Here is a 47381-nt window from a genome sequence, read left to right on the forward strand (position 1 = left end):
ACCGCGACAGACGGGTATGCCGCGTGGCCGGGCCACGCGGCATACCCGCCTCCCAGGCCAGGGTCAGACGACCAGGCCGAGGATGAGGACGAAGACCAGGCCGGAGATCGAGAGCAGGGTCTCCATGAGCGACCAGGTCTTGATGGTCTGGCCGACGCTGAGGCCGAAGTACTCCTTGACGAGCCAGAAGCCGGCGTCGTTGACGTGGGAGAAGAAGACCGAGCCGGCGCCGATGGCCAGCACGAGCAGCGACACCTCGTTGGTCGACATCCCCGCTGCGAGCGGGGCGAGGATGCCCGAGGCGGTGACGGTCGCGACAGTGGCCGAGCCCGTGGCGAGTCGGATGAGGACCGCCACGACCCACGCCAGCAGCAGGACGCTGAAGCCGGAGTCCTGCACCCAGTCCGCGACGAGGCCGCCGATGCCCGTGTCGACCAAGGTCTGCTTGAAGCCACCACCGGCAGCCACGATGAGCAGGATGCCCGCGATGGGCGGCAGGGACTTCTCGAGCGACGTCGCCAGCTCCTTGGTGCCCATGCCGGCGCCGCGGCCCAGGGTGAACATGCCGACGATGACGGCGATGAGCAGGGCGATGAGCGGCGTGCCGAGGAAGTCGAGGGCCTTGCGCACCGGGTTGTCCTCGGCGGCGAAGATGTCCGCGAGCGCCTTGCCCATCATCAGGGTGACTGGGGTGAGCACGGCGAACAGCGTGACGGCGAAGGTCGGGCGCTGCTTCACGTCGCCCTCGGTCTCGTGGGTCGCGAACAGCTCGGGAGCGGGGACGTCGACCCAGCGGGCTGCGAACCGGGCGAAGAAGGGGCCGGCGATCGCGATGGTCGGGAGCGCGACGAGCACGCCGAAGCCGAGGGTGATGCCGAGGTTGGCCTTGAGGGCGTCGATGGCGACGAGCGGGCCGGGGTGCGGGGGCACGAGGCCGTGCATCGCGGACAGGCCCGCGAGGGCCGGGATGCCGACCTTGACCAGGGACAGTCCGGAGCGCCGTGCCACGAGGAAGATGACCGGCATCAGCAGGACGAGGCCGATCTCGAAGAACATCGGCAGGCCGATCAGCGCGCCCACACCGGCCATCGCCCACGGGAGGGTGCGCGTCGAGGACCGGCCGACGATGGTGTCGACGATCTCGTCGGCGCCGCCGGAGTCGGCGAGCAGCTTGCCGAACATCGCACCGAGCGCGATCAGCGTGCCGACCCCTGCCGCCGTGGAGCCGAAGCCCTTGGTGAAGCTGGCGATGGTGGCATCCATCGCGACTCCGGCCACGGCACCCACGGTCAGGGAGCCCAGGGCCAGCCCGAGGAACGGGTGGATCTTGAAGTTGGTGATGAGGAAGACGATCACCGCGATGCCGATCAGCGCTGCCGGGATCAGGCGTGCGGCGGGGATGTCGGGGATCTCGGGGTCGGCCCCGAGGAGTCCCGTGGGCAGTGCGGACAGCACGGAGAGTGCGCTGGTGGTCATGAGGTGGCTCCTGCGAGGTGGGTGAGGGCGGTGACGGACTGCTCCACGAGCGCGTCCACGGGGTGGTCGAGGTCGATGGCGACGCCGGGTTCGTCGGCGGCCAGCGGCTCGAGGGTGCTGAACTGGGAGTCGACGAGGGCGGCGGGCATGAAGTGCCCTGGCCGGCCCGCCACGCGGGCGGCGACGACGTCGCGCTCTCCGTGCAGGTGCACGAAGGCCGTCTGCGGCGCCTGCGAGCTGAGGATGGTCCGGTAGCTGCGCTTGAGCGCGGAGCAGCTGACGACCCCGCCCTGCCCGGCGTGGGCGGCCAGCCAGGCGGCGATCGTCTCGAGCCAGGGGCGGCGGTCGTCGTCGTCCAGGGGGATGCCGGCCGACATCTTGGTGATGTTCTCGGGCGGGTGGAAGTCGTCCGCGTCCGCGAACGGGACGGCCAGCCGCTGGGCGAGGGCAGCGCCGACCGTGGTCTTGCCAGAGCCGGACACCCCCATCACCACGACGAGGGGTGGGTGTGTGGGGAGGTGCATGCTCCGTGACTCCTGTGTCCGGCTCGGGCGTCTCACCGTCGAGGCGCGACACCAGAGTGAAGCACTAGCACCTATTTATCAAGGGATTGGCGCAGATAAATCTGTTTTAATGCCTTATCGGTCTCGAAACGCCCGGTCTGTGGCACGCTGTGGCCATGTCCCGCGAACCGGCCACGGCCAGCCACGACGGCCTGCACGGCAGCGTCCTAGACGCCCTCGGCCAGGAGATCGTCTCCGGCGCGGCAGCCGTCGACTCGGTGCTGCGGATCGACCAGCTCGACGAGCGGTTCGGGGTGTCCCGCTCGGTGGTCCGTGAGGCGGTGCGCGTGCTGTCCTCGATGGGGCTCGTCGAGACCCGACGCCGCCTGGGGGTCCGCGTGCGGCCGCGCTCGGAGTGGAACGTCTTCGACCCACGCATCATCCGCTGGCGGCTGGCCGGTCCGGACCGCGAGGACCAGCTCGTGTCGCTCGGCGAGCTCCGGCGGGGGTTCGAGCCGGTGGCGGCCGGGCTGGCGGCCGGGCGCGCCACGGCCGAGCAGTGCGGGACCTTGGCCACGGCCGTCATGCAGATGACGGTGCACGCCAAGGCCGGTGACCTCGAGGCCTACCTCGCGGCGGACTCGCTCTTCCACCGCACGATGCTCGAGGCCTCCGGCAACGAGATGCTCGCGGCCCTCTCGACGGTCGTCACAGAGGTGCTGGCCGGGCGCACGCACCACGACCTCATGCCCTCGACCCCCAACCCGGTCGCCATCCGGCTCCACTCGGACGTGGCGCAGGCCATCGGCGCAGGCGACGCGCCCGCCGCCTCCGCCGCGATGGCGGCCATCATCGACGAGGCCAGCGACGCCGTGCGCGGGGCCAAGGACGACACCGGCGCCTGACCGCCCAGAGGACGACCGGGCGCCGGCCAGTCCCCTCAGAGCGTGCAGGTGTTGAGCAGGTCTCCCCCGGCCGGCCGCGGGTAGGTGCCGTCGGCAGGCGGCGGCGTGCCGGACTCGACCCACGCCGTGAGCGCGTCGAAGGCGCTGCGGGCGCAGGGCAACAGCGGGCGCAACCGGGTGGGGAACGCCGGGTAGAGGCCATCGGTGTGGGTGCCGTCCTCGACCAGGTAGTAGCGGTGCCTCTCCCCCGCACCGGCGTCGTCGACCAGGGCGTCGTAGACGTCGGAGTCCGTGGCCGGCGGCAGGAGGGTGTCCAGCGTGCCGTGGACCGTGATCATCGGCTTGCCGATCCTGCCGGTCAGCGAGATCGAGGCCACGGCGTCCTTGACCGACTGCGGCCGGGACGCGTAGTCGTAGTCGGCGTCGCAGCTCGGGGTGCCGCTGGCGCAGAAGGGGTTGCCGGCGTCGAGGTCGCCGTCCCACTGGGGGTCGAGCTCCTCGCGGTAGATCCGCTGGGTGAGGTCCCAGTACACGGTGTGGTGGAACGGCCACAGGAACTCCGAGCCGGGTGCGAAGCCCGCCGCGATCATGGCGTCGTGGGCGGCCTGGTCGGTGCCACCGGACGCGGCGTACCTCGGGTACTCCGTGAGCGCCGTCGGCAGGTAGGTCAGGAGGTTGGGGCCCTCGGCGCGGAACAGCGTCCCCTCCCAGTCGAGGCCGCCGTCGAACAGCTTCGGGTTGTTCTCGAGCTGCCAGCGGGTCAGGTAGCCACCGTTCGAGATGCCCGCCATGTAGGTGCGCTTGGCCTTCTTGCCGTAGGCCTGCTTCACGACCGCCTTGGCCGCCACCGTCAGCTGGGTGACGCGCCGGTGCCACTCCGCGATGGACCCACCAGGCACCGAGCCGTCGGCGTAGAACTTGGCGCCCATGTTGCCCTTGTCCGTCGACGCGAACGCGAACCCCTTGCTCAGCACCCAGTCGCCGATGATGAAGTCGTTCGCGTACTGGCCGCGCACGCCCGGCGCGCCGGTGACGACCAGCCCGCCGTTCCAGTCGTCCGGGATGCGGAGCACGAACTGGCTGTCGTGGTTCCAGCCGTTGTTGGTGTTGGTGGTCGAGGTGTCGGGGAAGTACCCGTCCACCTGCAGGCCTGGGACGCCGGTGGGGTTGACCGTGCCGGGAGCGTGCAGACCGTTCCAGTCGGACTGGTTGGTGTGGCCGCTCACCAGCGTGCCCGCCGTGGTGAGGTCGCCAAGGCAGGCAACCTTCTGCCGCTCGGCGCCGGGGACGGCGATCTCCGACTCCCCCGCGCAGTGGCCTGCAGGCTCGCTGGCGCTGGCGGGGCCGGCCGTGAGGAGAGCCCCGCCGAGGGCGAGGGCGGCAGCAGTGGCGAGGGCGGCGATCCGCCGGCGTGACGTCGTTGTCGGGCGCATGGTGGTCATGGTTCATCCGCGTCCGGTCCGAGCCAATGTGGACGCCTCACACAATGCAGGTATGCCGCGTGTGCGGCTCCGCGCCGAGGGCGACAACCCTTTGCCGGCCCCAGTCGCTTGTTGCGAGCATGATCACCTCAGCGCCCCTGCGGAAGCCGGTGTCGTGCCGGTTCAACCTGCACCACTCCTGGGAGTGGGCCCAGACCACCGACGGCCAGCGGTACATCCGCTGCGGCAAGTGCCTCAAGGAGAAGGACTCCGGGGCTGGCGGCATGTGGACCGCCGGCGTGGCCATGGGGGGCTTCGGCGGTGGCGGCGGTGGCGGAGGTGGGGGCGGCTGACCCGACTCAGTCGCAGCGGCTGCGACAGCAGACGCGCGCTCACGACGCGCCGGCGGTCCCCGACGGTTCAGGGGAGATCAGGAGTGGGGGCCGCCGGCTGCCGGAGCACGTCTCGGGTGATCTCGAGCTGGCCGCGGTGCTGGGCCAGCTCCTCGTAGACGTGCAGCAGCACCTCGCCCTGCGTGGCGTACCCGTCGCGAGGGTCGGGGTTCGCAGGCGGTGCACCCACGTCGCTGGCCGCGACCCACGCGGACAGGCTCCGACGGAGGCGATCCGTGTCCGCTGAGAGGTCGGCCACGCTGCCCGTGGCGGTGAACTCGCCCGTACGGTCTCGCGGGACGACCTCACCGAGGTTGGTCGTGGACGCCCAGGCGGCGCACATGCCGAGGCAGTGCGTCAGGATCGCGAACGGGCTGTTCGCGCCGGGCAGGTCCGGCCGGCGGTTGGCCAGGTCGTCGCCGAGGTCGACGACGATGTCGCGCATCGCCACCAGCGCCTCGTCGCAGAAGCGCAGGTAGGTGTCCTTGTCGATCATGGCTTGCCGGTCTCGAGCAGCCGCCGGAAACCGTCCTCGTCGAGGATCGGGCGACCCAGCTCGCGGGCCTTGTCCTCCTTGGTGCCGGCGTTCTCGCCGACGACCACGTAGTCGGTCTTCTTCGAGACCGAGCCCGACGCCTTGCCGCCACGCGACAGGATCGCCTCCTTGGCCGAGTCGCGGGAGAAGCCCTCGAGTGACCCGGTGACGACGACGGTCAGCCCCGCGAGGGTCTGCTCCACCGACTCGTCGCGCTCGTCCTGCATGAGCACGCCGTCGGCGGCCCACTGGTCGATGATCCGCAGGTGCCAGTCGTTGCCCTCGGCGTCGAACCACTCGCGCACCGCGTCGGCGATCACGCCACCGACGCCCTCGGCACCCGCGAGCTGCTCCTTGGTGGCCTCGCGGATCGCGGTCATCGACCCGAACTGCTGCGCCAGGGCACGGGCAGCCGTGGGTCCGACGTGGCGGATCGAGAGGGCGACGAGGACGCGCCAGAGCGGCTGCTGCTTGGCCTGCTCGAGGTTCTCGGTGAGGCGGATCCCGTTGGCGGACAGCACCTTCCCGTCGACGACGGCGTCCTCCGGGTCGGTCTTCTTGGCGGCCCGGGTGAAGAGCGGGACCGTCACCAGACGAGAACGCCCCGCCTCGCCGGCGAGGCCGAAGAGGCCGCTCTCGTCCTCGATCACCCCGGAGTCGAGGAGCGCGCCCGCGCCCTCCCAGCCCAGGGCCTCGATGTCGAACGCGCCGCGGCCGGCGAGACCAGCCAGCCGCTCCCTCAGCTGCGAAGGGCAGGTGCGGGAGTTCGGGCAGCGGATGTCCTTGTCGCCCTCCTTCTCGGGCGCCAGGGGCGTGCCACACGAAGGACACTCCGTGGGCATCACGAACGCGCGCTCGCTGCCGTCACGCAGGTCGACCACCGGCCCGAGGATCTCGGGGATGACGTCGCCGGCCTTTCGCAGCACCACCGTGTCGCCGATCAGCACGCCCTTGCGGCGGACCTCGTCGGCGTTGTGCAGCGTCGCCCGCTCGACCGTGGACCCCGCCACGACCACTGGCTCCATCACCCCGAACGGCGTCACCCGGCCGGTGCGGCCGACGTTGACGAGGATGTCGAGGAGCTTGGTGTTGACCTCCTCGGGCGGGTACTTGAAGGCGATGGCCCACCGGGGTGCGCGCGACGTCGAGCCCAGCCGGCGCTGCAGGCTTATCTCGTCGACCTTGATGACGATGCCGTCCAGCTCGTGCTCGACGCTGTGCCGCTCCTCGCCGTACTGGTCGATGAACTGCTGCACGGCCTCGATCGAGTCGAGCACGCGGTAGTGCGTCGAGATCGGCAGGCCCCACTCGCGGAACAGGTCGTAGGCCTGGGACTGGCGGGTCAGCTCGAAGCCCTCGCGCAGCCCGATGCCGTGCACCAGCATCCGCAGCCCGCGGCTCGCCGTGACGCGGGGGTCCTTCTGCCGCAGGGAGCCTGCGGCGGTGTTGCGCGGGTTGGCATAGGGCGCCTTGCCGGCCTCGACCAGGCTCGCGTTGAGGTCGCCGAACGCCTCGACCGGGAAGTAGACCTCACCGCGGACCTCGACACGGGCGGGGTGGTCCGACCCGGCGAGCTGGTGCGGGATGCCCTCGATCGTCTTGACGTTGTTGGTGACGTCCTCGCCCGTGCGGCCATCGCCTCGGGTGAGCGCCCGGACCAGCCGCCCCTGCTCGTAGAGCAGGTTGACGGCCAGCCCGTCGATCTTGAGCTCACACAGGTAGTGGTAGTCGGCCGAGCCCGCGTCGCGGGCCACGCGTGCGGCCCATGCCGCGAGCTCCTCGGGAGAGAAGCAGTTGTCGAGGGAGAGCATGCGCTCGAGGTGGTCGACCGCCGTGAAGTCCGTGGAGAAGACCGCGCCACCGACCTGCTGGGTCGGGCTCTCAGGGGTGCGCAGCTCGGGGAACTCCTCCTCCAGCGCGTTGAGCCTGCGGATCAGGGCGTCGTAGTCGCCGTCGCTGATCGTCGGGGCATCCTTGACGTGGTAGGCGAACTGGGCCGCCGTGGCCTGCTCGGCCAGGTCCGCCCACTCGTGCCGAGCAGCCTCGGTGGCGGGGGCGGGAGCCTCGTCGGCGTCGGGTCCGGGTGCGGTCGTCGAGTCGTTCTCGGTCACGGGCCCATCCTGCCGCACGCCCCTGACGGCGCCCCCCGCAGCGCCGGCGGCGCGGTGCGCCATCACGCCCGCCGGCGGCTGCACCCGCCTCGGGTGGCGACCACCCAGCATACCGGAACCCGTAGCCAAACCGCCCACCCACCGGAGAGGATGGCGGGAAACCAGCCCCCCAGCGCCCGAGGAGCCTGCGTCATGACGAATCTCGCCACCAACCTGGTGACCACGGCCACCGAGAAGCCGGACCGGGCCGCCATCAAGTTCATGGGCAACGACCTCAGCTACGCCCAGATCCACGGCCTCGCGGCCAAGGTCGCCGGGCAGCTCCGTGCCGCCGGAGTCGAGCCCGGCGACCGGGTGGCGATCATCCTGCCCAACGTCCCCGCCTTCCCCGTCGTGTTCTTCGGGTCGCTGCTCGCGGGCGCGATCGTCGTGCCGATGAACCCGCTGCTGAAGTCCGGCGAGATCGACTTCTTCTTCACCAACTCCGGGGCCAAGGTGGCCTTCGTCTGGCCGGACTTCGTCGAGGAGGCCACCAAGGGGGCCGAGAACTCCGGGACCCGGATCGTGCCCTGCGGCCCGATGGGACCGGTCGACGGTGCGCTCGAGGACGGCGACCCGATCGCCGAGCCGACGCCCCGCGAGGACGACGACACGGCCATCGTGCTCTACACCTCGGGCACCACGGGCCGCCCCAAGGGCGCCGAGCTCACGCACCGCAACGTGCACCTCAACGCCTACCGGTCGGCCGTCGACATCCAGAACACCCGACCCGACGACGTCATCATGGGCTGCCTGCCGCTGTTCCACGTGTTCGGCCTCGTGGTCGGCCTCAACGCCGCCGTGATCGCCGGTGCCGCGCTCGCGCTGATCCCCCGGTTCGACCCCGCCGAGGCGATCAAGGTCATCGGCAACGAGAAGGTCTCCATCTTCATGGGTGTCCCGACGATGTACGCCGCGATCCTCAACCACCCCGACTCCGACGCCCTCGACGCCTCGTCCCTGCGCACCTGTTGCTCGGGTGGGTCGGCGATGCCGCTGGAGGTCATGCGGTCGTTCGAGGAGAAGTTCGGCTGCATGATCCTCGAGGGCTACGGCCTGTCCGAGACCTCACCCGTCGCGTCGTTCAACATGCCCGACCGCGAGCGCAAGCCCGGCACCATAGGCGTCGCGATCCCCGGCTGCGAGATGAAGCTCGTCGACCTCGACGGCAACGACGTCCCCGCCGGTGAGGGCGTCGGCGAGATCGCGATCCGTGGCGACAACGTCATGAAGGGGTACTGGCAGAACCCCGAGGCGACCGCCGAGGCCATCCCTGACGGCTGGTTCCGCACCGGCGACCTGGCGACCGTCGACGACGAGGGCTACTTCACCATCGTCGACCGCAAGAAGGACATGATCCTGCGCGGTGGCATGAACGTGTACCCGCGGGAGGTCGAGGAGGTGCTGTACACGCACCCCGACGTGCTCGAGGCGGCCGTCGTGGCGGTGCCCGACGACCTGCTGGGCGAGGACGTCGGCGCGGCCGTGGCCCTGCGCCCCGGCGCCACTGCGACGCTCGAGGACATCCAGGCGTTCGTCAAGGAGAAGATCGCGGCGTACAAGTACCCGCGTCACGTGTGGCAGGTCGACGAGCTGCCCAAGGGCCCGACGGGCAAGATCCTGCGCCGCGAGGTGCGCAAGCCGGCCGACGCCTGACGCACCACGAGGTCAAGCCGTCGCGGGTGACTTGGTGCGCCGCGCCGGCAGACCGATCACCACCGCCGACACCAGCACGATCCCGGCACCGAGCAGCTGCGGCCAGGCGAGGTGCTCGTCGAGGACCAGCACGCCCAGCAGCACGGACACGACGGGGATCAGGTAGGTCACCGTGGTGCTCACGGTCGCGCCGGCACCACGCACGACGTCGAACTGGAGCATGTAGGCCAGCCCGGTGCCGACGACGCCCAGGGCGAGGACGCAGAGCAGCGGCAGCAGGGCCCCGCCGCCGTCGAGATCGGTGTGCCCGCTCCACGGCGCGGCGTGGACGTCGCGGGTCAGCAGCCACCAGACGAGCATGACCGGAACCATGAGCACCGAGCCGACCAGGAGCAGCGCCGTCGGCATCGAGAGCCCGCCGAGGTCGGCGGCGCCGAGGAACCGCCGGTTGTAGGTCCAGCCCAGCCCGTAGCTCGCGCCCGCGACCAGGGTCATGCCGAACCCGAGCAGGTCGGGGCGACCCGCCGACTCCCAGGGCTGCATGATGACGACGACCCCGGCGAAGCCGATGAGCACGGCGGCCAGCTTGCGCGGCGAGAGCCGGTCGGACGGCAGGAGCACCAGGGCGAAGAGCACGGCCACAAGTGGGGTCGTGGCGTTGCCGATCCCCGCGAGGGCCGAGGAGACCCGCTCCTCACCGGCCGCGAACAGGCTGAACGGGAGGGCCGTCAGGAAGACGCCCGAGACGGTCAGGTGGGCCCAGGTGCGGCGCTCCCGCGGCAGGCGGCCACCGGTGAGCGCGAGCAGCGCGACCAGCGTCGCGGTGCCCGCGAAGATCCGCAGCCCGGAGATCTGCAGGGGCGCCATGGTGCGCAGCCCGACCTTCATGAGCAGGAAGCTCGAGCCCCAGATGAAGGCGAGCAGGACGTACTTGGCCTGCCAGGGCACCCGGGTCGCCGGCGCGCCGGGCAGTACGGCCTGGCCAGTGGCGGTGGGCGCGGCGGCAGTGACGGAGGAGCTGGCGGCGACTCTGTTGCTCATGCTGGACACGGGTGGGTCAACTCTCGGCTCGCTGCGACCATTCCGCGGCCACGTCGACCGCTGACTGTAGAACGCGCCGGGCCCCCTCGGGTGTGAGTCCGGGCAGGCCGCAGGCGGGCGTGGCGGTGATGTCGGCCAGGCCCTGGGGCGACATCCCGGCGTCGCTCCACCCCCGGACCACGAGGTCGGTGGCCCCGCGCACGGTGCCGCTGCCGTCGGTGGGCAGGCACCCGGCATACAGCTGCACACCGGCCTCGACGGTGGCCGCGATCGACTCCCAGCGGGCGGGGCCCAGGGCGGTGACGTCGAGCGCCACCGCACCGACGCCCGTGGCCCGCAGGAGCGGCAGCGGTATGGCGGGGTCACAGCAGTGCACGACCGTCACCGCTCCCTCGGGCGCGGCGGCGAGGACGTCCCGGAGGCCGTTCATGGCGGTCTGGGGGTCGACGGCACGCAGGTGGCCGTAGCCCGATGCGGTGGGCAGCCGCCCGGCGAGGACAGCGGGCAGGGACGGCTCGTCGACCTGCACGACGAGAGAGGCCCCCGGGACCAGGCGCTGCACCTCGGCCACGTGGCGGCGCACCCCCTCGGCCAGCGACCCGACGAGGTCGCGCAGGGCTCCCTGGTCGGCGACGGCCTTGTCGCCGCGGTTGAGCTCGATGCCGGCCGCGAGGGTCCACGGGCCCGTCACCTGCACCTTGAGGTCGCCGGTGTAACCGTCGAACGCCTCGGCGAGCTCGTCGAGGTCCTCGTGCCAGAAGGCCGAGGTGCGGGCGGAGTCGCGTCCGGGGCGGTCGACGAACCGCCACCCGCCGGGCTGGAGGTCGACGTGGAGGTCGACGAGCAGGGCGGCGGTGCGACCGACCATGTCGGCGCCGGGGCCGCGGGCGGGCAGCTCGGGCAGGAACGGCAGGTGGCCGTCACCGAGGAGGTCGCGGACGACCCGAAGGGACTCGCGGATGTCGGTGCCGGGCAGGGATCCGATGCCAGTTGCGCGAGCCACGTCCCGAGCGTAGCCAGTGGCACCGACAGGTCGTCAGCCGAGGTGCTCGGCCACGAGTCGCCGCGGGGCCACGCAGCGCCAGGCATCCTCGACGACCTGCTCGACCCGCGCCCAGTCCACGTCGGGGACGTCGACCCAGACGCCGACCCAGCCGCGGGTGCCGACGTACGGTGGCCGGAAGTAGCGCTCCGGCGCGTCGGCCACGAGCTGCGCCTGCGCCCCGTCGGGTGCTGCCGCCCAGAAGGCGACCCTGTCGTCGTGGTGGTGGTCGGCGCACATCACGAACGACCTGCGCCCACCGGCGAACCACGTCGCCTCGCCGTGCGAGAGGCGTTCCTCGGTGCCCGGGAAGGAGAGGCAGAGCGCCCGCACGCGGGCCAGGGGCGACCCGTCACGAATCTCCCTGTCCGGCAAGGGGATCAGCGCTCGAGCCAGCTCGACGCGATGGTGGCCGAGCCGACCACGCGTGTCCCGTCGTAGAGCACCACGGACTGGCCGGGGGCCACGCCACGCAGCCGCGAGGACAGTCGGACCTCGACGTCGTCGCCGCTCGCCCACGCGGTGGCAGGGACCTCCTCGCCGTGGGCCCTCACCTGAGCCCCCACCGCGACGACGCCTTCGGGCGGCTCGCCGCACCAGCGGGCGTGGTCGCCGCGAATCGCGTTGACCCCCAACAGGTCTGACGTGCCGATCGTGACCCGGTTGCGGGACGCGTCGACGTCCACGACGTACCGCGGGGAGCCGTCGAGCGAGGAGCGGTCCAGTCCGAGTCCCCGTCGCTGGCCGACCGTGTAGGCGTAGGCGCCCGTGTGGGCGCCCACGACCTCGCCGGACTCGGCGTCGACGATGTCACCGGGCTGCTCCCCCAGCCGTTCGGCGAGCCACCCCTTGGTGTCGCCGTCGGCGATGAAGCAGATGTCATAGGAGTCGGGCTTGCTCGCGACGTAGAACCCGCGCTCGCGCGCCTCGTCGCGGATCTGCGGCTTGGTCGTGTCGCCCAGCGGGAAGAAGGCCCGCGCGAGCTGGTCCGTGTCCAGGACCCCGAGGACGTAGGACTGGTCCTTGGCGCTGTCGACCGCGCGGTGCAGCTCGCGGGCGCCGTCGCCGCGCTCGACCACCTGCGCGTAGTGACCGGTCGCGACGGCGTCGAAGCCGAGCGCGAGCGCCTTGTCGAGCAGCGCCGAGAACTTGATCTTCTCGTTGCAGCGCAGGCACGGGTTGGGGGTGCGGCCCGCGCGGTACTCGGCGACGAAGTCATCCATCACGTCGGCCCGGAACCGAGCCGCCATGTCCCAGACATAGAACGGGATGCCGAGCATGTCCGCAACGCGTCGGGCGTCGCCGGCGTCCTCGATCGTGCAGCAACCTCGGGCCGACTCGCGCAATGTGGCCGCACTCTGCGACAGGGCCAGGTGCACCCCGACGACCTCGTGTCCCGCGTCGACCATGCGACCCGCCGCGACCGCGGAGTCGACCCCGCCGGACATCGCTGCGACGACGCGCATCAGCCCGTCCACCCGCTGGCCCGCCGCGCCCGCTCGATCGCCGCCGGCAGCGCCCCGAGGACCGCGTCGACGTCGGCGTCGGTCGAGGTGTGGCCCAGAGTGAGCCGCAGGGCACCGCGGGCCGAGGCCTCCGGGATGCCCATGGCGAGGAGCACGTGGGACGGCTGCGGCACCCCGGCCTGGCACGCGGAGCCGGTGGAGCACTCGACGCCTGCGGCGTCGAGGAGATAGAGCAGCGAGTCCCCCTCGCACCCGGGCACGAGCAGGTGGGCGTTGCCGGGCAGCCGCCGTATGCCGTCGCCGGCCTCCCACGCGCCAGTCACCGTGATGTCGTAGCCGAGGTCGAGCGCGGAGCGGATGAGCCTGTCGCGCAGGGCGGTCAGCCGCACCGTCTCGGACTCGAGCGTGCGGACGGACTCCTCGACCGCGACCGCGAAGGCGCGTACGGCCGGGACGTCGAGCGTCCCGCTGCGGACCTGGCGCTCCTGACCGCCACCGAAGCTGAGCGGCACCAGCACGGCGTCACGGCGGACGAACAGGGCTCCGACGCCGAGCGGTCCGCCCACCTTGTGGGCGGTGACCGTCATCAGGTCGGCGCCCGAGGCGGTGAAGTCGACGGGCAGGTGGCCCGCGGCCTGCACGGCGTCGGTGTGGAACGGGATGCCGAACTCGTGGGCCACGGCCGCGAGCTCGGCCACGGGCTGCACCGTCCCGACCTCGTTGTTGGCCCACATCACGCTCACGAGGGCGACCGAGTCGGGGTCCTCCTCGATCGCGGCCCGGACCGCCGCAACACCCACGACGCCGGCCGCGTCGGGTTCGACCCAGCTGACCTTGGCGCCCTCGTGGGTGACCAGGTGCTCCACGCAGTCGAGGACCGCGTGGTGCTCGATCGCGCTCACGACGATCCGCACGCGGGCCGGGTCCGACTCGCGGCGGGCGAAGAAGGTGCCGGCGACGGCGAGGTTGTCGGACTCGGTGCCGCCCGAGGTGAAGACCACCTCGGACGGGCGTGCGCCGAGGGCCTTGGCCAGCCGCTCGCGGGCCTCCTCGACGACGCGGCGAGCCATGCGGCCGGAGGTGTGCAGCGAGGACGCGTTGCCCGTGACCGCGAGTTGCTCGGTCATCGCCGCGATCGCCGATGGGAGCATCGGCGTGGTGGCGGCGTGGTCGAGGTAGGCGGTCACCCGGAAAGTTTACGCGTCCACTACTCAACCTTCAGTGTCAGTGTGGCGTTGGGTACGTCAGCGACCGCACGGCTGGCGCGGCGACGGAGTCCATGAGCAGGTGACGTCAGGGAGGGGGCACGGTGCGCACGAAGGACGAAGACGCGTTCGAGTGGTTCGCCAGTCGGGTGCTGCCGCGCCTGTTGCGGACGGCATGGCTGCTCACCGGTGACGCCGGGCAGGCCGAGGACGCAGCGCAGGAGGCGCTCGTGCGGCTCTACGGCGTGTGGCCGAGGGTTCGGTACGAGGAGCCGGAGCCGTACGTCCTGCGCATCCTGCGCAACGTCGTGGTCAGCACCTGGCGCAAGGACCGCCGGCTCGTGCTCGTCGAGGAGGTGCGTGAGGGAGGCTCGGCGACGCCCACCGCCGACCGTGGCGGTACGGCCGGCGCCGTGGCGGACCGCCTGGACCTCGTCCGCGCCCTGCAGTCGCTGCCCGCCCGTGAGCGCGAGGTCGTGGTCCTGCGGCACTACGCGGACCTGTCCGAACGCGCTGTCGCCGAGGCCCTGGGGGTGTCCGTGGGCACGGTGAAGAGCTCGTCGTCCCGGGGCCTCGAGCGGCTCCGCACCCTCATGTCCGACCAGGGAGAAGCCCATGTCCGGTGACCTCGACGTCCTCGAGCTGCTGCGCACCGAGGCTGCCCCCACGATGCACGTCGACCTCGACGCCGTCCTCGCCGAGGGCCGGCGCAGGCAGAACCGCCGCACCGCGCGGTGGCTGGCGGCGGGAGCTGCGGCTGCCGCTGCGGCCGCGGTGGTGGCTGTCGTGGTCGCGCAGTCCCCCACCGACGGGCGCACCGCGCCCCCGGCCGGCAGCTCCACGCGGGGCGGCAGCGGGGTCACTACCGGCCCCGTCCAGACCCACGACCCGCGGGTCACGTGGCAGCCGAACCAGCCGGACCTGTCCGGCTCCGCGACGCTCACCGCTCCCGGCGGGTCGTATGCCGTCACCGTCGCCGACGGCGTGCTGTCGGTGGTCGTCACCCGCGACGGTGCAGAGGCCGAGCCGGCGAAGGCCGCGTTGCACGTCGCAGGCGCGGCGTGGCGGGTCGTCGACGGGACCGCCGGATCCCGTGTCGTGGTCGGGGTGGCCCCGGCTGGCGCCACCCAGATCACGTACCTCCCCGTGGCTGGTGAGGCCGTCCGACCGCACCAGGTGAGCACCGCGCCCGCCGGTGACTTCACGGCATACCTGCTCACGTTCACCGATCCGCCGCCCACGGCCACGGTCGCCGCCGACGTGGGCTGGCGGTTCCCCGGCGACACCACCACCCGCTGGACCCTGGTCATCGAGGGGCAACAGCCGGACTCCGTCGGGCTCGGGGTGAGCATGGCGGGCGAGGCGGCCACGCCGCTGACACCCGACGGCTTCACCCGGACGGGGCCACCGACCGGGGCCACGGCGGCCGAGAGCGTCGTCGTGCAGATCCTGAGGGACAGCGCCCGTGTGGGCACCCCGGTCCTGGCACAGCTGCAGGCCGACGTGGTCGTCACGGACCCCGGGGGCCTGGTGGCGACGCTGTCCGGGGCCGACCCCGAGACGGCCATCGGCTACGGCACCTTCCAGGTCAAGGGCGGCCCCACCATCCTCTGGGGGGTGCTGCCCCTCGGCGCGACCAGCGTGACCCCGCACCTCGAGGGCGGCGCCAGGGCAGGCGTCCCCGTCATGCAGGTCATGAGCAGCGGCGGCACGGCGTTCGCCGTCATGGTGCAGGGGACCCCCGACCAGGTGACCGGGCTCGACGCCACCCTCGGGGGAGGCCGCGGCAGCATCGGCGTCCTCCAGTAGCCCGAGCCCGGGACAGAGCCGCCGGACCGCCCCACGGCGCCCCGCCACGCCTGAATCCTGACCATTCCCTTACCAACCCCCGCGTAACCGGTGCTGCCACCTGTCGTTGTGCAGGTCACACGGGTCGTCGCCGACGGCCCCCGTTTCGAGCCGGGGAACTGGAAGGGAAGACATGCGAACCGTGAAGAGAAACCGGGTCGCGATGATTGCCGGGGCCGCCACCGCCGCCCTTGCGACCGTCGCACTCGCCACCCCCGCGTCAGCAGGCCTGCTGCCGACCGGCAAGACCCTCGCGCCCGTGCAGCCATGGCTGAGCCAGCAGCTGAGCGTCCTCAAGGTGGCCACTCCCACGACCGTCCTCGTGCACGGCACCGACACCGCGGCTGCCAGCAAGGCAGTCTCCGCGGCAGGCCTGACGAAGGTCACGACGTTCGACAAGATCGGCGTCGTCGTCGCGACCGGTCTGCCCGCCCAGGTCCAGGCCGTGCGCGCCCAGCCCGGTGTCACGTACGTCGAGGGCAACGCCCCCATCACGATGCTCCTCTCCACCTCGAACAAGGCGACCCGTGGCGACGAGGCCCGCTCCACCCTCACCGGCGCCGACGGCACCTCGCTGGACGGCAAAGGCGTCAGCGTCGCGGTCATCGACTCCGGCGTCGACCCGACCCACCCCTTCCTGCAGAACGCGAACGGCACCAGCGCCGTCGTCAAGAACCTCAAGATGGTGTGCGAGCCGCTGACCGAGGCCACCTGCGCCCCGGTCGACGCCGGCTCAGCCGACACCGACCTCGTGTCCGGCGGCGGTCACGGCATGCACGTCAACGGCATCGTCGCCGGGCGCGACGTCACCCTCTCCGACGGCACGAAGATGCACGGTGCCGCGCCCGGGTCGAGCCTGGTGAGCATCAGCACCGGCGCCGTCCTGTTCATCATCGGTGCCGACGCAGCACTCAACTGGGTGCTCGAGCACCACGCCGCTCCCTGTGGCGCCGGCGTCCCGGCAAGCACCTGCCCGCCGATCAAGGTGACGAGCAACTCCTACGGACCCAGCGGTGGCGGGTCCCTCGACCCGAACTCCGCGACGGTCAAGCTGCAGCGCGCACTCGTCAAGGAGGGCGTGGTGACGGTCTGGGCCAACGGCAACGACGGTGGCGACGGCTCCGAGTCGCTGTCCAACCCCCCGGGCATGGACCCGACCCCCGGCATCATCTCGGTCGCGTCCTACTTCGACCAGGACACCGGCACCCGTGACGGGACGGTCTCGGACTTCTCGAGCCGTGGCAAGCGTGGCGTGCTCTCGACCTACCCGGACATCTCGGCGCCCGGCGAGAACATCACCAGCTCGTGCCGCGTCTACCTGCCGATCTGCTCGACGGGTCTCGACCCGCAGGAGGGTGGCGACTACAACACCATCAGCGGCACGTCGATGGCCACGCCGCACATCTCGGGCATCGTCGCGCAGCTGTTCCAGGCCAACCCGTCCGCGACCCCGGCCCAGATCGAGGCCGCGCTCGAGACGACGGCCTACAAGTACACCAACGGTGCCGCCTACGAGGGCGGCGACCCCAACGGCACCACCAGCTTCGACAAGGGCCACGGCCTGGTCGACGTCGTGGCTGCCGCCAACGCCATCCGCTGAGCAGCCCAGCGGACTGGACGCGACGTCCCGGACCCGTGAGGGGGTTCCGGGGCGTCGTCGTGTCAGGACTGCGGGTTTGCCGCCCGACGCACGAGCGCCCCGGACCAGAAATGGTCCGGGGCGCTCGTTGCGGGTACCGCTGGTGTCAGCCCTTGGCCGCCTTGACCGCCTCGGTGGCCTGCGGGAGGACGGTGAACAGGTCTCCCACGACCCCGAAGTCGACGAGCTCGAAGATCGGGGCCTCCTCGTCCTTGTTGATCGCGACGATCGTCTTGGACGTCTGCATGCCGGCGCGGTGCTGGATGGCACCGGAGATGCCACACGCGACGTACAGCTGCGGCGACACCTGCTTGCCGGTCTGGCCGACCTGCGAGGTGTGCGGGTACCAACCGGCGTCGACGGCGGCACGCGAGGCGCCCACCGCAGCACCGAGGGAGTCGGCGAAGTCCTCGACCTTGGAGAAGTCGCCGCCAGTGCCACGACCACCGGACACCACGATCGCGGCCTCGGTGAGCTCCGGACGGCCGGTGGCCTCCTTGGGCTTGGACTCGGTGACCTTGGCGCCCTTGGCACCCTCGGAGATGGTCGGCTCGAACACCTCGTCGGCAGCCGCACCAGCAGCCTCCTCGGGGGCCGCCGAGTTGGGCTTGACGGTCACGACAGGGGTGCCCTTGGTGACCGTCGACTTCACGCTGTACGACCCGGCGAAGACGGACTGGGTGGTGGACACGCCACCGCCCTCACCCGCCTGCACGTCGACGGCGTCGGTGATCAGGCCCGACCCGGTCTTGATCGCCAGCCGTGCCGCGATCTCCTTGCCGGCCGAGTTGCTCGGGATGAGCACGGCAGCGGCAGAGGTCTTCTCGACGAGCTGCGCGAGCAGCTCGGCCTGCGGGGCCACGAGGTAGTCGGTGACGTCGGCGTCCTCGACGCGGTAGACCTTCTCCGCGCCGTACCTGGCCAGCGTCTCCTTGGCTGCGTCGAACCCGCTGCCGACGAAGACGGCGCTGGGCTCGCCGAGGCGGCGGGCGATGGTGAGCAGTTCGGACGTGGTCTTGCGAACGGTGCCGTTCGCGTGGTCGACCAGAACAAGTACTTCAGCCATGAGTGTGGTTCCTCTTTCTGTTGGTCCTACGCAGCGGTTCTCGCCGGCTCAGATGAACTTCTGCGCGGACAGGAACTCCGCGAGCTTGGTGCCGCCGTCGCCCTCGTCGGTGACGATCTGGCCCTGCTCGCGCGGGGGACGCTTGGTGAACGACTCGACCTTGGTCCAGGCGGCGTCGAGGCCGACCTGGGAGGCGTCGACGCCGAGGTCGGCGAGCGCCCACTGCTCGACCGGCTTCTTCTTCGCGGCCATGATCCCCTTGAACGAGGGGTAGCGCGGCTCGTTGATCTGGTCGGTCACCGACACGAGCGCAGGCAGGCTGGCGACGATGGTCTCGGACGCGGCGTCGCCGTCGCGGCGGGCCGTGACGGTGCCTCCCTCGACGGTCAGCTCGGAGGCGAAGGTCACCTGGGGCAGGCCGAGGCGCTCGGCCAGCATCGCCGGGACGACGCTCATCGTGCCGTCGGTGGACGCCATGCCGGTGATCACGAGGTCGGGGGTGCCGACCTTCTTGATCGCCTCGGCGAGGACCAGCGAGGTCGCCACGGCGTCGGAGCCGTGGATCGCGTCGTCCTTGACGTGGACCGCCTTGTCGGCGCCCATCTGGAGGGCCTTCTTCAGTGCGTCGGCAGCCTGGTCGGGGCCGATGGTCACGACGGTGACCTCGCCCTCGCCCGCCTCGACGATCTTCAGGGCCTCCTCGACGGCGTACTCGTCGAGCTCGGACAGCAGGCCGTCAACGCCCACCCGGTCGGTGGTGTTGTCGGACTCGTTGAACGTGCGGTCGGACTGTGCGTCCGGCACGTACTTCACGCAGACGACGATATTCATGTGCTGATCGTCCCCTTCTTGGAATCATTGCCATGGGTCGGAATGGGGTCAGGTGCCATCCTTACAGCCCGCCCCTCGAATCGACATGCCGCCTGTGCGTGACGCTCACCACGGGGGCGCCGAGTTCTGCACGGCCGACCCGCAGGAGGTGACGGTGCCCACACCGCTGACCATCACGGGTGAGCGCACGGTCCCCGGGGTCGCAGCCGAGAACTACTGGTTCCGTCGCCACGAGGCCGGGTATGCCGCCGTGCCCGGCTGGGTCCCCACGTCGCCCCGGGTCGTCCTCGACGCCGGCTGTGGCGAGGGGTATGCCGCGGAGCTGCTCCGCGGCGCCTGGCCCGGCGTGCGCGTGGTCGGCGTCGACTACGACGCGGTCACCGCGGCGCACGCCGCGCGGGTCCACGGCGGTGCCCACGCGGCATACCTGCGGGGTGCCCTGACGGCGCTGCCGCTCGGCGACGGGACCGCGGACGTGACGGTGTCGCTCCAGGTCCTGGAGCACATCTGGACCCCGGGCGACTACGTGCGCGAGCTGGCGCGGGTCACCCGTCCCGGCGGCACCGTCGTGCTGTCGACACCGAACCGGCTGACCTTCTCGCCCGGCCTGGAGCGGCGGGAGCGGCCGTCGAACCTCTACCACTGCCGCGAGTACGACGCCGACGAGCTGACCACCGAGCTGGGCCACTGGCTGCCCGGTGCCGACGTCACCGTGGTCGGGCTGGGTCACGGGCCGCGGCTGCGCGAATGGGAGGCGGCTCACGGCTCGGTCGTGGCTGCCCAACAGGACCATGAAGCGGACTCGTGGGGTGAGGGCCTGCAGGCGCTGGTCGCTGACCTGACGGCCGACGACTTCGAGCTCGGGCCCGCCGACGACGCCTGCCTCGACCTGTTCGCCGTCGTGGCGCTCCGGACCTGAACGGCGGGTCAGCCGTCGTCGACCGCCCGCCGGCCGGACTTGAGCTGGCCGCGGCGCTTCTTCTCCTCGATGCGTCGGCGCTGGGACCCCTTGGTCGGCTTCGTGGGGCGGCGGCTGGGCGGGTCGGGGGCGACGGCCTCACGGAGCAGGGCGACGAGGCGCTGGCGGGCAGCCACGCGGTTCTGCCGCTGGGCCCGGTGCTCCGACGCGACCACGAGGACCCTGCCCCCGACCAGGCTCGGGGCGAGCCGGTCGAGCAGACGGGCCCGCGCTGCCTCGGGCAGCGCGGCGACCGCGCGCGACGTGGCCGGGTCGAAGTCCAGCTCGACGCGGCTGTCTGTCGTGTTGACGCCCTGGCCACCCGGACCCGACGCGCGCGAGAACCGCTCGACCAGCTCCCCGGCGTCGATGACCATCCCCCGCGGCAGGCCGGGACCCGGAGGGACGGCCAGCGCCGCGCCGGGCTGCGGCCGTCCGGCCTGGGGTGTGGGCACGGGTCCACTCCACCACAGGTGCTCGTTCCAGGTCCGCCGTCTGGGGCGGCTGTCGGTGCCTGGTCGTAGCGTCGGTCCGTGAGCAGTGGCCAGCCCCTGGCACCGGACCTCGCCCCCGAGCTCGTCGCCCGCGTCGGCGCGATCTGCCTCGCTCTGCCCGAGGCCCACGAGCAGGACGCCTGGATCGGCGTCCGGTGGCGCATCCGGCAGCGCACCTTCTGCCACCTGGCCCACATCGACCCTCGCGGTCGCTCTGTCGTGGGTCGTTGGCTGCAGGGGTCCGACCCCGTCGACGCCATGACCTTCCGGTCCCGCGGCGACGAGCTCGCGGCCCTCGTGGCGACGGGCTACCCGTTCTACAAGCCGGACTGGAACCCCAAGGTCGTCGGACTGGTCCTGACGCCACTGACCGACTGGGACGAGGTGACCGAGCTGCTCACCGAGAGCTATGCGTTGATGGCACCCCAGCGCCTGGCGCGCCTCGTGTCGCCGCCTGCCTGACGCCGCCCTGACCGCCCCCTGACCGCCCTCCCTGACCGCTCCCGGCCCCGCTCCCCCGACCGCTCCATGCCGGCTCCCTGCTCGTCATCCCCGGGTGCGGCAGACTGACGGCTTGTGACTTCTCGCGTCCCGGGCGCCTTCTGCCTGGTCCTGCACTCGCACCTGCCGTGGCTGCCCGGTCATGGGGTGTGGCCACTGGGCGAGGAGTGGCTGTTCCAGGCGTGGGTCGAGTCGTACGTCCCCCTCGTCGCGGAGCTCGACGCCCTGGCCGCCGAGGGCCACCGGGACGTGCTCACGCTCGGGGTGACCCCGGTGCTGGCGGCCCAGCTCGACCACTCCCGGATGCGCCGCGACACCGCCACGTGGGCGGGGCTCTGGGGGATGCGCGCCCGCGAGATGGGTTTCGACGCCGACCCGCACCGACGGGCCGTGGCGACGCAGGAGTATGCCGCAGCGGCACGTGCCGCACGCCTGCTCGACTCGCGGTGGCGCGGGGGTGGGTCGCCGGTGCTGCGGGGACTGCGCGACCAGGGCGTCGTCGAGCTCCTCGGGGGTCCGAGCGCCCACCCGTTCCTGCCGCTGCTCCTGCCCGAGGTGTCCGACCTTGCGCTGCGGACTGGGCTGGCCGACAGCGCGTGGCGGCTCGGCGCCGCCCCCCGGGGGATCTGGTCGCCGGAGTGCGGGTGGCACCCGTCGCTGGCCACATCGTTCGGGCAGGCCGGGGTGGGTCACTTCGTGGTCGACGAGCAGACCGTGCGCGACGCCGGCGGCCACCCGCACGCAGCGTGGCGCGTGGCCGGCAGCGAGGTCGTGGCCGTCCCCCGCAACCTCGAGGTCACCAACCTCATCTGGTCGTCGCGCAGCGGCTACCCGGCGTCCCCCGCCTATCGCGACTTCCACGCCCGCGAGGAGTTCACCGGCATCCGGCTGTGGGCGATCACCGAGCACGACGTGTCCGTCGACCGCAAACGCCCCTACGACCCGGCCGAGGCGTCGGCCCAGGTGGACCACGACGTGGCGCACTTCGTCGCGGCCGTCCGCGACCAGCTGCTGCACGCCCACGAGGTGCGCGGCGAGGCTGGCCTGGTCGTCGCGGCATACGACACCGAGCTGTTCGGGCACTGGTGGCACGAGGGGCCGCTCTTTCTGGGCCGGGCGATCCGGGCACTGCGACGGGCCGGCGTCACCGTGACCACGCTCGAGAAGGCGGTCGAGGACGGGCACGTCGGTGGCGACCTCGAGCTCGGGCCGGGCTCCTGGGGAGCGGGCAAGGACTACTCGGTCTGGGACGGCCCCGCCGTGCGCCAGATCGCGCACGAGAACGAGTGGCTGCAACGGCGCTGGCTCGACGTCGTGGCACGCGAACGTGGTGCGGGGCGCCTTGGGACCCGGCGCCCGGACCTCGACCAGCTGCTGCAGACGCTGTGGCACGCCCTGTCGAGCGACTGGGCCTTCCTCGTGACGCGAGGGCAGTCGGTCGACTACGCACGCCGCCGGGCCGAGGAGCACCGGCGCAACTTCCACGTGCTGGCGCAACTGGTCCAGGACGGGCGTCGAGACGCGGCGTTGGAGGAGGCACGTCGACAGGCGTTGCAGGACAACGCCTTTCCAGCACTGGACGCCCGCCTCGCCTGAGCGGTCACCCGCTGCTCACTCCCGGGTCTTGACGACCTTGCCCGGAACGCCCGCGACGACCGACCGGGGCGGGTACTCGCCGCGCGCGACGGCCAGGGCTGCGACGACACTCTGCGACCCGATGTCGGTGCCTCGCGTCACGACGACCTTGGTGCCGAGCCAGACGTCGTCCCCGATCCGCACCGGGGTCTTCACGATGCCCTGGTCCTTGATCGGCACGTCGAGCGAGGTCGTGACGTGGTCGAAGTCGCAGATGTAGACGTCGTCACCGAACAGGCACGCCGAGCCGACCGAGATGTCGAGCCAGCAGTTGATCGTGTTGCGGATGCCGATGACTGACTTCGCGCCGATGCGCAGCGTGCCCTCGTGGGCCCGCACCCGGGCATGCGCGCCGAAGTGCGTGTAGGCGCCGATCACGAGCCGCGCGTAGCCGTCGCGGACCTCGAAGCGGACGTCCGGACCGATGAAGCACGGCCCCTCGAACCGCAGCGCCGGGTAGCGGGCGCTGGCCCGGGCCATCCGCAGGTAGCTGAGCAGGTGGTGGCGGGTGAAGGCCCGGTTGCGCAGCGCCCAGCCGACCCACCGGGCCCAGGCGACGGGACGCGGCAGCCCCCACGGCCCGTGCTCGCCGTGGTCGGTGGGCGCCATGTCGGCGTTGGCGGCAGACGTCACCGCTGGCTCACTCCCCTGCTGCCCTCAGCCGGTCTTCACACCGGTGATGCCGACGTTGTAGAAGAACCGGGCCGGGACGACCCGCGCGAGGACGCGGTCGACGGCCGAGAGACGCTGCCAAGACCCGTACGCGAACATCGCCCAGCCCCAGCCCAGCGCGCCCGGCTTCACCGCGGCCTCGAAGGTCCGCACCGGCCACCCGAGGAAGGCAGCGGTCAGCTCCTCGGTCCGGGTGCGCACGTCCACGGCCCCGGCGCGCTCGGCCATCGCGGCGAGCTCGCGGGGGTCGAAGGTGTGCAGGTCGACGACGGCCTCGAGCGCAGCGGCGCGCGACGACTCGTCGAGCTCCTCCTGCGCCTTGGCCCACTCGTCGCGCAGCGGCGGCAGGTGGGTGAGGGTCGTGGCCGCCTTCCAGGTGACCCGGCCGAGGCGACGGGCGTACCAGTCGCCGATCCGGGTCGGCTCCCCGGCGATGACGAAGCGACCACCGGGTTTGAGCACCCTCAGCATCTCGGCGAAGGCCGCCTCGACGTCAGGGATGTGGTGGATGACAGCGTGGCCCACGACGACGTCGAAGGTGTTGTCGTCATAGGGAATTCGTTCTGCGTCCGCCACCCGGCCCTCGACGGTGTAGCCGAGGGACTCCGCGTTGGCCTTGGCCGCCTCCACCATGCCCGGCGACAGGTCGGTGACGTGCACCTCGTCGAGGATCCCGGCCTGCTTGAGGTTGAGCGAGAAGAAGCCGGTGCCCGCGCCGAGCTCGAGCGCCGTGCCGTAGGGCAGCGGATCCGGAGTGCCGGTGATCGCCTCGAACCGGTCCCGCGCGTAGTCGATGCAGCGGCTGTCGAAGGAGATCGACCACTTGCCGTCGTAGGTCTGCGCCTCCCAGTCGTGGTAGAGCACCTGGGCGAGCTTGTTGTCGGCGAAGGCCGCCGTGACCTGCTCGGCGGTCGCAGGGGTGGTGGCCATCGCTCAGGCGCCCTCGAACTTCGCCTTGCCGGGGCCGTTCTCGACGAACGACTTCATGCCGATCTCGCGGTCGCGCGTGGCGAAGAGGGCCGCGAACTGCGCACGCTCCATGTCCAGCGCGGTGTCGAGGTCGACCTCGAGCCCACGGTCGATGACCTCCTTGGCGGCGCGCAGAGCGTAGGCCGGCCCGCCGACGTACGCCTGCATGCGGCGCCGCGCGGCGGCATACACGTCCTCGGCCTCGACCACCTCGTCGACGAGCCCGATCGCGAGCGCCTCGTCTGCGGAGACGAACCGGCCGGAGAAGATGAGGTCCTTGGCCTTGGCCGGGCCGACCAGGCGCGCAAGGCGCTGGGTGCCACCGGCACCGGGGATGACTCCCAGGAGGATCTCGGGCTGACCGAGCTTGGCGTTCTTGGCGGCGATCCTGAAGTCGCACGCCAGCGCGACCTCGCACCCGCCGCCGAGCGCGTAGCCGGTGATGGCCGCGACCGTCGGCTTGGGGATGCGGGCGATCGCCCGGGTGAAGTCCTGGAGCGTGCCGGCGTGGTCGGCCATGTCCGTGTAGGACATCTTCTCCATCTCCTTGATGTCCGCCCCGGCGGCGAAGACCTTCTCGCCTCCGTAGAGGATCACGGCGGAGACGTCGCGGCGCGAGGTGACCTCGGCGGCGGCCTCGCCCAGCGCGGTCTGGATCTCGGCGTTGAGCGCGTTCATGGGTGGCCGGTTGAGCAGGATCGTCGCGATCCCACCGTCGACCTCGAGGCGCACCAGGTCGCTCACGCGGGGCCCCCGTCAGCAGGCGCGTCGGGCCCGGCGCCGCCCTCAGGGCCGCCGGCCCCGAGGATCCGCTCGTGCCACATCTGGACGCCGGCGAGCACGAGCTGCACGGAGACGGCCGTGAGCGCGTTGACGTCGGACTGCGGCGTGATGACGTGCTCGGCCGTGACGACCAGGGTGTCGTTGGCGAGGCCGGCCTTGACGATGTTGAGCTGCAGGGTGATCTCGTTGCAGGTCGCCAGGCGGGTCAGCGGGTCCGCGGGGACGGCGTCGCTGATGGCCCACTGGCCGAACAGGCGCATGATCTGGAAGTCGCCCTCGGTGCAGCGGACGAACAGCTGCTGGTCCTGGACCGTGAACGCCACGTCGCCGTCGCCGTCGATGTCGGGGCGCAGGCCCTGGTCGATGAGGGCGTCCAACACGCGTCCGCGCAGCGGGTGCTCGTCGGCGGGCGGCGGGAAGTTGGGCAACGAGGTGGGATCCGTCATGTGCCCAACCGTAACCACTGCCTAGGCTGAGGGCCATGTCGCCTGCCGCGCTCTCGCGTGACCTTCCTCCCAGCCTCGGGATGACCCTTGTCGAGGGTGGCGCCGACTTCGCCGTGTATGCCGGGCACGCCGACTCCGTCGAGGTCTGCCTCTACGACACCGGTGACACCACGGGCGAGACCGAGCGCAGGGTCCCGCTCACCCAGCGCAGCTTCGGGATCTGGTTCGGCTTCCTGCCCGGCGTGGGCCCTGGTCAGCGGTATGCCGTGCGGGCCGACGGCCCGTGGCGCCCGACCGAGGGACTGCGGTACAACTCCGCGAAGGTCCTGCTGGACCCGTATGCCCGCGCGATCGAAGGCGAGGTGGCCTGGACCCCCGAGGTGTTCGCGCACCGGGTCGACGAGCGGCTCAAGGGTGACGACCTCGTCCGCTCGACGCTGGACTCCGCGGGGTCGGTCCCGCGGTGCGTCGTCGTCGACGACGCGTTCGACTGGGGCGACGACCGCCGGCCGCACACGGCGCTGGCCGACTCCGTCGTCTACGAGACGCACGTCCGGTCCCTGACCATGCTGCACCCCGACGTCCCCGACCACCTGCGCGGCACGTATGCCGGGCTGTGCCACCCGTCGGTCGTCGCCCACCTGAAGTCGGTGGGCGCCACCGCGGTGGAGCTGCTGCCGGTGCAGGCGTTCACCTCCGAGCCCGAGGTGGTGGCCCGGGGGCTGACGAACTTCTGGGGGTACAACACCCTCGGGTTCTTCGCCCCGCACGCCGCCTTCGCGTCGACGCAGGACCCGCAGGGGGCGCTGGACGAGTTCAAGGGCATGGTCCGGCTGCTGCACGCCGAGGGCATCGAGGTGATCCTCGACGTGGTCTACAACCACACGGCCGAGCAGTCCCGCACCGGGGCGTCGCTGTCGTGGCGGGGGCTGGACAACCGGGCCTACTACCGGCTCGACGACCGGGGCCAGGACATCGACGTCACCGGCTGCGGCAACACGCTCGACCTGCGGCACGCGATGGTCTGCCGGATGGTGCTGGACTCGCTGCGGTACTGGGTCAACGAGTGCCACGTCGACGGCTTCCGGTTCGACCTCGCGGTGGCCCTGGGGCGGGGCCAGAACGACGACTACGACCCCAACCACCCGTTCCTCGTGGCTCTGCGCACCGACCCGGTCCTGTCCGGAGTCAAGCTCATCGCCGAGCCGTGGGACGTGGGCATCCACGGCTGGCGCACCGGCCAGTTCCCTCCACCGTTCTCGGAGTGGAACGACCGGTTCCGCGACTCGGTCCGGACCTTCTGGCTCGACGACCTCAAGGCCGCCTCCCAGGGCCACCCCGGCCACGGTGTGCGCGAGCTGGCCACGCGCCTGGCCGGGTCCCAGGACCTGTTCGGGACCCGCGACCGTGGGCCGATCGCCTCGGTCAACTTCGTCGCCGCGCACGACGGCTTCAGCACCACCGACCTCACCCGCTACAACTCCAAGCACAACGGGCCGAACGGCGAGGGCAACCGCGACGGCAGCGACAACAACCGGTCGTGGAACCACGGGGTCGAGGGACCCGTCGAGCCGGGCCCGGCTGGCGAGGCGATCGAGGCGGCTCGCCGTCGGTCGATACGCAACCTGCTGGCGTCCACGCTGCTGGCCACCGGTGTGCCGATGCTCAACGCCGGGGACGAGTTCGGCCGCACCCAGGGTGGCAACAACAACCCCTACTGTCAGGACAACGAAACCTCATGGTGTGACTGGGATTTCGAACCCTGGCAGTCGGAACTGCTCGCGACCACCCAGTTCCTCACGAGGTTGCGCGCCGAGTTCCCCGTCCTGCGCCAGCGCGTCTTCTTCACGGGGCGCGAGGTGCACGAGGACGGCTCCCAGGACCTCGCCTGGTTCGGCGTCGACGGCGAGCCCATGGCCAACGGGCAGTGGGAGGACCCCGCCACCCGGACGCTGCTGATGCTGCTCAACGGGGCGTGGATCGGCCACCGGTCCCTGCTCATCCTGCTGCACGGCGGCACCGAACCCGCCACGGCGACCCTGCCCACGGTCCCGGGCATCACGACCTACCAGCTGCTGTGGGACTCGACCGAGGAAGCACCCGGGGACCCCGGCGAGCCTGTCGAGCCCGGCGAGGTCAAGGTCGGTCCGTCGAGCATTCAGGTCTACTGCGCCGCCGACCCCACCTGACCCTGAGGGGCCAGTCCAGCTGCCTCATCACCGAAGCACTCGTGACCTGCACGCGCCCTGGCTCGTTGTCAGGGTGGCGCCGAGGAGGATCGGCGCTCCGTGCGTAGGGGGTTCGACATGTGGCAGCGACTGCTGGACCGGTTCGTACCAGTGATGCACGACGTCCCCTCCAGGCTGGATCGCCTTGACGGCGTCGGCCTGGCGCCGGCCAGGCGCACGATGGCACACCCACGCGACTCCGCGGGCCGCGCCGGCTCCGCGGCCGCACCCGAACCCGCGAACCGCTGGCGTCGGGTCACATCAGCTGCTCACAGCCAGCGGCGCACGCGCCGGGAGTAGTCGTCATACGGCGCACCGAAACGCTCGTGCAGGAACCGCTCCTCGGGGCGGATCGCACCCCACAGGACGAGCAGGACCGCGGCCGGGAACGCCACCAGCCCCCAGAAGGTGGGCGCGAGCAAGGCCACCGCGAGGTACAGCGCGAGCAGGCCGACATACAAGGGGTTGCGGGACAGGCGGTAGGGCCCCTCCTCGATCATCGCGCGCGTCGCCTGCCCCGGGAGCAGCCCCGTCTCGTGCCGGCCGAAGAGCCACAGCGACCAGCCGTTCCACGCCACGAAGAACAGCAGCAGGACCCCACCCACCGGCAGTCGCCACCCGCCGAAGTCGACCGGGTCACCCCAGCGCTGGGTGGCCAGCCATCCGACGACGAAAGGCACCCCGATGGCGACCGGTGGCCAGAGCCGGAAGGAGACGGTCTCGTCGGATCCGCTCACGAGCCCTGCCTAGCTCCGGAACACCCACGCCGGCGCCTGTCCACCGAAGTCACTGCTCGACAGCGAGCCGGCCCCCTCCGGCAGGCAGCCGAGCAGGGGCGCACCGGCCACCCGTGGCAGGTCCTCGAGGTTCGACTCCTCGGCAAGCCCGGGCCGGGCGGGGTAGGAACCGATGACGACTCCGAGCAGCGGGAGCTTGCGTGCGGCCAGGGCCTCGGCCGTGAGCGCGGTGTGGTTGAGGGTGCCGAGGCCGGGGCTGGAGACCAGCACGTAGCCGGTGCTGAGCCCCTTGTAGCGCAGCGCACTCCCCAGGTCGGCCAGCGTGCCCCCGCGACCGTCCAGACGGACCAGCAACCCTCCGGCGCCCTCGACGAGCACGATGTCGACCTCGTGCGCGATGGCGGCGATGGCCTGGGCGTGCTCGGCGACAGGCGGCAGGGTCAGCCCCTGGAGTCGCGCCGCCGCATCCGGCGCCAAGGGCGCGCGAAGACGGACGAACTCGTGGAAGGTCACGCCCGCGTCGTCCCCGAGGAGGTGCTGGACGACCTGGATGTCGCCGTCCTCGTCGGCGGTGACCCCGGTCTGCAGGGGCTTCACCACCGCCACGGCGGCACCACGTCGTCGCAGCATGACCGCGAGAGCAGCCGTCACCACGGTCTTCCCGACCTCGGTGCTGGTGCCCGTGACGACCACGACCTTGGGCAGGGAGATGGGATCGGGCGAACTCGGGTCGGGCGAACTCGGGTCAGACATGCGCGACCAGCCCTCGGAGGACCTCGACGGCGTGGTCGAGCACGTCAGGCCCGTGGTCCGCGTGCGCGGTCAGCCGGAGTCGCGAGCTCCCGTCCGGGGTCGATGGTGGCCGGAAGCAGCCGATGCGCAAGCCCTGGGCCTCGGCGTGCGCGACGGCCGCGAGCGCGTGGGCCGGTCCGGGCATGGTCACCGAGAGGACCGCACCAGCCGGTATGCCGACGCCGCAGGCTTGCGCCAGCAGCGCCGCGTTCGCACGTGCGGAGGCCGGCAGGTGCACGTCCGCGGCGAGGACGTCGAGGGCGCCGCGCGCGGCGCCCGCGGCCGACGGCGCCAGCCCCGTGTCGTAGATGAAGGGACGCGCCGCGTTGACCAGGTGGTCGCGCACTGCCTCGTGCGCGAGGACCGCTCCGCCTTGGGCTGCAAGTGATTTCGAGAGGGTCACTGTCACGACGACGTGCTCTCGGGTGATGACGCCGGCGTGCGCCGCTCCGCCCTCACCGCGCTCCCCAACCACGCCCAGCCCGTGGGCGTCGTCGATGACCAGGATGGCACCGAGCTCCTCCGTCAGGTCTGCCAGGGCTCCGACCGGTGCAGCGTCGCCGAGGACCGAGTAGACCGACTCGGCCACGACGATCGCCCGGGGATGCGTGCGTCCCTCGAGCAGTGCGCGGACGTGGTCGAGGTCGTTGTGGCGGCTGACGGCGACGGCGCCCCGGCTGAGGCGGGCGCCGTCGATGAGCGAGGCGTGGGCGTGCGCGTCAGAGACGAGGAGCGTCTCGGAGTCGGCCAACGACGTGAGGACCGAGAGGTTGGCGTGGTAGCCCGTCGACAGCACCAGCGCGGAGCGGGCGCCGGTGAGGCGGCACAGCGCGCGCTCCAGCTCTTCGTGGATCTCGAGCGTGCCGGTGACCAGCCGGGAGGCACCAGCCCCGCCGCCGTAGGTCTCGGCCGCCGCGACGGCGCCCGCGACCACTGCCGGGTGTCGGCGAAGTCCCAGGTAGTCGTTGCCCGCCAGGTCGACCAGCTCGCCGGTCTTGAAAGGCCTCACCTCGCGGCGCAGTCCACTGCGGTCACGCTCGTCGGCTCGGTCGGCCAGCCAGTCCAGGAACGTGCTCACGCGTCCATCCTCTCAGCCGTGAACCGTGGCCACGGCCTGCACCATGGCCTCGCAGACGGTGCTCAGGTCGTCAGGAGACATGACATAGGGAGGCATCGTGTAGACGAGGTCGCGGAACGGCCTGATCCACACGCCGCGCTCCAGCGCCGCGGCCGTGAGCTCAGCGACGCGAGCCGGCTCCCGCAGCTGGACCACGCCCACTCCCCCGAGAACCCGGACGTCGGCCACGACCTCGAGATCCGCGGCGGGCTTGAGGCCGGTCGTCAGGCCCGCCTGCAGGCCTTGCACTTGGGTGCGGAAGTCGTTGTCCTGCAACAGATTGAGGCTCGCCAAGGCCACAGAGCAGGCCAACGGGTTGGCCATGAAGGTCGGCCCGTGCATCAGGGCTCCCCCTGCTCGTTCGCTGCTCACACCGACAGCCACCTCGTCGGTGCACAGCACCGCAGCCAGGGAGACGTAGCCGCCCGTCAGTGCCTTGCCGACGCACACGATGTCGGGGACGACCGCGGCCCGCTCCATCGCGAAGAGGGTCCCGGTGCGTCCGAACCCCGTGGCGATCTCGTCGAAGATCACCAGGGCGCCGTGCTCGTGCGCCAGCTCGGTGAGGACCTGCACCACGTGGGGGCTGTGGAACCGCATCCCTCCCGCCCCCTGGAGGAGCGGCTCCACGATGACCGCCGCGACCTCGTCCGCATGAGCCGCATAGAGCTCGCGGGTCTCGCGCTCCCACGCCGCCATGGCCGGGTCGTCGGCCGCGACGTCGACGCCGGCCGGCGGGACGGGTGCGAACACGTGCTCGGGCAGGATGCCGCTGAAGAGCGAGTGCATCCCGCCGACCGGGTCGGTCACGGACATGGGCGAGAAGGTGTCGCCGTGGTAGCCACCGCGGATCGTGAAGAAGCGGGTGCGTCCGGTGCCGACGCCGACCTGGAACTGCAGGGCCATCTTCATCGCCACCTCCACGGACACCGAGCCCGAGTCCGCGAAGAAGACCCGTTGCAGAGCGTCCGGGGTGAGCGCCACCAGCCGTTCCGCCAAGGCGATTGCCGGCTCATGGGTCAGGCCGCCGAACATCACGTGGCTCATCCGGAACAGCTGCGCGCGGACCGCGTCGTCGAGCTCGGGCACGGCGTAGCCGTGGATGGCACACCACCACGACGACATGGCGTCGATGGCCTCCCGGGCCGAGCCGTCCGGCATACGCAGTGACAGGCGGACCCCCGCCGCGGACTCCACGAGGTATGGCGCGGCTGCCGTTCCGGCAGCCGAGTACGGGTGCCAGAGGTGGTCCCGGTCGAAGGCCAGCAACCGGTCGACGTCAGCCATCGCTGTGGGTCTCTCCGTGGACGGCGCACTGCGCGGTCCAGCCGCGCGGGAGCACCTGCACCTTCATCCGGCGACGGCACTGGGGGCAGAAGCGAGGCGGCTCGAGGAGCAGCGCGCGGCCGCAGGCGGCGTGGTCGGTCTCCTCCCGCGCCCGGCCGCAGCGTGCGCACCAGGGGCCATCGCTCGGCATACCCGTCCCGCCCTCAGAACGTCTCGCTCAGGGCCTTGATCGGCATCTCGAGCTCGGAGAGCAGGGTGAGATCCTCCTTGGGGTCGCGGCCCAGGGTCGTGAGGTAGTTGCCGACGATCACGGCGTTGATGCCGCCCAGGAGCCCGTCGCGGGTGCCGAGGTCGCCGAGGGTGAGCTCACGGCCCCCCGCGTAGCGAAGAATCGTCCGCGGGAGGGCGAGCCTGAAGGCCGCGATCGTGCGCAGCGCGTCACGCGAGTCCATCAGGGGCAGGTCGCCGAAGGGCGTGCCCGGGCGCGGGTTGAGGAAGTTGAGCGGGACCTCGTGCGGGGCCAGCTCGCCCAGCTGCGCGGCCAGCTCGGCACGCTGCTCGAGGGTCTCGCCCATCCCGACGAGGCCGCCGCAGCACAGCTCCATGCCGGACTCCTTGACCATGAGGCAGGTGTCCCAGCGCTCCTCGAACGAGTGCGTCGTCACGACCTGCGGGAAGAAGGAACGGCCGGCCTCGAGGTTGTGGTTGTAGCGGTGGACGCCCATGTCGACGAGGTCGTCGACCTGCTCCTGGCTGAGCATGCCCAGCGAGGCGGCCACCTGGATGTCGACCTCGGCCTTGATCGCTGCGACCCCCTCGCGCATCTGGGCCATCAGGCGTGCGTCCGGACCACGCACCGCCGCGACGATGCAGAACTCGCTGGCGCCGGTGTCGCGGGTCTGGCGTGCCGCCCGGACCAGCTCGGGGATGTCGAGCCAGACGGAGCGCACCGGTGAGGTGAACTGGCCGGACTGGCTGCAGAAGTGACAGTCCTCGGGACACCCACCGGTCTTGATGGAGACGATGCCCTCGACCTCGACCTCGGGGCCGTTGAACTGCAGCCGCACCTGGTGGGCCAGCGCCAGCAGCTCCTCGAGCTCGTCGTCGGAGGTCTGCAGCACGGCGAGGACCTGGTCCTGGTCCAGCGGCTCCCCTCGCTCGAGGACCTGCTCGCGAGCGATCTGGAGGATGTCGGCGCTGACGGTTGCCTCGGCACTCATGGGAGCGAGTCTGGCGCACCGAGGGCCCATCAGTCCCGGTGTCTCACCCGCCGAGTTGCGCTGCGCGTGCACATTCGTGGCAGAAGTGGCACGAATGCGCCCGCCTGCACCGCCCGCGCGCACATTCGCGGCAGAAGTGCCAGAAATGCGTGGGCTGGCGGCCGACCACCTCGCCCGGCTAGCCCGCCTTGTTGGCCTTGAGGTCGTACGTGAAGTGCACCCCCGGCTCCACCGAGCCGTCTGCCTTCTGCGGCTTGTACTCGAGGTCGACCTTGGCGAAGGCGAGGCCGACGCTCTCCATCGTGGCGTCGCCCTCGGCACTCACGCTCGTGGAGACACTCGACACGAGGACGTCGGTCATCGTGATGACGAGGTACTCCTGCTGACCCTTGCCGGCCTTGCGCACGGTGATCGTCGCGTCCTTGATGTGGGTGCCCGTGGCGCACGCCTTCATCAGCAGCGGCGAGGCCTTGTCGACGTGGTGGGTGAAGGTGAAGTCGTGGAAGCTCGCCTTGGCCGCGCCGCCTCCTCCACCGTGTCCGGCGGTGCCGGTCTGGGACAGGCCCCAGGCCCACGACAGGACCTCGATCTCGTCCTTGTGCTTGGCATCGCGTGACTCACCCTTGATGGTGCCGATCCTGGCGAAGATCGAGGTTGCCATGACGTCCCCTCCCTACTGCGAGCCCGGCCCCATGAGGTTGGGCGGCTTCTCGCGCTTGGCTGTGTGCTCGTCGTACCAGGAGTCGTGGTCCTCGTCCTTGACGAGCCCCCGCAGCCTGCGCAGCTTGAGTCCCGTCCACCGAAGCGCCTGGGTGATGGTCCGCATGAGCCTCGCCTCCCGTTCTTGGAAGTGTCCGCCTTCGACACCTGGCGGACAAGGTCCCGGACGGTTGTCCTAGCCATTAGGGGGGAGGCACGCGGCGAGCGACGCAACTAGCGTCGTCGCACCACGCGTCCCGCGTGGGCGAATCGTGAATCCCCAAGGAGCACTATGCGTCTCATGCGAATGATCCTCGCTCCGGCCGCGGCCGGAGCTCTCATCGTGGCCAGCATGTCTGCGGCGAGCGCCGGCGAGATCACCGGCAACGGCAAGCCCCCAGGCGGCGAGGGCCTCGGCTCCGCCCACGCCAACTCCATCTGCGCCTTCTCGGGCCTGGAGGACGGCGACGGGGCCGGCTTCCCCGGTCCCGGCGGAGCGCCGCCGCAGAACTGGGGTCACGTCCAGCAGGCCGAACGTGCCCTCGGAGCCAGTGTGAAGGACCTCAAGGCGTCCGGGTTCCAGCCGGGTGACTCCTGCAACGGTCACCGCGGCTTCCTCGCGGGTGGCGGCGRAGAGCCGTAAACCGTCATACGCCTGCTTGACAGGCCCACGACGAGGCCCACTCTCCCGACCCGGGGGGGGTGGGCCTCGTCGTGGGCCTGGTCAGCACGTGGGCCTGGTCACCACGTGGGCCAGCCGGTGGAGCTGACGTACCAGACGGCCGAGGTCATCACCACGCCGATGAGCAGCGCGAAGAGCAGTCCGCCGGCCACGGGAAGGAACCACCCGGGTGCGCGCCTGGACCGCACCGCGACCACCTTGACCACCAGCGCACCGACGACGGCGCAGCCGAGGATGCCGTGCACCACCGTTCGCGTTGCCACGGGTTGTCCGCTCGCGTAGCTGCCGGTCTGCAGGCCCAGCACCCAGAGACAGTGGTAGGCGACGACCAGGATGAGCACGACGGTGATCGCACCCGAGATCCGGTGCACCGTTCCGAGCCGTGAGGGCGGCCTGATCCCCAGCTTGCCGTAGATCCAGAGCGCCCCGACGAGCTGGAGCACGGCGAGCACCCCGATCACGAGGGACAGGGCGACCTTCATCTCGATGAGGGTCGGGAACCCGAAGGTGGACGTGCCGGACGTGCTCGGGTCGTGCAGCTTGGCGAACAACCCGACGAGCAGCGCCACGACCGCACCTGCGGCAAACCCCGTCAGCGGGACGGCCATGCTCCTGGGCGGAGCGCTCTTCGCCATGGGCTCAGGATGCTCCTGACCCGCCGAGTCCGCCAGCATCGGACCGGACGCCGCTGGGCACGCTGCGCCGCGACGCCGCTGGGCTACGCGGGGCCGAGTCCGACGGCGTTGCTCCCGGGCCCATCCGGAGGTCCCGCACCTGGGGCCTTCAGCTCCACGAAGACCACGCGGGTGGGGGTGTCCCCGATGTTCTCGCCGTGGTGCTGTTGCGCGGGCAACCAGCCCACGTGCCCGGCCTCCATCGCCACCTCGCGCTCCCGACCGTCGCCCGAGACCAAGCGGCGACGGAAGGAGCTCAAGGTGTACATGACCGAGTCGGGGTGCGCGTGGGGCGTCGTCCTGTCGCCCGGCTCGTCCGTGTAGTCGAGCACACGGACCTGGTCGTTCTCGAAGATGACCCTGTAGTGCTCGGGGTTCGTGACCGCGGGATCGAGGCTCATGGGACGAGCATGCCCCTGCGCGGCGCACGGCGCAGGGGAAGCCCTGGTGGCCAGACCCGGTCCCGAGGCGTCACGCTGTGGTCATGTCCGCGGATCCGGGGTCGCGTGCACGGGCGACCGGCGGTCGGCCGGCGAGGCTTCCGCCGCGCTGGCTCATCGTGGCGTTCTGGTACGGCCATCGCGCGCTGTTGCGGGCGAGTGGTGGCAGGTTCGGCCTGTGGAAGCCGAAGCCGAGCGGCTGGGGAACCTTGCGGCTCACCACGACCGGGCGTCGCAGTGGGATGCCACGACAGGTCGTCGTCGGCTACTTCGAGGACGGCGACAACCTCGTCACGATGGCCATGAACGGGTGGGGTCCGGCCGAGCCCGCCTGGTGGCTGAACCTGCAGGACGAGCCGGACGCCATCGCCCGGACCCGCGACGGGGAACGCCTCGTGCGGGCCCACCGGGCACAGGGTGCCGAGCGCGAACGGCTCTGGTCGCGCTGGGCCGAGATCGACAGGAACCTCGACCAGTACGCCGCCCGGCGGGCCGCCGAGACTGCCGTCGTCGTCCTCGAACCGCGCGGCGCCCCGGAACCCTGACGAGCGCACCCCGCTCCACGGGACGGGCCGTGCGGCGTTCGGTTCCCCAGCGGTATGGCGGGTGCCATCGTTGGTCCATGGACGCTTACGTCGCAGCCGTGGTCGGGTTCGTCACCGCAGCAGTGCTCGCTCTCATCAACAGCTGGTTGAGCGGTCGGGAGAAGGTCGCCGAAGGCGTTCGCGCCCAACGCATTGCGGCCTATCCCACGGCCTGGCGACGCACCGGTGTCGTGTCCCGCTGGCCACGGACGGACGCCGACCGGGAGCACATCATCAGGCTCCACGAGGACCTGCGGCGGTGGTACTACGCCGAGGGCGGCATGTACCTCTCCACGCGGGCGCGCAAGCGCTACGAGCACCTCCAGCTCGTCTTCGAGGCGTTCCTGTCGCGCCCCGACGCGGTGGTCGCGGACCACTACGTGTCGCTGATGGAGGCCGCGTCCTACTTCCGCACGGGCCTGACGCAGGACCTCGAGACACGGGACCGGTCGGGCTCCATCGCGGCGATCCTGGCGTGGCGCGAGGAGCGCGAGGCCAGCAGTCGGGCCGATGCCCGGCTCCGCGCCCTCACGGCACCCGCGCCGGCGGGCCAGAGCGCGGGCGCGGGCCCGGACGGCGCTGCCGGCACCCACGTCATACACCGGCTGGGGCCGGAGGACGAGCGGATGGGCGGCGACGAGGTTCGGGGCACGACCGAGCACTGATGCCAGTGCCTCAGGCACTGGACCTCGGGTCAGCGCTGCTCAGCCACTGCCGTACGGACGGGTGATGATCTCGAGCCAGTGACCGTCAGGTCCCCCCCAGTAGAGGCCGCGGCCACCATCGGCATGGTTGATCTCCTGGGGATGCTTCTTGAAGGGATCGGCCCACCACTGGCGGCCCCCGTCCCGCAGGCGGCCCAGGATGCGGTCGAAGTCCTCCTCCCCCACGAGGAACGCATAGTGCTGGCCGTGGATGGCGCGGTCGCTGTCCATGAAGTCCAGGCTCGCGCCGTTGTCCAGCTTGAGCTCGGCAAACGGACCGTATGCCGTCGCCTCCGGCAGACCGAGCACGTCGCCGACGTCGCGAGCGGCGGCCCAGCGGTCCCTCACGTACACGATGGTGTGGTTCAGCTCGATGGTCATCAGGTTCTCCCGGGGATCGGTCCTCAGCCGGCCGTTGCCTGGTCGGTGGCGTCGGGGGCTCCGTCAGTCGCGTCGCCCTCGAACCCGACCAGCCAGTGGACCCCGTGGCGGTCGACGACCTGCCCGTCGGTCGCACCCCATGGTCGCTCCTGCAGGTCGTCGGCGGTCATGCGGTCGGATGCTACCCATCCCCGGTCGGCCAGTCCGGTCAGGCCGGGATCGGCAGCCCCTGGAGCCAAGCCTGCCAGGCCGGCTCCTMGCGGCGCACGTAGTCGGCGGCGTCGGCTGAGAAGAGAAATGCCCTGACAACCGCGGTCGACTTCCCCTCGCCATCGGCATGGGCAAAGGCCATGAGCATCCCGGGCACCGGTGCGGTGAGCCGGACCAGGGCCTGGCGCTCGCTGACGCGCTCGACCGCGCCGGTGGCGCCGCGCACGTCGACAGCCGACCCCTCGGCGCCCACACCGAGCGCGGCGCGCAGGGTCGCCCAGACCGACGCCTCGTCATCGGCGTAGGTGGCGCTGGCCTCGAGCTGGGTGGCCTCCTGGCCGGGGAAGTGCGACAGGTAGAGGCGCAGGTTGTCGAAGAACGGCATCCAGTTGGTGCCCATGTCGTCCCAGAACTCCGACTCCCAGTCGGCGCCGGTGCCGAAGCCACTGCTGGTGACCCGCACGACGCAGCTCCCCCCGGACTGCGCCTCGACGACGAACTCCGACGTGAGTGGGCTCAGCGCATCGGGCTCCTGGCCCATGAGGGCGGCCCAGTCCTCCTCGTAGACGAGGCGGCGCGGCGGGTCCCAGCCGGTGACCCGGCCGTCCGAGCCCATGTCGGGGCCCATGGTGAAGTGCAGGGCGCCGCCCTCGCGCTCCTCCATCTCGGTCGGCCCGAACCAGGCACTCATGCCCTTGGCCGTGGCGATGGCCTGCCAGACCTGCTCCGGGGTGCCCGGCACCTCGACGCTGAACTCCAAGCGGTACGGGACGTTCGGGGTCGTGCTCATCAGCTCTCCTCGGGCAGTGGGTGGGCGGCGACGACGAGCCGGTGCGGGCGCCCGTCGTCATGGTGGTAGCGAGCGGCCAGGTCGAGCACCATGGCCGTCAGGTCGTCGGCGAAGGCGGCGCGGTCGGCAGCCGAACGGAAGCCGATCTGCGTGTCGATGGTCAGCGTCGGGAGACGCTTGCCGGCGGCGCCGGCACGGCGCGACAGCGCGCCGACCTCACGCACCAGCCGGCCTGCCAACGCGACGAGGTATGCCGCCGAGAGGTGGTCGTCGTTGGCGTCCGGGTCGGCCGCTGAGGCGGTCACGGCCGCCGGCGACACGACATACGACGCCGCGGAGGCTTGGAGCACACGCTCGGTGATCCCTCCGTGCCGACGCTCCTCGGACAGCTCCACGAGGCCGTGGACCTCGAGCGCCCTGAGGTGGTAGTTGACCTTCTGGCGGGCGATGCCGACCCGGGCGGCGAGCCCGGCGGCGGAGGCCGGGACGGCCAGCTCACCGAGCAGCCGAGCCCGGACCGGGTCGAGCGCGGTGGCGGCGGCCTCCGCGTTCTCGATGACCTCGACGTCCTGCATGCCGCCATGGTGCCCTTTGACAAATATTCTTGTCAAGGGGCACAGCGCCGCTGTCAGGACCCCCTGACACAGTGGGCGGATGCTGAAGCAGGTGGCCGACGGCGTCTGGGTCCGTCAGAGCGAGTGGGTCTGGAGCAATGCCGTCGTGGTGCGCGCCGACGCAGGGCTGGTCGTCGTCGATCCGGGCATCGACGGTTCCGACCTCGGCGAGCTCGCCGACGACGTCGCCCGGCTCGGCGGCCCGGTGGTCGCCGGGTTCTCGACCCACCCGCACTGGGACCACCTGCTCTGGCACCCGCGGCTCGGGGACGTGCCGCGCTACGCCAGTGTCGCCTGCGTCGAGCTCGCCACTGCAGCCCGCGAACGAGCTCAGGCGATGGCGGCGGAGAGCGCGTCGGGCATTCCTCTCGAGCTGGTCGCCCTCCTCACCGCGCTGCCGGCGGACGGCGGTCCAGTGCCCGGCGAGATCATCGAGCACCGGGCGCACGCGGTCGGGCACGCCGCGATCCTCCTCGCGGACCGTGGCGTCCTCATCGCCGGGGACATGCTCTCGGACGAGCTCATCCCGATGTTCGACCCTCGCCAGTCGGGTCAGCTGGAGACCTACGCGAACGCGCTGGACCGGCTCGGCGAGGCCGCCGGCGAGGTCCAGGTCGTCGTGCCCGGCCACGGGGCCGTCGCCGAGGGTCCGCAGGTGGCCGCCCGCCTCGCCGCCGACCGCGCGTACGTCGACGCGCTGCGCCGCGGCGCGGAGCCTGTCGACGCACGGCTTGATCGGAACCCATGGCTCTCCGGCCCCCACCAGTCCAACGTGCAGGGGGCGCAGCAGTCCTCCGGTTGAGCCCCGGCGTCGGCGCGCGCTGGTCTCGGCGTCACCGCGCCCTGGTCTCGCCGGGGCACGCCCTGGTCTCGGCCGACTCGGAGCCGTCAGCCCCAGAACTCCCTGAGCTGCACGGCATACGCCCTGCCTTGGTCGTAGCCCGCCTGCGCGGCGGGCTGGCGCGTGGAGGGGTCCATCACGTTGTCGCCGAAGGCGTCAAGGGAGTGGCGATCCGGGACGATGGTCTCGACGCGGCTGCCACCGGCGCGCAGCTCGTCGACCTGCGCGGCCAGCTGCATGCCCCACTCCATCGGATGTCGCGACCGACCACCGAAGGGTGACAGCACGAGGACTCGCCCGGAGCCCGAGGCCAGGTCGGCGTTCTCGTTGCGGCGGTAGCCCCCGTCGATGTACCTGTCGTCGCCGATGGCGTAGGCCATCCCACTGGCGCAGCTGGCGGCAACGGCGTCAGCCAGGTCGACTCCGCTGTCGCGGTCGAACACGACCGGTTCACCGGAGCGGGCGTCGACCGCCGTGATGAGCAGCGCCCGCTCGGGCCATTGCTGGCTCGGCAGCCGTGCGGCGACCGTGGCGCGCCACTGGGTCGACCAGGACCCGTCCGCTGCGCCCTCCAGCTCCAGGGCAGCAGCACCCATCCGGCGGCGCATGTCGGCCGGGTCCGCCGCGGAGGCGATGATGCGGTTGGTCCGCTCCAGGTGGTCGGCCACCGCCGCGCGGCCAGCGCCTGTCCTCTCCGGACGTGTCGGACCAGGACGATGCACGGGCGGGGCGTCGAGGATCTGGGCAAGGAGGTCGGTCGGCCTCGCGGTGATGATCTGGGCCGCGGCCGTCGACCCCGCCGAGGTGCCGACGACCAGGTCAGCCTTGGTGACGTCCAGCCCGGCATCGAACAGCCCAGCGACGACGCCGAGCACCCACGCGTTGCCCGCCGACCCCGCACCCCCGAGGACCAGGGCGCGCCCGCTGTCGCGGCTCGTTCGGACACTGACCACCTAGGGATCAAAGCAGAGTGCGCGTGCCGGTGTCGCGACCGCGCATGGCGGTGTCGCGACCGCGCCTGGCTGTCTCTCGACCATGCGAAGTGGTGGCAGAAACGCCACGAATGCACCCGACTGCGCGGCGCGCGCGCACATTCGTGCCAGAAGTGGCACGAATGCACGCGCGGCCGTCGGCAGGTGCCTGACCCTCACCGCCGTCGGCGTCGGCCGCGCAGCAGGACCACGGAGAGCACCAGGAGCCAGACGGACCAGGCGACGTACCCGGCGAAGTTCGTCAGCTCGGCGAGGTCGAGCCCCACCGGGATGAGCACTCCGGTGGCGACCAGCGCGGCAGCGGCCGCACCGAACCACCGCACCCAGCGGGGAACACCTGCCAGCCCGCGGATGACGAGCACGGTGAAGGTGGCCGTCAGGGCGTAGCCGACGGTCTCGCCGAGCGCCTCTCCCAGCCACGTGTGCAGCGTCTCGAACGTCCGGGTCGCCTCGGCCGCCCTCGCCGGGTCCTGCGCGTCGCGGCTCAAGCCCGGGACGAAGAGGACCCACCGCGACAGGCCGACGACCTGCACCACGGCCGCGGCGATGCCGACGCCCGCCACCCAGCGACCCAACCGGCCGCCGACGAGGCGACCCAGCGCCATACCGGCGGGTGCGAGGAGGGCTGCACTGACGGCGAGGACGAGGAACCACGCACTGACCGCGGTGGCGTGCTCGCGATACGTCGCGAGGATGGTCGCGGTCGGCTCCTTGAGGATGTTCGGGTAGTCGAAGACAGATCCGAGGACGGTGAACCCTGCGGTGGCGAGCAGCGCGGCGCTCGTCATGGACGCAGCGGCCACGGCGCGGGCACCGTTGGCGTGCGTGACGGTCTGTGCGGTGTGACGTCGTGCGGTGGTGCTCATCGGGTCGGCTCCTTGGTCGTGTGCTGGGCGGTGGTGTACCACGCGAGGGTGGCGGCGAGGGCGTCGTCGAGGGGGGTGGAGTGGTTGCCGAACGTGGTCCGGTACCTGGTGTCGTCGACGACCCACGGGTCGGTGAACTGGTAGAGCGTGTGGAGGTACTCGCGCATCACCGGACGGAAGAGCCCGACCAGGCGCAGGGTGGTCGCGCCGGCGGCGAGCATGCGGGGGCGGTTCCCGGCGAGGCGGTACACGTCCTCGATGATCTGCCTGGTGGTTGGCGATCCCGCGACCGGCAGGTGCCAGACCCGGCCCAGCGCGCGAGGGTCACCGCCGAGGGTGACCAGGGCGCGTGCGACATCGGGGGTGTACGAGTACGAGTGCGGCTGGTCCGGGTCGCCCATGACCTGGGCGCGCCGTCCGCTCAGGGCGGTCCCGAACACGGTCTCGCCGAGGGCGGAGCGGGTGGCACCGGGCCCGAAGTAGTCCGAGGCCCGCCCGATGGCGACCTGGAGGCGGCCAGCGGCATGCGCGTCGAGCAGCTCGTCGGTCATCGCGGCCCGGGTCGCGGCCTTGCTCGAGGTGGGGTTCGCAGGGAGGGTCTCGACGAGCACGCGGCCGTGGGTGGGGCCGTAGGCGTAGAGGTTCTCGAGCACGACCAAGCGTGCTCCGGCGGCGTGCGCCCCAGCGACCACGGCGCGTTGCAGTGGCGGGAACTCCTGTGCCCACCGGTCGTAGCTGCCCGCGTTGAGGCAGAAGTACACGACGTCCGCTCCGGCGCACACCTGGGTGGTGAACGCGGGGTCAGTGGCGTCCCCGCCGACGAGCCTGGCCCCCTCGATCGCGCCTCGGCCGTCACGGTTGACGCCGATGACCTCCGCGCCCTCCGCGACGAGCTGCTCGACGAGGAGGCGCCCGACCTGGCCGGTGCCGAACACGACGTGGCGGCTCATGACCGGGCCTGCCTGCCGTGACGGTGAAGCGCGAGCGGCAGGACGAGGGTGAGGGCCGAGACGACGATCGCGCCACTGGAGCCGAACACGGTGAACCGCTGGCCAACCTCGACACCGACGGCGGTCGTGATGGCCCAGCCCAGCGCCCACGCACCGGTGAGCAGCAGTGGCCACAGCAGCGCGAGCGCGCGGTGCCCTGCCGCCACGAGCACGGCCGTCTGAGCCATCCCGACACCTGCGCCGGTGAAGGCGCCCTGGACGACGAGGGAACGGCCGTCCGTTGCGTACCCGACGACGCTGGCGCCGAGGGCGAGCCCTGTGGCGAAGCCGGCTGCGGTTGCCATGACCCACCCGAGAGCGGGTGGACGGCGGGTGCCCAGCGCCCACGCCTGGGCTGCGCCGAGGACGAGACCGTTGAGCGCACCGCCGGCCACCGCGCTGGCGGGGCTGTCGACGGAGCCGACGACGAGGCGGGCGGCGACACTGCCGAGGGGGAAGGCCGCGAACGTGGCCACCCAGCGGCCGGCAGCACCCCACGGGATGCGCGCCGTCACCGCAGGTGACGTGGTGGTGGTGTGGGACATGGTCACTCCTGAGGGGTGCGGGTTGTTGAGGTGGTGGCGATCGAGGCGACGTATGCCGCGAGCAGGCTGTCCGGGTGGTCGACGAGGTGGTCACGGGTCAGGACCGCGACGCGGTCGTGGTCGCCCGCCTCGTGTGCGGCGGTGATGGCGACCAGCTGGCGGTCCCGTGTGGTTCGCGCCACCCGGGCGGCGTGTGCCAGGTGGTCCGCGGGTGAGGTGCTGCCGAGCGCCGCGACGAGCAGGCCCACGGGGGTGGTCGGTGGTGCCTCGGCGAGCGCGTGGTGGAGGCCGGGCAGGTCACCGGCCACCAGGAGGCGGACCAGGGTGTCGTCGTCGGTGCTCATGGGGCCAACGGTCCTGCGTGGCGCTGACGATGCGCTGACGGCAGCCACCGGCGTCCTGACGGCAGCCACCGGCGTCCCGACGAACCACCGTGAGGCCGAGGACACCGCAGTGCGTGGGTACTACTGTCGCGACATGTTCGAGGTGTCGGTCCTCGGCCCGGTCGAGGTGCGTCGTGACGGCGTCGACGTCCCCGTGCCGTCGGGTCGGACCACCGACGTCCTGGTGCGCTTGGCCCTCGACGCTGGCCGGCCGGTGCCCGTGGACAGGCTCCTCGACGACGTCTGGCAGGGCGAGGTCGGCACCTCGCGCAACACCTTGCAGTCGAAGGTCTCGCAGCTGCGCCGCGCCCTGGGCGGCGCGGAGGCTGTCACCGCCGGTCCTGCCGGATACACCCTGAACGTCGACGTTGAAGGGGTCGATGCGCTGGTCGTCGCAGAGCTGGCTGCGCAGGCGAGTGAGGCCCGGCTCTCCGGGGACCACGAGACGTCGAAGGAGGCGGCGACCAGCGCCCTGGCGCGATTTCGTGGGGACGTGCTGTCCGGCGCGGGCGACGCCCCATGGATCCACCCGCACCGGACCAGGCTCGAGCAGCTCCGGCTGGGGCTCGTAGAGGACCAGCTGGCCGCCCGGGTGGCACTCGGAGGTGGCTCCGACGTCATCGCTGACCTGACCAGCCTCGTGGATGCGCACCCGCTCAGGGAGGGGTTGTGGTCGTCACTGATCACGGCGCTGTACCGATCGGGTCGGCAGGCCGAGGCCCTCGCCGCGTACACCCGGGTGCGGACCCTGCTGTCCGACGAGCTCGGCGTCGAGCCGGGGCCGGGTTTGCGCCGCCTCGAGGAGCAGATCCTGCGCCAGAGCCCAGCCCTGGGCGACAGGGAGGTCGTGCTCCTGCCCCCTCCGGGCAACCTGCCCTCACTGGTGGCCGATCTGGTCGGCCGGACCGACGACCTCGCCACCCTCGACCGGCTCGTCGCCGACCACCGCCTCGTCACCATCACCGGCACGGCCGGGGTCGGCAAGACCCGCACGGCGATCGAAGTAGGACGCCACCTGACCGCCTCGGGTGGGGTGTGGCTCGTGCGGTTGGATGCCGTCGCCGACGGGCGGGACGTGGCGCGTGCCGTCGAGGAGACGCTCCACGTGAGCGGTGGACAAGCCGCCCTGGTCGACCGTCTTTCATCAGCCGACGCCGTCCTGCTCCTCGACAACTGCGAACACGTCGTCGACGCCGTCGCCGGTCTGGTCACGGGCCTGCTCGACGCTGCGCCGACGCTGCGGGTCCTCGCCACCAGCCAGGTGGCCCTGCGTCTCGACGGGGAGGTCACCCATCCGTTGGAACCGCTGACCCAAGCGGATGCTGCGGTCCTCTTCGTCGATCGCGCCACCCGCGCCCGTGCCACCGCGGTCGCCAGCGACGACGACGAGGCCATCCAGGCGCTGTGCGCGGCGCTCGACGGGCTGCCGCTGGCCATCGAGCTCGCGGCCGCCCGCGTTCGGTCGTTGTCCGTGCAGGAGGTCGCGCGGCGCCTGGACGAGCACAGGTTCACCCTCCTGCGCGACCCCACCAGCCGCGCCCCCCAGCGCCGTCGCACGTTGGGCGCCGCCATCGGGTGGAGTTATGACCTGCTGTTTCCCGACGACCAGCGCGGGCTCTGGGCCCTGGCCGTCTTCGCCGGCGGTGCTCCGCTGCCGGCGGTCGAGCACGTCCTCGGCGTGCTGGGAGTGCCCAGCGGGGCAGCGCTCGACGTACTCGACCGGCTCGTCGAGCGCTCCCTCCTCACGGTCGAGATCGGAGCCGGTGGTTCGGTGCGGTTCCGGCTGCTGGACAGCATCCGGGCCTTCGCCCTCGACAGGCTGACGGCTGCGGGGGTCGAGGACGTCGCGCGCTTCGCGCACGCGCAGTGGTGGGACCGCGAAGCGTCCATGTGTCGCGGGCTGGTCCGCGGGCCCGGGCAGCCGGACGTCCTCGACGTCGTCCGCTCCGACCGCGCCAACATCGACGCCGCCCTGGCCTGGACATCGACGCATGACCCCGGCATGGGGCTGCGCACCGCGGTCGGCTTCGCCTGGGCCTGGGTCGTCCTGGGTGACGGCGTTGCCGGCTCAGCTCGCCTGCGAGAGGCGTTGGGAGCTGCCGGACCGGACCCCGATCGTGCCCTCGCGCTCGACGCACTGCTCGTAGCCGGGTGGCTGGAGGCGTCCGCGGGCAACGTCTCCCGGGCCCAGACCGACCTCGACCAGGCAGGCATCCTCGTCACCGCCGAGGACGACTCCGGCCGCGCGGACCTGCACCTCCACCTGGCGTTCCTCCGCATCCAGCAGGGACGCCCGGCAGACGTCCTCGGCGAAGCCGGCGCGGCACTCGCCCTCGACCGAGACCTCGGGCGCACATGGCACGTCGCCGCCAGCCTGTTGTTGTGCGCCTACGGCTCGATCATGGTCGGCGACACCGGGGCCGCATCGGCATCGGCGCAGGAAGCCCTCGACCTGCTCACCACCCTCCGCGACCCGTGGGGGCTCGTCCACGCGGGCGGGATCCTCGGCGCGGTCGCCCAGGCCGAGCACCGCTTCGACGACGCGGCGGCCGCCCTGAGCGCGGCGGCGCAGGAGTCGGAACGCAGCGGCTTCCTCGGCCAGGCGGCACTGCACCTCGCCCGATGGGGGCGCGTCGAGCAACAGCGCGGCAACCTCGACGCGGCCATCACCACCCTCGAGCGCGCCCTCGCCGCCGCCCATCGCGACGGCGACCAGCGCATCGCCGCCACGGCCCGAACCACCTTGGCCCGCATCCTGCGGGCGCGCGGCGAGGTCGTTCCTGCCCTGGCGCTCCTGCAGCTCAACGAGGCCTGGTACGACACCGCAGGCGGCGACGGCGCCCTGCTCACCAGGGCCCTCCTCGCGGCGCTGACCCAGGACGTTGGCGTACCGGGACCGAACCCATCCAGCGTCCTGGACGCGACCACCCTGGCTGGAGACGCCGAGGCGCGCCTGGTCGTCCTGGATGCCCTCGCCCGCGGCGCCCTCGAGCGAGGCGACGTCACTGACGCGTCGCGGCTTCTCGCCCTCGCCGACGAGCAGCACGAAACCATGCGTCACGTCGTGGACGACGCCGACCGCATCGACGCCGTGGCCGTGCGCGCAGCGGTCACGGGGTCGTGAGGTCCGCGGCCCCCTTCGGCGCTGGCGCACATTCTTGGCAGAAACGCCACCAATGCACCCGCTTGCGCGGCCCCCGCGCACATTCGTGGCGAAAGTGGCAGGAATGCACCTCACTGCCGGCGGGGGCTCGCCCAGAGGCGCCGAAGGTCAGTGGACGGAGGCCAGCAGAGCCCCGACACCGACGAACAGGCCGCCGAACAGGCGGTTGAGCCGACGCTGGCCGCGCTCGTCGTGGGTCAACCGGCGCAGGCCGCGCGCGGCCACCGCGAAGACGAACCACATGACCAGCACGTCGACGACGACCACCGTGGTCGCGAGCACGGCGTACTGCGTCACCAGCGGACGGTCGGGGCGGATGAACTGCGGGGTGAACGCGAGGAAGAAGACGACGGCCTTGGGGTTGGTCAGGTTGACCAGCACCCCACGCCGGAACATCGTCCAGCGGGATGCCTTGGCCTGGCGGTCGGCGTCGTCACCGTCGGCCCGAGCCTTCGACAGGAACTGGCGAACCCCGAGGAACACCAGGTAGGCGGCGCCCGAGTACCTCACGATGTTGAACAGCACCGGCGACTCGGCGACGATCAGCCCCACCCCGGCGGCCACGACGGCGATGTGCACCAGCAGGGCGAGCTGCTGCCCGGCGATGCCCCAGATCGAACGCGCCCAGCCGACACCGATCGAGTTGGCCATGGTGTTGATGGCACCAGCGCCCGGGGTCAGGGAGATGAGCACGGCGGCGCCGACCAGGGCGAGCCACAGCGACAGGGACATGGCTAAATTCTAGGGTCGCCGCGACGCCGCCTCGGACCACGGCCACCATGCGGTCACCACCACCAACGGGTATGCCG

52 protein-coding genes are annotated in these 47381 nt (G+C 71.7%); 15 read left to right on the forward strand and 37 right to left on the reverse strand.

Translation table 11 applies throughout. The features are described from left to right. Nucleotides 1–63: 63 nt before the first annotated feature. Nucleotides 64–1476, reverse strand: a complete 1413-nt coding sequence (locus AC1DV7_RS03770) for a GntP family permease (RefSeq protein ID WP_477594727.1) — start codon at nucleotides 1474–1476, stop codon at nucleotides 64–66. Then, nucleotides 1473–2000: a gluconokinase gene (locus tag AC1DV7_RS03775; RefSeq protein WP_477594729.1), complete on the reverse strand. Its 528-nt coding sequence runs from the start codon at nucleotides 1998–2000 to the stop codon at nucleotides 1473–1475. The genes AC1DV7_RS03770 and AC1DV7_RS03775 overlap by 4 nt, the downstream gene beginning before the upstream one ends. A gap of 155 nt (nucleotides 2001–2155) precedes the next feature. Between AC1DV7_RS03775 and AC1DV7_RS03780 the strand changes: the two genes are divergently transcribed. Further along, nucleotides 2156–2884: a FadR/GntR family transcriptional regulator gene (locus AC1DV7_RS03780; RefSeq protein WP_477594731.1), complete on the forward strand. Its 729-nt coding sequence runs from the start codon at nucleotides 2156–2158 to the stop codon at nucleotides 2882–2884. Between the two features lie 35 nt (nucleotides 2885–2919). On the opposite strand, the gene AC1DV7_RS03785 is transcribed toward AC1DV7_RS03780, so the two are convergent. Continuing rightward, nucleotides 2920–4326, reverse strand: coding sequence for a tannase/feruloyl esterase family alpha/beta hydrolase (locus tag AC1DV7_RS03785; protein WP_477594733.1), 1407 nt, complete (start codon nucleotides 4324–4326; stop codon nucleotides 2920–2922). Between the two features lie 119 nt (nucleotides 4327–4445). On the opposite strand from AC1DV7_RS03785, the gene AC1DV7_RS03790 reads away from it, so the two are divergent. Continuing rightward, a complete protein-coding gene (locus AC1DV7_RS03790; RefSeq protein WP_477594735.1) occupies nucleotides 4446–4658 on the forward strand; it encodes a hypothetical protein in 213 nt (70 codons plus the stop codon). A 67-nt stretch (nucleotides 4659–4725) separates the two neighbouring features. Here the strand turns inward: AC1DV7_RS03790 and AC1DV7_RS03795 are convergent, their stop codons facing one another. Continuing rightward, nucleotides 4726–5193 carry a mycothiol transferase gene (locus AC1DV7_RS03795; protein WP_477594737.1) on the reverse strand — a complete coding sequence of 156 codons (468 nt, stop codon included), beginning with the start codon at nucleotides 5191–5193 and terminating at the stop codon, nucleotides 4726–4728. Further along, nucleotides 5190–7406 (reverse strand): NAD-dependent DNA ligase LigA, encoded by a 2217-nt coding sequence (ligA, locus tag AC1DV7_RS03800; protein ID WP_477594739.1) that lies wholly within the window; start codon nucleotides 7404–7406, stop codon nucleotides 5190–5192. Before ligA ends, AC1DV7_RS03795 begins: the two co-directional genes overlap by 4 nt. Before the next feature lie 129 nt (nucleotides 7407–7535). Between ligA and AC1DV7_RS03805 the strand changes: the two genes are divergently transcribed. Beyond that, a complete protein-coding gene (locus AC1DV7_RS03805) occupies nucleotides 7536–9038 on the forward strand; it encodes a long-chain-fatty-acid--CoA ligase (protein WP_477594741.1) in 1503 nt (500 codons plus the stop codon). Nucleotides 9039–9050: 12 nt separating this feature from the next. Here AC1DV7_RS03805 and AC1DV7_RS03810 read toward each other — a convergent pair whose 3' ends face one another. From AC1DV7_RS03810 to AC1DV7_RS03830, 5 genes are read right to left on the reverse strand one after another with little or no spacing between them, the layout of a single operon-like run. Further along, nucleotides 9051–10079, reverse strand: coding sequence for a DMT family transporter (locus AC1DV7_RS03810; protein ID WP_477594743.1), 1029 nt, complete (start codon nucleotides 10077–10079; stop codon nucleotides 9051–9053). A gap of 16 nt (nucleotides 10080–10095) precedes the next feature. Continuing rightward, complete coding sequence (locus AC1DV7_RS03815) at nucleotides 10096–11082, reverse strand: uroporphyrinogen decarboxylase/cobalamine-independent methonine synthase family protein (protein WP_477594745.1); 987 nt, start codon at nucleotides 11080–11082, stop codon at nucleotides 10096–10098. 33 nt (nucleotides 11083–11115) lie between these two features. Beyond that, on the reverse strand, nucleotides 11116–11496 hold the full coding sequence (locus AC1DV7_RS03820; RefSeq protein WP_477594747.1) for an MmcQ/YjbR family DNA-binding protein: 381 nt from the start codon (nucleotides 11494–11496) through the stop codon (nucleotides 11116–11118). Nucleotides 11497–11501: 5 nt separating this feature from the next. After that, nucleotides 11502–12587: a tRNA 2-thiouridine(34) synthase MnmA gene (gene mnmA / locus AC1DV7_RS03825; protein ID WP_477594749.1), complete on the reverse strand. Its 1086-nt coding sequence runs from the start codon at nucleotides 12585–12587 to the stop codon at nucleotides 11502–11504. Continuing rightward, nucleotides 12587–13774 carry a cysteine desulfurase family protein gene (locus AC1DV7_RS03830; RefSeq protein ID WP_477594751.1) on the reverse strand — a complete coding sequence of 396 codons (1188 nt, stop codon included), beginning with the start codon at nucleotides 13772–13774 and terminating at the stop codon, nucleotides 12587–12589. Before AC1DV7_RS03830 ends, mnmA begins: the two co-directional genes overlap by 1 nt. 122 nt (nucleotides 13775–13896) lie before the next feature. Between AC1DV7_RS03830 and AC1DV7_RS03835 the strand changes: the two genes are divergently transcribed. From AC1DV7_RS03835 to AC1DV7_RS03845, 3 genes are all read left to right on the forward strand, one after another. Further along, entirely contained in the window at nucleotides 13897–14418 is a 522-nt protein-coding gene (locus AC1DV7_RS03835) for a SigE family RNA polymerase sigma factor (RefSeq protein WP_477594753.1), read from the forward strand. Further along, nucleotides 14408–15601, forward strand: a complete 1194-nt coding sequence (locus AC1DV7_RS03840; RefSeq protein ID WP_477594755.1) for a hypothetical protein — start codon at nucleotides 14408–14410, stop codon at nucleotides 15599–15601. Before AC1DV7_RS03835 ends, AC1DV7_RS03840 begins: the two co-directional genes overlap by 11 nt. 172 nt (nucleotides 15602–15773) lie before the next feature. Then, nucleotides 15774–17240, forward strand: coding sequence for a S8 family peptidase (locus AC1DV7_RS03845; protein ID WP_477594757.1), 1467 nt, complete (start codon nucleotides 15774–15776; stop codon nucleotides 17238–17240). A gap of 145 nt (nucleotides 17241–17385) precedes the next feature. Here AC1DV7_RS03845 and AC1DV7_RS03850 read toward each other — a convergent pair whose 3' ends face one another. Together AC1DV7_RS03850 and AC1DV7_RS03855 are read right to left on the reverse strand one after the other, a co-directional pair. Then, entirely contained in the window at nucleotides 17386–18345 is a 960-nt protein-coding gene (locus AC1DV7_RS03850) for an electron transfer flavoprotein subunit alpha/FixB family protein (protein ID WP_477594758.1), read from the reverse strand. A 48-nt stretch (nucleotides 18346–18393) separates the two neighbouring features. After that, complete coding sequence (locus tag AC1DV7_RS03855; protein WP_477594762.1) at nucleotides 18394–19176, reverse strand: electron transfer flavoprotein subunit beta/FixA family protein; 783 nt, start codon at nucleotides 19174–19176, stop codon at nucleotides 18394–18396. Nucleotides 19177–19330: 154 nt separating this feature from the next. On the opposite strand from AC1DV7_RS03855, the gene AC1DV7_RS03860 reads away from it, so the two are divergent. Then, nucleotides 19331–20095: a class I SAM-dependent methyltransferase gene (locus tag AC1DV7_RS03860; protein WP_477594763.1), complete on the forward strand. Its 765-nt coding sequence runs from the start codon at nucleotides 19331–19333 to the stop codon at nucleotides 20093–20095. 8 nt (nucleotides 20096–20103) lie between these two features. On the opposite strand, the gene arfB is transcribed toward AC1DV7_RS03860, so the two are convergent. Beyond that, on the reverse strand, nucleotides 20104–20511 hold the full coding sequence (arfB, locus tag AC1DV7_RS03865; protein ID WP_477594834.1) for an alternative ribosome rescue aminoacyl-tRNA hydrolase ArfB: 408 nt from the start codon (nucleotides 20509–20511) through the stop codon (nucleotides 20104–20106). A gap of 156 nt (nucleotides 20512–20667) precedes the next feature. On the opposite strand from arfB, the gene AC1DV7_RS03870 reads away from it, so the two are divergent. After that, entirely contained in the window at nucleotides 20668–21090 is a 423-nt protein-coding gene (locus tag AC1DV7_RS03870) for an MmcQ/YjbR family DNA-binding protein (RefSeq protein WP_477594765.1), read from the forward strand. A 114-nt stretch (nucleotides 21091–21204) separates the two neighbouring features. Then, nucleotides 21205–22725 carry a 1,4-alpha-glucan branching protein domain-containing protein gene (locus tag AC1DV7_RS03875; RefSeq protein WP_477594767.1) on the forward strand — a complete coding sequence of 507 codons (1521 nt, stop codon included), beginning with the start codon at nucleotides 21205–21207 and terminating at the stop codon, nucleotides 22723–22725. 15 nt (nucleotides 22726–22740) lie between these two features. On the opposite strand, the gene AC1DV7_RS03880 is transcribed toward AC1DV7_RS03875, so the two are convergent. Genes AC1DV7_RS03880 through AC1DV7_RS03895 form a run of 4 tightly spaced genes read right to left on the reverse strand, consistent with a single transcriptional unit; the run spans nucleotide 22741 to nucleotide 25634 of the window. Next, complete coding sequence (locus tag AC1DV7_RS03880) at nucleotides 22741–23397, reverse strand: acyltransferase (RefSeq protein WP_477594769.1); 657 nt, start codon at nucleotides 23395–23397, stop codon at nucleotides 22741–22743. A gap of 24 nt (nucleotides 23398–23421) precedes the next feature. Further along, nucleotides 23422–24366 (reverse strand): methyltransferase domain-containing protein, encoded by a 945-nt coding sequence (locus tag AC1DV7_RS03885; protein WP_477594771.1) that lies wholly within the window; start codon nucleotides 24364–24366, stop codon nucleotides 23422–23424. Between the two features lie 3 nt (nucleotides 24367–24369). Next, nucleotides 24370–25149 (reverse strand): enoyl-CoA hydratase/isomerase family protein, encoded by a 780-nt coding sequence (locus AC1DV7_RS03890; protein WP_477594773.1) that lies wholly within the window; start codon nucleotides 25147–25149, stop codon nucleotides 24370–24372. Then, nucleotides 25146–25634, reverse strand: coding sequence for a hypothetical protein (locus AC1DV7_RS03895; protein ID WP_477594775.1), 489 nt, complete (start codon nucleotides 25632–25634; stop codon nucleotides 25146–25148). Before AC1DV7_RS03895 ends, AC1DV7_RS03890 begins: the two co-directional genes overlap by 4 nt. A 35-nt stretch (nucleotides 25635–25669) precedes the next feature. On the opposite strand from AC1DV7_RS03895, the gene glgX reads away from it, so the two are divergent. After that, nucleotides 25670–27823 carry a glycogen debranching protein GlgX gene (gene glgX / locus AC1DV7_RS03900; RefSeq protein ID WP_477594777.1) on the forward strand — a complete coding sequence of 718 codons (2154 nt, stop codon included), beginning with the start codon at nucleotides 25670–25672 and terminating at the stop codon, nucleotides 27821–27823. Nucleotides 27824–28131: 308 nt separating this feature from the next. On the opposite strand, the gene AC1DV7_RS03905 is transcribed toward glgX, so the two are convergent. The 8 genes from AC1DV7_RS03905 to AC1DV7_RS03940 form a co-directional block, all read right to left on the reverse strand. Further along, complete coding sequence (locus AC1DV7_RS03905) at nucleotides 28132–28599, reverse strand: methyltransferase family protein (protein ID WP_477594778.1); 468 nt, start codon at nucleotides 28597–28599, stop codon at nucleotides 28132–28134. 9 nt (nucleotides 28600–28608) lie between these two features. After that, a complete protein-coding gene (bioD, locus tag AC1DV7_RS03910) occupies nucleotides 28609–29352 on the reverse strand; it encodes a dethiobiotin synthase (RefSeq protein WP_477594780.1) in 744 nt (247 codons plus the stop codon). Beyond that, nucleotides 29345–30469 carry an 8-amino-7-oxononanoate synthase gene (locus AC1DV7_RS03915; RefSeq protein WP_477594781.1) on the reverse strand — a complete coding sequence of 375 codons (1125 nt, stop codon included), beginning with the start codon at nucleotides 30467–30469 and terminating at the stop codon, nucleotides 29345–29347. The genes bioD and AC1DV7_RS03915 overlap by 8 nt, the downstream gene beginning before the upstream one ends. Before the next feature lie 12 nt (nucleotides 30470–30481). Beyond that, entirely contained in the window at nucleotides 30482–31795 is a 1314-nt protein-coding gene (locus AC1DV7_RS03920) for an adenosylmethionine--8-amino-7-oxononanoate transaminase (protein WP_477594783.1), read from the reverse strand. Continuing rightward, a complete protein-coding gene (gene bsaP, locus AC1DV7_RS03925; RefSeq protein WP_477594785.1) occupies nucleotides 31788–31985 on the reverse strand; it encodes a biotin synthase auxiliary protein BsaP in 198 nt (65 codons plus the stop codon). The genes AC1DV7_RS03920 and bsaP overlap by 8 nt, the downstream gene beginning before the upstream one ends. A 13-nt stretch (nucleotides 31986–31998) precedes the next feature. Beyond that, entirely contained in the window at nucleotides 31999–33015 is a 1017-nt protein-coding gene (gene bioB, locus AC1DV7_RS03930; RefSeq protein ID WP_477594787.1) for a biotin synthase BioB, read from the reverse strand. 178 nt (nucleotides 33016–33193) lie between these two features. Continuing rightward, nucleotides 33194–33676: an Hcp family type VI secretion system effector gene (locus tag AC1DV7_RS03935; RefSeq protein ID WP_477594789.1), complete on the reverse strand. Its 483-nt coding sequence runs from the start codon at nucleotides 33674–33676 to the stop codon at nucleotides 33194–33196. Nucleotides 33677–33688: 12 nt separating this feature from the next. After that, on the reverse strand, nucleotides 33689–33841 hold the full coding sequence (locus tag AC1DV7_RS03940) for a hypothetical protein (RefSeq protein ID WP_477594791.1): 153 nt from the start codon (nucleotides 33839–33841) through the stop codon (nucleotides 33689–33691). A gap of 174 nt (nucleotides 33842–34015) precedes the next feature. Between AC1DV7_RS03940 and AC1DV7_RS03945 the strand changes: the two genes are divergently transcribed. Further along, nucleotides 34016–34357, forward strand: coding sequence for a hypothetical protein (locus AC1DV7_RS03945; RefSeq protein WP_477594792.1), 342 nt, complete (start codon nucleotides 34016–34018; stop codon nucleotides 34355–34357). A 98-nt stretch (nucleotides 34358–34455) separates the two neighbouring features. Here AC1DV7_RS03945 and AC1DV7_RS03950 read toward each other — a convergent pair whose 3' ends face one another. Next, on the reverse strand, nucleotides 34456–35031 hold the full coding sequence (locus AC1DV7_RS03950; RefSeq protein WP_477594794.1) for a DUF6529 family protein: 576 nt from the start codon (nucleotides 35029–35031) through the stop codon (nucleotides 34456–34458). Between the two features lie 83 nt (nucleotides 35032–35114). Beyond that, on the reverse strand, nucleotides 35115–35471 hold the full coding sequence (locus AC1DV7_RS03955) for a cupin domain-containing protein (RefSeq protein WP_477594796.1): 357 nt from the start codon (nucleotides 35469–35471) through the stop codon (nucleotides 35115–35117). 83 nt (nucleotides 35472–35554) lie between these two features. On the opposite strand from AC1DV7_RS03955, the gene AC1DV7_RS03960 reads away from it, so the two are divergent. After that, on the forward strand, nucleotides 35555–36055 hold the full coding sequence (locus tag AC1DV7_RS03960) for a nitroreductase/quinone reductase family protein (RefSeq protein ID WP_477594798.1): 501 nt from the start codon (nucleotides 35555–35557) through the stop codon (nucleotides 36053–36055). Nucleotides 36056–36132: 77 nt separating this feature from the next. After that, nucleotides 36133–36759: a hypothetical protein gene (locus AC1DV7_RS03965; protein ID WP_477594800.1), complete on the forward strand. Its 627-nt coding sequence runs from the start codon at nucleotides 36133–36135 to the stop codon at nucleotides 36757–36759. A 39-nt stretch (nucleotides 36760–36798) separates the two neighbouring features. Here the strand turns inward: AC1DV7_RS03965 and AC1DV7_RS03970 are convergent, their stop codons facing one another. Genes AC1DV7_RS03970 through AC1DV7_RS03985 form a run of 4 tightly spaced genes read right to left on the reverse strand, consistent with a single transcriptional unit; the run spans nucleotide 36799 to nucleotide 38754 of the window. Beyond that, nucleotides 36799–37179 (reverse strand): VOC family protein, encoded by a 381-nt coding sequence (locus AC1DV7_RS03970; protein WP_477594802.1) that lies wholly within the window; start codon nucleotides 37177–37179, stop codon nucleotides 36799–36801. A 23-nt stretch (nucleotides 37180–37202) separates the two neighbouring features. Then, nucleotides 37203–37349: a hypothetical protein gene (locus tag AC1DV7_RS03975; RefSeq protein ID WP_477594804.1), complete on the reverse strand. Its 147-nt coding sequence runs from the start codon at nucleotides 37347–37349 to the stop codon at nucleotides 37203–37205. 38 nt (nucleotides 37350–37387) lie between these two features. After that, entirely contained in the window at nucleotides 37388–38179 is a 792-nt protein-coding gene (locus tag AC1DV7_RS03980; protein ID WP_477594806.1) for an SRPBCC family protein, read from the reverse strand. Then, nucleotides 38179–38754 (reverse strand): ArsR/SmtB family transcription factor, encoded by a 576-nt coding sequence (locus AC1DV7_RS03985; protein ID WP_477594808.1) that lies wholly within the window; start codon nucleotides 38752–38754, stop codon nucleotides 38179–38181. Before AC1DV7_RS03985 ends, AC1DV7_RS03980 begins: the two co-directional genes overlap by 1 nt. Nucleotides 38755–38833: 79 nt before the next feature. On the opposite strand from AC1DV7_RS03985, the gene AC1DV7_RS03990 reads away from it, so the two are divergent. Then, nucleotides 38834–39595 (forward strand): MBL fold metallo-hydrolase, encoded by a 762-nt coding sequence (locus AC1DV7_RS03990; RefSeq protein ID WP_477594810.1) that lies wholly within the window; start codon nucleotides 38834–38836, stop codon nucleotides 39593–39595. An 86-nt stretch (nucleotides 39596–39681) separates the two neighbouring features. Here AC1DV7_RS03990 and AC1DV7_RS03995 read toward each other — a convergent pair whose 3' ends face one another. From AC1DV7_RS03995 to AC1DV7_RS04015, 5 genes are all read right to left on the reverse strand, one after another. Beyond that, a complete protein-coding gene (locus tag AC1DV7_RS03995) occupies nucleotides 39682–40587 on the reverse strand; it encodes a patatin-like phospholipase family protein (protein WP_477594812.1) in 906 nt (301 codons plus the stop codon). 194 nt (nucleotides 40588–40781) lie between these two features. Beyond that, nucleotides 40782–41492 (reverse strand): DUF4386 family protein, encoded by a 711-nt coding sequence (locus AC1DV7_RS04000; RefSeq protein WP_477594814.1) that lies wholly within the window; start codon nucleotides 41490–41492, stop codon nucleotides 40782–40784. Beyond that, nucleotides 41489–42442 carry an NAD-dependent epimerase/dehydratase family protein gene (locus AC1DV7_RS04005; protein ID WP_477594816.1) on the reverse strand — a complete coding sequence of 318 codons (954 nt, stop codon included), beginning with the start codon at nucleotides 42440–42442 and terminating at the stop codon, nucleotides 41489–41491. Before AC1DV7_RS04005 ends, AC1DV7_RS04000 begins: the two co-directional genes overlap by 4 nt. After that, complete coding sequence (locus AC1DV7_RS04010; protein WP_477594818.1) at nucleotides 42439–43026, reverse strand: hypothetical protein; 588 nt, start codon at nucleotides 43024–43026, stop codon at nucleotides 42439–42441. The genes AC1DV7_RS04005 and AC1DV7_RS04010 overlap by 4 nt, the downstream gene beginning before the upstream one ends. Before the next feature lie 2 nt (nucleotides 43027–43028). After that, nucleotides 43029–43370, reverse strand: a complete 342-nt coding sequence (locus AC1DV7_RS04015; RefSeq protein WP_477594820.1) for a hypothetical protein — start codon at nucleotides 43368–43370, stop codon at nucleotides 43029–43031. On the opposite strand from AC1DV7_RS04015, the gene AC1DV7_RS04020 reads away from it, so the two are divergent. Then, complete coding sequence (locus tag AC1DV7_RS04020) at nucleotides 43369–46533, forward strand: BTAD domain-containing putative transcriptional regulator (protein WP_477594836.1); 3165 nt, start codon at nucleotides 43369–43371, stop codon at nucleotides 46531–46533. The genes AC1DV7_RS04015 and AC1DV7_RS04020 overlap by 2 nt on opposite strands. Before the next feature lie 147 nt (nucleotides 46534–46680). Here AC1DV7_RS04020 and AC1DV7_RS04025 read toward each other — a convergent pair whose 3' ends face one another. Then, nucleotides 46681–47304 carry a LysE family transporter gene (locus tag AC1DV7_RS04025; RefSeq protein WP_477594822.1) on the reverse strand — a complete coding sequence of 208 codons (624 nt, stop codon included), beginning with the start codon at nucleotides 47302–47304 and terminating at the stop codon, nucleotides 46681–46683. Nucleotides 47305–47381: the final 77 nt, after the last annotated feature.

Source organism: Pedococcus sp. P2_E4, from assembly GCF_056403935.1.

What these genes read in the sequence shown, in the direction of transcription:
- AC1DV7_RS03770 (WP_477594727.1), bottom strand. Translation starts at nt 1,476, where the DNA reads ATGACCACCAGCGCACTCTCCGTGCTGTCCGCACTGCCCACGGGACTC.
- AC1DV7_RS03775 (WP_477594729.1), bottom strand. Translation starts at nt 2,000, where the DNA reads ATGCACCTCCCCACACACCCACCCCTCGTCGTGGTGATGGGGGTGTCC.
- AC1DV7_RS03780 (WP_477594731.1), top strand. Translation starts at nt 2,156, where the DNA reads ATGTCCCGCGAACCGGCCACGGCCAGCCACGACGGCCTGCACGGCAGC.
- AC1DV7_RS03785 (WP_477594733.1), bottom strand. Translation starts at nt 4,326, where the DNA reads ATGACCACCATGCGCCCGACAACGACGTCACGCCGGCGGATCGCCGCC.
- AC1DV7_RS03790 (WP_477594735.1), top strand. Translation starts at nt 4,446, where the DNA reads ATGATCACCTCAGCGCCCCTGCGGAAGCCGGTGTCGTGCCGGTTCAAC.
- AC1DV7_RS03795 (WP_477594737.1), bottom strand. Translation starts at nt 5,193, where the DNA reads ATGATCGACAAGGACACCTACCTGCGCTTCTGCGACGAGGCGCTGGTG.
- ligA (WP_477594739.1), bottom strand. Translation starts at nt 7,406, where the DNA reads ATGGCGCACCGCGCCGCCGGCGCTGCGGGGGGCGCCGTCAGGGGCGTG.
- AC1DV7_RS03805 (WP_477594741.1), top strand. Translation starts at nt 7,536, where the DNA reads ATGACGAATCTCGCCACCAACCTGGTGACCACGGCCACCGAGAAGCCG.
- AC1DV7_RS03810 (WP_477594743.1), bottom strand. Translation starts at nt 10,079, where the DNA reads ATGAGCAACAGAGTCGCCGCCAGCTCCTCCGTCACTGCCGCCGCGCCC.
- mnmA (WP_477594749.1), bottom strand. Translation starts at nt 12,587, where the DNA reads ATGCGCGTCGTCGCAGCGATGTCCGGCGGGGTCGACTCCGCGGTCGCG.
- AC1DV7_RS03840 (WP_477594755.1), top strand. Translation starts at nt 14,408, where the DNA reads ATGTCCGGTGACCTCGACGTCCTCGAGCTGCTGCGCACCGAGGCTGCC.
- AC1DV7_RS03845 (WP_477594757.1), top strand. Translation starts at nt 15,774, where the DNA reads ATGCGAACCGTGAAGAGAAACCGGGTCGCGATGATTGCCGGGGCCGCC.
- AC1DV7_RS03850 (WP_477594758.1), bottom strand. Translation starts at nt 18,345, where the DNA reads ATGGCTGAAGTACTTGTTCTGGTCGACCACGCGAACGGCACCGTTCGC.
- AC1DV7_RS03855 (WP_477594762.1), bottom strand. Translation starts at nt 19,176, where the DNA reads ATGAATATCGTCGTCTGCGTGAAGTACGTGCCGGACGCACAGTCCGAC.
- arfB (WP_477594834.1), bottom strand. Translation starts at nt 20,511, where the DNA reads ATGGTCATCGACGCCGGGGAGCTGGTCGAGCGGTTCTCGCGCGCGTCG.
- AC1DV7_RS03885 (WP_477594771.1), bottom strand. Translation starts at nt 24,366, where the DNA reads ATGGCCACCACCCCTGCGACCGCCGAGCAGGTCACGGCGGCCTTCGCC.
- AC1DV7_RS03895 (WP_477594775.1), bottom strand. Translation starts at nt 25,634, where the DNA reads ATGACGGATCCCACCTCGTTGCCCAACTTCCCGCCGCCCGCCGACGAG.
- glgX (WP_477594777.1), top strand. Translation starts at nt 25,670, where the DNA reads ATGTCGCCTGCCGCGCTCTCGCGTGACCTTCCTCCCAGCCTCGGGATG.
- bioD (WP_477594780.1), bottom strand. Translation starts at nt 29,352, where the DNA reads ATGTCTGACCCGAGTTCGCCCGACCCGAGTTCGCCCGATCCCATCTCC.
- AC1DV7_RS03920 (WP_477594783.1), bottom strand. Translation starts at nt 31,795, where the DNA reads ATGGCTGACGTCGACCGGTTGCTGGCCTTCGACCGGGACCACCTCTGG.
- bsaP (WP_477594785.1), bottom strand. Translation starts at nt 31,985, where the DNA reads ATGCCGAGCGATGGCCCCTGGTGCGCACGCTGCGGCCGGGCGCGGGAG.
- bioB (WP_477594787.1), bottom strand. Translation starts at nt 33,015, where the DNA reads ATGAGTGCCGAGGCAACCGTCAGCGCCGACATCCTCCAGATCGCTCGC.
- AC1DV7_RS03935 (WP_477594789.1), bottom strand. Translation starts at nt 33,676, where the DNA reads ATGGCAACCTCGATCTTCGCCAGGATCGGCACCATCAAGGGTGAGTCA.
- AC1DV7_RS03940 (WP_477594791.1), bottom strand. Translation starts at nt 33,841, where the DNA reads ATGCGGACCATCACCCAGGCGCTTCGGTGGACGGGACTCAAGCTGCGC.
- AC1DV7_RS03950 (WP_477594794.1), bottom strand. Translation starts at nt 35,031, where the DNA reads ATGGCGAAGAGCGCTCCGCCCAGGAGCATGGCCGTCCCGCTGACGGGG.
- AC1DV7_RS03955 (WP_477594796.1), bottom strand. Translation starts at nt 35,471, where the DNA reads ATGAGCCTCGATCCCGCGGTCACGAACCCCGAGCACTACAGGGTCATC.
- AC1DV7_RS03960 (WP_477594798.1), top strand. Translation starts at nt 35,555, where the DNA reads ATGTCCGCGGATCCGGGGTCGCGTGCACGGGCGACCGGCGGTCGGCCG.
- AC1DV7_RS03965 (WP_477594800.1), top strand. Translation starts at nt 36,133, where the DNA reads ATGGACGCTTACGTCGCAGCCGTGGTCGGGTTCGTCACCGCAGCAGTG.
- AC1DV7_RS03970 (WP_477594802.1), bottom strand. Translation starts at nt 37,179, where the DNA reads ATGACCATCGAGCTGAACCACACCATCGTGTACGTGAGGGACCGCTGG.
- AC1DV7_RS03975 (WP_477594804.1), bottom strand. Translation starts at nt 37,349, where the DNA reads ATGACCGCCGACGACCTGCAGGAGCGACCATGGGGTGCGACCGACGGG.
- AC1DV7_RS03985 (WP_477594808.1), bottom strand. Translation starts at nt 38,754, where the DNA reads ATGCAGGACGTCGAGGTCATCGAGAACGCGGAGGCCGCCGCCACCGCG.
- AC1DV7_RS03990 (WP_477594810.1), top strand. Translation starts at nt 38,834, where the DNA reads ATGCTGAAGCAGGTGGCCGACGGCGTCTGGGTCCGTCAGAGCGAGTGG.
- AC1DV7_RS04000 (WP_477594814.1), bottom strand. Translation starts at nt 41,492, where the DNA reads ATGAGCACCACCGCACGACGTCACACCGCACAGACCGTCACGCACGCC.
- AC1DV7_RS04005 (WP_477594816.1), bottom strand. Translation starts at nt 42,442, where the DNA reads ATGAGCCGCCACGTCGTGTTCGGCACCGGCCAGGTCGGGCGCCTCCTC.
- AC1DV7_RS04010 (WP_477594818.1), bottom strand. Translation starts at nt 43,026, where the DNA reads ATGTCCCACACCACCACCACGTCACCTGCGGTGACGGCGCGCATCCCG.
- AC1DV7_RS04020 (WP_477594836.1), top strand. Translation starts at nt 43,369, where the DNA reads ATGGGGCCAACGGTCCTGCGTGGCGCTGACGATGCGCTGACGGCAGCC.
- AC1DV7_RS04015 (WP_477594820.1), bottom strand. Translation starts at nt 43,370, where the DNA reads ATGAGCACCGACGACGACACCCTGGTCCGCCTCCTGGTGGCCGGTGAC.
- AC1DV7_RS04025 (WP_477594822.1), bottom strand. Translation starts at nt 47,304, where the DNA reads ATGTCCCTGTCGCTGTGGCTCGCCCTGGTCGGCGCCGCCGTGCTCATC.